Raw genomic sequence first — 55,819 nt, forward strand, 5'->3', positions numbered from 1 at the left:
CGCGCTGCGGTCGCCGGCGAGGCCGGCTCCTACAACAGCAGGCGTCCGGGCGGACGCGGTGGGACGAGGCCGGCCGTCGTAGGAGCCCGTCTTGCGGGCGAACTCGCGGCACGGAACGCCTCCGCCATGTCATACCGCGCTGCGGTCGCCGGCGAGGCCGGCTCCTACAACAGCAGAAGCGTCCGGGCGGACGCGGTGGGACGAGGCCGGCCGTTGTGTAGGAGCCCGTCTTGCGGGCGACCTCGCAGCACGGAACGCCTCCGCCACGTCATACCGCGCTGCGGTCGCCGGCGAGGCCGGCTCCTACAGGGGGTGCAGGGCCTGGAGGGGGGGCGCGACCTGGGCCTGGCGGCCCAGCGCATGGCCGACCTGCTCCAGCGCCTGCGCCAACGCCTGCGGGGTATCGGCACGCAGGGTGGCGTGGCCGACCTTGCGGCCGGCGCGCGGCTGCTTGCCGTAGTCGTGCCAGTGGCCGCCGGGTTGCTCCAGCACCGCGCGGGCGTCGGGCATCTTCCCGATCCAGTTGAGCATGCAGGCATGCCCGCGCATCGCGGTGCTGCCCAGCGGCAGGCCCAGCACCGCGCGCAGGTGGTTCTCGAACTGCGAAGTCTCGGCACCTTCGATGGTCCAGTGCCCGGAGTTGTGCACCCGCGGCGCCATCTCGTTGGCCAGCAGTTCGCCTTCACGGCAGAACAGCTCCAGCGCGAACACGCCCACGTAGTCCAGCCGCCCGGCCAGCCGCCGCGCGTAGTCGACGGCGGTTTGCGCCAGCGCGGCGTCGACCTGCGGTGCCGGCGCCAGGCTGGTCGAGAGCACTCCGTCAACGTGCCAGTTTGCGGTCAGCGGCCAGGTACGGAACTCGCCGTCGCGGCCGCGCACGGCGACCACGCTCAACTCGCGATCGAATGGCACGAAGGCCTCGACGATCAGGCCCACGCCTTGCGCCTGCGGACCCAGGGCTTCCCATGCCGCGGCCGCGTCATCGCGCGAACGGATCCGGAACTGGCCCTTGCCGTCATACCCCAGGCGACGGGTCTTGAGGATGCACGGCACGCCGACCTGGTCCAGCGCGCGCTCCAGCTCGTCACGGGTGGCAACTGCGGCGAAGGCCGGCACCGGGATGCCGAGCTCGCCGAACAGGGTCTTCTCCGCCAGCCGGTCCTGGGCCACCGCCAGCGCGCCCGGGTTCGGGAACACCGGCACCCGTGCGGCCAGCCATTCGGCGCCGGCCGCGGGAACGTTCTCGAAATCGAAGGTGGCCACATCCACCTGCGCGGCGAACTCCGCCAGCGCCGCTTCATCGCGATAGTCGCCAACCTGCAATGGCGCCACCTGGCCGGCGCATGCGTCGGCCACGGTATCCATGATCCGGAAGCGCAGCCCCAGCGATGCGCCGGACAGCACCAGCATGCGTGCCAGCTGCCCGCCTCCGAGGATCCCGACGCAGGGGTGCGCACTCATGCCTGGCGCCTCACTGCCGTGGATCGTCGTGGGCGATGACGTCGTCGGTCTGGCGCTGGCGGAATGCCTCCAGCGCACGGGCGATGTCCGGATACTCGGCGGCCAGCAACGCGGCGGCGAACAGGCCGGCGTTGGCCGCGCCGGCATTGCCGATGGCGAAGGTGGCCACCGGGATGCCCGCGGGCATCTGCACGATCGACAGCAGCGAGTCCATGCCGTTGAGCGCACGGCTCTGCACCGGCACGCCCAGCACCGGCACGGCGGTCTTGGCCGCGAGCATGCCCGGCAGGTGCGCGGCGCCACCGGCACCGGCGATGATCGCGCGCAGGCCGCGCGCCGCGGCGCTGGCGGCGTACTCGAACAGCACGTCCGGCGTGCGGTGCGCCGAGACCACCTTCACTTCGTACGGCACGCCCAGCGCATCGAGCTTCTGCACGGCGTGTTGCATGGTTTCCCAGTCGGAACGGGATCCCATCACGATGCCCACCAGCGGGGCGGTTGCGGAGGTGGTCATGGCGGCCCTCGGTCGCTAAACCGACATTCTAAAGGAAGTTGCGCGGCTGGCAGGCCGCCCGGCCCGGCCGGCACCTTTCGCCGCCACGCCACGCCAGACCGGGGCCACCGTGCGACGCGGGCCGCGCGCGGGCGCCGGGTGTTACGCTTTCGCGCATTCCTGACTTCCCTGCCTCCCATCGCCACCATGGACCGCAAGCTGCTTGACCTGCTGTGCTCGCCTGACACCCGCCAGCCGCTGGCGTTGCTGGAGCCGCGTGCGCTGGACGTGCTGAACCAGGCCATCACTGCCGGCCAGGTGCTGCGCGGCGACGGCAGCCCGCAGCACGAACCCCTGCGCCAGGCCCTGGTGACCCGCGACCGCAAGCAGGTGTACCGGGTCGATGACGGCATCCCGGTGCTGCTGGTCGAGGAGGCACTGGCCACCTCGCAGGTGGCCGGCTTCCCCGCCTGAGGCGCGCCGATGGAACCGACGCCGCCCCCGGAGCAGGCCGTACTGGCCGACGTGCGCCGCGCCCTGGACGAAGACCTGGGTAGCGGCGACGTCACCGCCGCCCTGCTGCCTGACGTGCCCGAGTGCGCCTACCTGCTGTGCAAGGAGGAGGCGGTGGTGGCCGGCCGGCCGTGGTTCGACGCCTGCCACCGCATGCTCGACCCGCAGGTGGGCATCGACTGGCGCGTGCACGAAGGCCAGCGGGTTGCCGCGGGCACCGTGCTGGCGCTGCTGGAAGGGCGCAGCCGCGCCCTGGTCAGCGCCGAGCGTACCGCGCTGAACTTCATCCAGACCCTGTGCGCCACCGCCACCACCACTGCCGCCCACGTGCAGGCGGTGCATGGCACCGGCTGCGTGATCCTGGATACCCGCAAGACCCTGCCCGGCCTGCGCCTGGCACAGAAGTACGCGGTGCGTGCCGGCGGTGGCGCCAACCACCGCATCGGCCTGTACGACGCGGTGATGCTCAAGGAGAACCACGTGCGCGTGGCCGGTTCGGTAGCCGCAGCCATCGCGGCCGCGCGCGCGGCCCAGCCGACACTGCCGCTGATCGTGGAGGTCGAGACCCTGGAGCAGTTGCGCGAGGCCCTCGCTACCGGCTGCGACCGCGTGCTGATCGATGATTTCCCTGCGGACATGCGCCGCCAGGCCGTGCGCATCGCGCGTGCGGCGCCGTTCGAGGGGCGGATCCCGCTGGAAGCATCCGGCGGCGTGGACCTGGCCGGGCTGCGCGCGATCGCGCAGGACGGCGTGGACTTCATCTCCATCGGCGGGCTGACCAAGCACGTGCGTGCCATCGACCTGTCGATGAAGCTGGGGCCGCCGCCGGGCTGAACCTGCGCTGCCGCTGCTTACATGGCGGCGTCGTGGCCGGAGACCTGGTACTGCTGCCAGAAGCGCTGGGCGATCATCCGCGCGCGTGCATCGGCCTCGGCCTTCATCACCGGGTTGCCCAATTCGGTGGTGGTCTGCGCGAACAGTTCCAGCCAGCGCTCGAACAGGGCCGCGGTCAACCCCGGCAGGGCCATGTGCCTGGGCATCGGCGCCCCGCTGAAGCGGCGGGTGCCGCGCAGCAGTGCCGACCAGAAGTCGACCAGGTGCGCCAGGTGCGCGGGCCAGTCGGCCACGTGGCGGTCGAACACCGGCCCCAGGTCCGGGTCCTGGCGCACCCGTGCATAGAAGCGGTGCACCAGGGCGATGACTTCGTCCTCGGTGCAGTACTGCGCGTCGGATGCGGGTGGCGTGGTCGCGTGCATGTCCGTCACGCTACCACCCCAGGTGGAACATGAGCTTGGCCAGCAGCACGATGCCGACCATGTGGGCGAACACGCTCAGGTGGATGCGCTTGAACGCGGTGGACGCCAGCCGGCGCCTGCGGCGCAGCGCCATCGCGTAGAGGAAGTGGCCGAACACGCTGAGCGCCAGCACGATCTTGAGCGTCAGCAGCAGGCCGAAGCTGCTCTCCAGCGGATGCGCCAGCAGCGCGCGGTAGCGCCAGGCCATGCTCAGGCCGCTGCCGTACAGCACCAGCAGCACCCACGGCATCAGCTGCCGGGCGCGATTGCCGATGGCCGTCTCGATCTGGAGCATCACGTTGCGCGGCACGTGCTTGCGCACGCTTTCCAGGATCAGCACCTCGAAGAACACGGTGCCGACGAACACCAGCGCGGCGAACAGGTGCAGGATCAGCAACAGGGCGTAGTGGTCCATGGAGCGCAAGCCTTCCAACGAGAAGCATTCGCATGGGGACATGCTCCCTCCTGCCGGACCGGGCGCCCATGACCTGGATCAACTTGCGGTGGAATGCGCACCGCCGCTACGGCACCATGGCCGCCATGCCCAGCCTGATCCTGCTGATGATCGCCGGTGCCGTCGTGGCGGCCCTGTGGAACTCCGCGCGCGCCGCCGCCGAGCGCGCCGAGGCGCTGGGCCGCGATGCCTGCGCGGCCGCCGACGTGCAATGGCTGGACCAGAGCGTGCACGCCAACGGCGTGCGCCTGTACCGGCGCGAGGACGGCTGGCTCGGGCTGGAACGCAGCTTCCGCTTCGATTATTCGCACGACGGCATGGACCGTCACAGCGGGCGGCTGGTGCTGCGGGGGGAGCGCCTGGTGTCGTTCACCGGTCCCTCGGCCGGGGCCAGGATCATTCCGCTGGAACGGGGCGGCGGCAACCCGTTGTAGGAGCCGGTCTTGCCGGCGACCGCGATGCAGATCAACGTGCGGGCGACCCGTCGGCCATCGCGGTCGCCGGCAAGACCGGCTCCTACACGCCGGGTGCCATGTCGTCCCGTCGCCCGTCGCCCGTCGCCCGTCGCCGCGGGGACGTTGGCTATTTGACGACGCGCAGGTGCGGACGCTTGCCGCCGGGTGCGGGGGCGTCGCCCGGGCTGTTGTCGGGCGATGGCGGGCTGGGGCCACCACCATCACCGCCGTCGGTGGGGGGCATGTTCTCCTCCGGCAACACCATGCCCTGCCCGGTCTCGCGCGCATACACCGCAAGCACCGCGCCCACCGGCACGTTGACCAACTGGCTGACCCCGCCGAACCGGGCGGTGAAGCCCACCCATTCGTTGTCCATGTGCAGGCCGACCACGGCGCGATCGGCAATGTTGAGTACCACCCGTCCGTCGTGGACCACGCCCGGCGGCACCTGCACGCCGGACACGCCCGCGTCCACCAGGATGTGCGGGGTCATGCCGTTGTCGTTGATCCACTCGGTCAGCGCCCGCAGCAGGTACGGGCGGTAGCTGGTCATGGGCAGGCTGTCACCGCTCATGCCGGCATGTCGCGCAGCTTCCTTTCCTGGTCGGTCAGGCTGCGCACGAAACCCGGATTGCGGAAGATGCGGCTGCCGTAATCCTCGATCGCCTTGCCGTCCTTGGGCAGCGGCACGTCCAGCGCCTTCAGGCGCCAGATGATCGGCGCCATCGCGCAGTCGGCCAGGCTGACTTCCGGATTGAGGAAGAACTTGCTGGCCTTGAACAGCGGCAGCGATTCGGTGAGCAGTTCCTTCAGGCGCTTGCGCCCGGCCTCGGCCTGCTGCTTGTTGCCAAGCTGGATGGCCTGCACCTGCGGCACCCAGTCGTGTTCGATCCGCAGCATCGCCAGGCGCAGGCGCGCCCGCGACAGCGGGTCGACCGGCATCAGCGGCGGGTGTGGATAGCGCTCGTCCAGGTACTCGCTGACCACCGACGCCGCGTACAGCACAAGCTCGCGCTCGACCAGGGTCGGCACGGAGTGGTACGGGTTGAGGTGGATCAGATCCTCGGGCGGGTTCTGCGCGTCGACCGGGACCAGGTCGTAGGTCACGCCCTTGGCCGCCAGGACCAGGCGCACGCGATGACACAGCACGTCATCGACGGAGGAGAACAACGTCAGGGTATTGCGCATGCGCACGCTCGCTGCCATCTAGGCCTCCGACGACCGGAATCCGCCGGCCGCACCGATGCCGCCAGCCCCTCGCCGACGGTCGTCACAGCACCCGAGTGTGCAGCCCCACGGCCAGAAGGCGCAAGGGCGCAGCCAGCCCGAGCCGGGAGCCACGCGCCCGCCGCAGCGGGCGGCCGCACCCGGGAACTCAGTGCACGTCCTTCCAGTACTCCTGCTTGAGCAGGTAGGCAAGGAAGGTCAGTACGACCAGGAACAGGATCACCCAAACGCCGAGGGCCTCGCGCTTGAGCGCGGCCGGCTCGCCGGCATACTCGAGGAAATTGACGATGTCGCGCGTGGCCTGGTCGAACTCGGTCGCCGACAGCTGCCCGGCGGTGGTGACCACCAGCCGCTCGGGGTGGCGCTCGCCGGTCGCGTCGGGCTCGCCGAACTCGGCGTGCTGCAGGCCCTGCAGCTCCCACAGCGGGTTGGGCATGGACACGTTGGGGAACAGCTTGTTGTTCCAGCCCAGCGGGCGCGATTCGTCCAGGTAGAAGGACTTGAGGTAGGTGTACAGCCAGTCGCTGCCACGGACCCGCGAGATCACCGACAGGTCCGGCGGCATCTTGCCGAACCACTTTTCGCCCTGGGCGTGGGTCATGGCCACGTTGATCTGCTCGCCGTACTTGGCGCCGGTGAAGTTGAGGTGGGACATCACCTCCTCTTCGGTCAGGCCCAGGTCCTCGCCGATGCGCGAGTAGCGCAGGTACTCGAGCGAGTGGCAGCCGGCGCAGTAGTTGACGTACAGCTGGGCGCCGCGCTGCAGCGAGGCGCGGTCGGAAAGGTCGTTGCCGGCCTGCTGCACCGGGCCACCGGCGGCGGCAAGCGCCGTGGCGGAGAACAGGAGTGCGGTGGCGGCCGCGGTCAGCAGGGCAATCCACTTCTTAGTCATGCGTCGTCACCCGTTCCGGCACAGGCTTGGTCTTGTCGATCCTGGTCCAGATCGGCATGGTCAGGAAGAACAGGAAGTAATACAGGGTCAGGAAGCGGCCGATGATGGTCTCGACCGGATCGGTACCGGGACCGGCGCCGATCTTGCCCAGCCACACGAAGCTCAGTGCGAACAGCCCCAGCAGCACCTTGGACAGCATCCCGCGGTAGCGGTAGGACTTGACCTTGGCACGGTCCAGCCACGGCACCGCGAACAGGATCGCGATGGCACCGAACATCACCAGCACGCCGCCGAGCTTGTCCGGGACCACGCGCAGCATCGCGTAGTACGGCGTGTAGTACCACACCGGCTTGATGTGCTCGGGCGTCACCAGGCGGTTGGCCTCGGTGAAGTTGTCGTGCTCCAGGAACCAGCCGCCGAACGCCGGCGCGAAGAAGATGATGAAGGCGGCGATGACCATCATCGCGAACACGTAGAAGGTGTCCTTCACCGTGTAGTACGGATGGAACGGGATGCCGTCGGCCGGCGCGGTCGGCGACCAGCGGTTGCCCTTCGGGCCCTTCTTGATCTCCACGCCGTCGGGGTTGTTGGAGCCGACTTCGTGCAGCGCGCCCAGGTGCAGCACCACCAGCAGCAGCAGCACCAGCGGCAGCGCGATCACGTGCAGGGCGAAGAAGCGGTTGAGGGTGGCATCGGAGGGCAGGTAGTCGCCCATGATCCACTCGACCAGGCCGTTGCCGATCACCGGGATCGCGCCGAACAGCGAGATGATCACCTTGGCGCCCCAGAACGACATCTGGCCCCACGGCAGCACGTAGCCCAGGAACGCCTCGGCCATCAGCACCAGGTAGATCAGCATGCCCAGCAGCCACACCAGCTCGCGCGGCTTCTGGTAGGAGCCGTACATCAGGCCGCGGAACATGTGCAGGTAAACGACGATGAAGAACAGCGAGGCGCCGGTGCTGTGCATGTAGCGGATCAGCCAGCCCCACTCCACGTCGCGCATGATGTATTCGACCGAGGCGAAGGCTTCCGCCGCGCTCGGCTTGTAGTGCATCGTCAGGAAGATGCCGGTGACCAGCTGGTTGACCAGCACCACCATCGACAGCACGCCGAAGATGTACCAGATGTTGAAGTTCTTCGGCGCGTAGTACTCGGACATGTGCTTCCGGTACATCGGCGCCAGCGCCGGTGCCCGGGCATTGACCCAGTCCATCGCGCCGTTGGCGGTACGGGTGAAGATGTTGTCGGCCATGGCTTACGCCCCCTGCGGATCGACGCCGATGACGATGGTGGTGTCGTCGACGTAATGGTGCGGCGGCACGACCAGGTTGGTCGGCGCCGGCACGCCCTGGTACACGCGGCCGGCCATGTCGAACTTGGACTTGTGGCAGGGGCAGAAGTAGCCGCCCTTCCAGTCCTGGTCGTAAGGCTCGGGCTTGATCTCGGCGGCCATCTCGGGCGAGCAGCCCAGGTGGGTGCACAGGCCCACCAGCACAGAGATCTCCGGCTTGAGCGAGCGCAGCTCCGGGTTTGCCTGGCGCACGTACTCCGGCTGCTGGTCGATGTTCTCGGACCTGGGGTCGCGCAGGTCGCCGTCCAGGGTCGGCAGCGCATCGAGCACGGCCCTGGAGCGCTTGACGATCCAGATCGGCTGGCCGCGCCATTCCAGGATCAGGCGCTGGCCTTCCTCCAGGGCGCTGATGTCGGCAGTCACCGGGGCGCCGGCGAGCTGGGCCCGGGCGCTGGGGTTCCACGACTTGATGAACGGCACTGCTGCAAACCCGGCACCGACCGCACCGACCACGGCGGTGGTCGCGGTCAGGAACCGGCGTCGGCCCGCATTCACGGGCACTTGGACCTCATCGTTGGCCATCCGGCACTCCGAAAATCACTGCTGGTAGCGGTTGCTGCCCGCGGCCAGGGCCCGTCCGAAGGAGACAGTCCGGCCGCAAAAGACAACGAAGTGTAACGGAAGCCTTAACGGGCCGACAATGGCGACCGTCCGATCCTGTCGTGGATGCCGCGGCCGGGAGTCGCTGACGGGGCCGGCGATCAACCCGATGCCTGCACGCCGCGATAACGCTCGGCCAGCATGCGCACGCGCTGCACGTAACGCTGGGTCTCGCTGTAGGGCGGGACACCCTTGTGCCGGTCCACCGCGCCTTCGCCGGCGTTGTAGCCGGCCGCGGCCAGGGTCAGGTCGCCGTTGAAGCGCTTGAGCAGCCAGGCCAAATATTCAACCCCGCCACGGATGTTCTGCGCCGGATCGTAGGAGTCGACCACGCCGAAGCGGCGCGCGGTGGGCGGCATCAGCTGCATCAACCCTTGCGCGCCCACCCGCGACAGGGCGGTGGGATTGAACGCGGACTCGGCATGGATGACCGCGCGCACGATTGCCTCCTCGACCCCGAACTCGCGCGCGGCCGCGGCGATCTCGTTCTGGTAGGCGGTGGTGTTCAGTCGCACGGTGGCGAAGCTCAACCCGGGCTGCACGCCGCAGGCGTAGCAGGTCTCGATGAAGCTGTAGGCGATCGTGCGCACCTGCGCGGCACCGGCCCCGCGCGCCGGCGGGCGGCTGCTGAAATGGCGCACCCCGTCCTGCATGTAGGAATACACCTGGCCGCTGACCCGCCGCTGCGGCGCGGTGCCCGTGGCCGCGCGGTGCGGCCCTGGAGGCAGCGGCGCAGCGGAGACGCGCAGGCTGGCCGGCGGCGTGTCGGCCACGCCGCTTGCAGCAGGGCTGGCTGCAGCGCCGGCGGTACCACTGGCGGCCGGGCTTGCGGCCTGGGCGGGCACGCGGGCGGGCGCGGGCGTGGCCGGGCGCGAGCGGTCCGGCACATAGCGGCTGAACACCGCGCACTGTGCCCCGGCAACCCGCTTGTTGACGTAGCTGGTCACGCCATCCTGGCCGACGCAGCGGTACAGGGTGCCGGCACCGGCGGGCGCAGCCACCAGCGCGAACAGGACCAGCCCGATCATCCCCGGCATCCCCTTCATGGCGCGCAGTTTCCCAGCTTCCTGCGCCCTTGCCAAGCCGTTGTCCGCAAAGAGGAAAGTGGCCCGGGACCGGGCGCCAGCGGCACCCCTGCCGGCAGCGCCGCTACACTGTGCCGCTTCCGCCCGCCTGGATTGACCGCCATGACCGGGATGACCGCCCCTTCGGACACCGCTCCGGATGCCGCCATCGCGCCCGCCACCACACCCGTGCTGCTGCCGCTGCCCGGCGCGGCGCCACGCCCGATCCCGGGCGGTGCGCGCGGCAAGCTGTTCATCAAGACCCACGGTTGCCAGATGAACGAGTACGACTCGGCCAAGATGGCCGACGTGCTGGCCGAGCACGAGGGCCTTGAACTCACCGACGATCCGGCCGACGCCGACGTGATCCTGGTCAACACCTGCTCCATCCGCGAGAAGGCCCAGGAAAAGGTGTTCAGCCAGCTGGGCCGCTGGCGGGTGCTCAAGGAGAACAGTCGCCGGGAAAGCGGCCGCGAGGTCATCATCGGCGTCGGCGGCTGCGTGGCTTCGCAGGAAGGCGAGGCCATCGTCAGGCGCGCGCCCTACGTGGACCTGGTGTTCGGCCCGCAGACCCTGCACCGCCTGCCGGAACTGATCCGCGCCCGGCGCGAGCAGGACCGGCCACAGGTGGACATCAGCTTCCCGGAGATCGAGAAGTTCGACCGCCTGCCCGAGCCGCGCGCCGAGGGCCCCAGCGCCTTCGTCTCGATCATGGAAGGCTGCTCCAAGTACTGCAGCTTCTGCGTGGTGCCCTACACCCGCGGCACCGAGGTCAGCCGGCCGTTCGAGGACGTGCTGGTGGAGGTGGCGCAACTTGCCGCCCAGGGCGTGCGCGAGGTCAACCTGCTGGGGCAGAACGTCAACGCCTACCGCGGCCCCATGGAAGGCTCGGAAGAGCCTGCCGACCTGGGGCTGCTGATCCGCACCATCGCCCAGATCGAGGGCATCGGCCGGATCCGCTTCACCACCTCGCACCCGCTGGAATTTTCCGACTCGCTGGTGGAGGCCTACCGCGACGTGCCGCAACTGGCCAACTACCTGCACCTGCCGGTGCAGGCCGGCAGCGACCGCGTGCTCAGCGCGATGAAGCGCGGCTACACCGCGCTGGAGTTCAAGCAGAAGATCCGCAAGCTGCGCGCGGTGCGGCCGGACATCTCGATCTCCTCGGATTTCATCGTCGGCTTCCCCGGCGAGACCGACGCCGATTTCGAAAAGACCATGAAGCTGATCGAGGACGTGGGCTTCGACCAGAGCTTCTCCTTCATCTATTCGCGGCGCCCCGGCACTCCCGCCGCCGATCTCGAGGACGACACCCCCGAAGCGGTCAAGCACGCGCGCCTGGAACGGCTGCAGGCGGCGGTCACCGCCAATGCGGCGCGCATCTCCGGGGCGATGGTCGGCAGCGTGCAGCGGGTGCTGGTGGAAGGGCCGTCGCGCAAGAACCCGGACGAGCTGACCGGCAAGACCGAAAACATGCGTTCGGTGAACTTCCCCGGCCATGCCCGCCTGATCGGCCAGTTCGTGGACGTGGTGATCACCGAGGCACTGACCAACTCGCTGCGCGCACGGGTCGCCACCACGTAGGAACCGGCCTTGCCGGCGACCGCATCGGATTGGGCCGCGGCGGTGATTGCGTCGCGGTGTCGCCGGCAAGGCCGGCTTCTGCAGGGACGGTTGCGCTGGCTGCGGGAAGCCGTCCGCGCTACGCTTCCGGGCCCCATCGCAAACGGCGATCGCACCTTCGCGTGCAGCCGCGCCGCCGCCCATGACCAGCCCCACCCAGCGCGATTTCACCCTCGACCCGGCCGATACCGGGCGCCTGGCCAACCTGGCCGGCCCGTTCGACGAACACCTGCGCCAGATCGAGCTGCGCCTGGGCGTGGAGATCGCCAACCGCGGCAACATCTACCGCGTGAGCGGCCCGGAGGACGCGGCAGTGCGCGCCGAGCGCCTGCTGCAGGCGCTCTATGCCGAGACCGCCGAGACCACCTACGACAGCCATGCCATCCACCTGCGCCTGAACGCGGCCAACCTCGATCGCGTGGACGATGACGGCTACCAGCCGCAGGAAGTGGCGGTGAAGGTGCGCCGCGGCACCGTGCGCGGCCGCGGCAGCAACCAGTCGCGCTACCTGCACGCCATCGCCACCCACGACATCAACTTCGGCATCGGCCCGGCCGGCACCGGCAAGACCTTCCTGGCCGTGGCCATGGCGGTGGATGCGCTCAACGAATCGCGGGTGCAGCGCCTGGTGCTGGTGCGCCCGGCGGTGGAGGCCGGCGAGAAGCTCGGCTTCCTGCCCGGCGACCTCACCCAGAAGGTCGACCCCTACCTGCGCCCGCTGTACGACGCCCTGTACGAGATGCTGGGCGTGGAGAAGGTGGCCAAGCTGCTGGAAAAGAACGTCATCGAGATCGCGCCGCTGGCCTACATGCGCGGGCGCACCCTCAACGACGCCTTCGTGATCCTGGACGAAGCCCAGAACACCACCATCGAGCAGATGAAGATGTTCCTGACCCGCCTGGGCTTCGGCTCCACCGCGGTGGTCACCGGCGACATGACCCAGATCGACCTGCCCAAGCACGTCAAATCCGGCCTCAAGGACGCAATCGAAGTGCTGCGCGGGGTGGAAGGCGTGAGCTTCACCTTCTTCGAGGCGCGCGACGTGGTCCGCCACCCACTGGTGGCGCGGATCGTCGATGCCTATGATCGACGCGACCTGTCCGCCCGCGTAACCGGCCAGGAATAGCCACCCATCCACGCGCACATCGGAGGTGCCATGTCAGACACGACCATCCGGACGCTTGCCGTCCTCGCCATCCTTGCCACCCTGCTTGTCGCACCGACGGCCGCGCGCGCAAGCGATTTCATGGCCACCAGCTATCTCATCGCGCCGCGCCAGGCCGGGGAGTTCGTGCTCGCCGGGGCCGATCACGACCCGCAGCGGCCGCAGGCCGGGGTGAACTTCCGCTACGTACTGCCGGACCAGCCAGCAGTGGACCTCAGCCTGCTCATGGTGAAGGCCGGCCCGGTGGATCCGGCGCCGGGCGTGGCCGATGTGGTCGAAGGCATCCTGGGGGACTTCAAGTACCTGGTGGAAAGCGGCAACGTGCAGGCCATGGAGACGCTGGACCGGACTCCGTTCGACGTCGAGCACCGGCTCGACGGCACCGGCGCCGTGGCGGACGACGCATCCCCGCCCGTGATGACGGTCAAGGCGCGGGGCGAGCGGCTGCGTGCGGGCATCACGAGCGCCAATGGCGGGGAATTCCGCTCCAACGTCCATGTGGTGATCAAGCAGATGTACTTCCTGATCCTGCGCACGATGGGCCCGCCGACCCTCTCCCAGGAGGCATTCGACGCGGTGACCGACGAGGCCGCGCGCACCCTGGCGCTGGCGACCGAAGCCGCCCACGTGGGCCACTGCAGCCGCCACAGCCAGCTGCCGCCCCTGCCCGCCGGCGCATCCGCCAAGGAAGTGGAGAGCCGCGGCGTGAGCACGGCGGCGCTGCGCATGGCCTTCAACTGCCACTCCTCCGCCGCGACCATCGGGCTGGAAGAACTGCGCCGCAACGCCGAGGTCGTGGTCGTCGAGCACCCGTCGCGGTAACGCGCCATCCGCGCGATACTGCACGCCCCGGTCGAACACGCGCCCACCATGACCCAGGGCCCCCGCCGCCTCGATGTTGCCGTCAGCTATGCCGCGCCGCGGCGCGGCGTGCCGGCCGCCGCAAGCTTCCGCAAGTGGGTGGCGGCCGCGCTGGCCGGGCGCATCCGCGAGGCCGACCTGGCCATCCGCATCGTCGATGCGGCCGAAGGCCGCGCGCTCAACCGCCATTACCGCGGCAAGGATTACGCCACCAACGTGCTCAGCTTTCCCGCCGAACTGCCGGAAGGCCTGCCCGAGGGCGTGCGCCTGCCGCTGCTGGGCGACCTGGTGATCTGCGCACCGGTGGTGGCACGCGAGGCGGAAGAACAGGCCAAGCCAGCCGCCGCCCACTATGCGCACCTGACCGTGCACGGCGTGCTGCACCTGCTGGGCTGGAACCACGAGGACGACCGCGAAGCCGAGGCCATGGAGCAGCTCGAGCGCACCATCCTCGCCGGCCTGGGCCTGCCTGATCCCTATCCCGGTGAGTAAGCCGATGCGCCGTCCCGAACCTGCCCGCCCGCTGACGTCCGGCCGCAGCGTGGCCTGCGCATTGCTGCTGCTGTTCGTGCCGCTGTTCGTGCCGCTGGTCGCGCAGGCGCAGGAGGACACCGCGCCGATCGACCTGTCCGCATTGCTCGAGTGCCGCGCCAGCTACGAGGCCTTCATGGCGCTGGTGCCGGTGCAGGCCGATCCGCTCAGGGCCGTGGCCCTGGGCTGGCAGCCGCTGCCGCAGGCCAATCCGTTCATGGTCGAGTACCGGCTCAATGCACCGGTGCAGGCATTCGGCCATGCCACCGACCACATCGCCTTTGCCGGCGACGGCGTGGTGGCGGTGCTGGACCTGCCCGAGCCGCGCGTGCTGGCCCGGGCGCTGGCGCTGGAAACGGCGGTGGATACCCCGGCCAAGGCGCTGTTCGGGCGCGAGGTGCGCGCCGAGGAGACCGCGCCGGACGCGGACGGAACGGTATGGATCGAATCGGCGGTGGTCACCGTGTCCAACGTCGATTCGCATCCCGGCCGCACCCTGGCCGGCTGCAGCTACAGCCTGGATCCCTGGGAGCCGGACGCGGAAGAGGCCGCATCTGCGACTCAAGCCGACGCCAGCGCCGACGCCTCGCCGGACGCCGCCGTTCCGCGCTAGACTCCGGCCAACGCCACTGTGGCGCCCATCCACCCGTGATGCCCGAAGACGACAGTAGTAGCCGAACCGCATCCGAGCCCCTCGAGAAGCGGCGCAACTGGCTCGAGCGCCTCAGCGCCGCCTTCTCCGGCGAACCCGACACACGCGAAGACCTGCTTGCCGTGCTGCGCCATGCGCAGGGCAATGCACTGATCGACGCCGACACCCTGCGCATGATGGAAGGGGCACTGTCGGTGTCGGAGCTGACCGTCGGCGACGTGATGGTTTCGCGCTCGCAGATGGTGTCGCTGCCGGCCGAGGCCCCGTTCATCGAATTGATGAGGCAGGTGGTCGAATCGGGCCACTCGCGCTTCCCGGTGCACGGCGAGGACCGCGACGAGATCCTCGGCATCCTGCTGGCCAAGGACCTGCTGCGCGGGGTGGTGGCCGACAACGGCCCGCGCAACGTCCACGCGCTGTTGCGCCCGGCGGTGCTGATTCCCGAGTCGAAGAAGCTCAACGTCCTGCTCAAGGAGTTCAGGCTCTCGCGCAACCACATGGCCATGGTGGTGGACGAATACGGCGGGGTGGCCGGGCTGGTCACCATCGAGGACGTGCTGGAGCAGATCGTCGGCCAGATCGACGATGAGCACGACGAGGCCGAGGACGACAGCGCGCTGATCGCGGTGCAGGCCGACGGCCAGTTCGTGGTCGACGCGCTCACCCCCATCGGCGACTTCAACCAGCGCTTCGGCGCGGGTTTCCCCGACGACGAATACGACACCATCGGCGGCCTGGTCACCGAGGCGATCGGCCACCTGCCGGAGGCCGGCGAGGAACTGACCCTGGACCGGTTCGCATTCCGCGTGATCCGCGCCGACGCACGCCGGGTGCGCGCCTTCCAGGTGGGCGTGCTGGCGCCGGAAGCGGAGGACGAATCCTGATGCCTGCCCGGGCGTACGCGGCGCCCGTGTCGCCGGCCGTGCGCCGTTGTGCCGCCGCGATCGCGCTGCTGGCGGCATTGCTGGCGCCGGCCCTGGCCTGGGCCGCGCCGCGCATCGCGGTGATGACGATGCAGCCGGGCGAAGTGTTCTTCGAGCGCTTCGGCCATGACGCCATCGTGGTGGTCGACCCGCACACCGGGGCGGCGACCTCGTACAACTTCGGCTACTTCGACCCGTCCGAACCGGACTTCGTGTCCCGCTTCGTGCGCGGGGAAATGATGTATTACCTGGTCGCGCTGCCGCTGGCCGAGGACCTGGTCCAGTACCGCGAGGCCGGCCGCGGCGTGCGCCTGCAGTGGCTGGACCTGGAGCCGGCACGCGCGCAGGCGCTGGCCGATGCGCTGGCGCAACGCGCCCGGCCCGAGAACGCGCGCTACCGCTACGACTACTTCACCGCCAACTGCGCCACCCAGGTGCGTGACGCCCTGGACCAGGCGCTGGGCGGCGCACTCAAGACCCAGTTGGCCGCGCGCTCGCGCGGCAACACCTACCGCAGCGAGGCGGTGCGCCTGGCGCGCCCGGCGGCGTGGATGTGGCTGGGCTTCGACCTGGGCCTGGGGCCATATGCCGATCGTGCGCTGTCACGCTGGGACGAGGCCTTCGTGCCGATGCGCCTGGCCGACAGCCTGCGCGAGGCCGACAACGGCGATGGCCGCGCACTGGTACTGGCCGAAGAGGAGCTGTTGCCGCACCGCCTGGCACCGGAACCGACCGACAGCCCGCGCCGGGTCTGGCCGTGGCTGCTGGCCGGCCTGGTGGCCGCCGCCGGCGTGATGGCCGCGCGCCGGCGGCCACGGCTGCTGGGTGCGGTGGCCCTGCCCTTCTGGCTGCTGTGCGGGCTTGGCGGCGTGCTGCTGCTGTTCCTGTGGACGGGCACCACGCACCAGGCCGCGTGGGCCAACCGCAACCTGTGGCTGCTGGACCCGCTGTGCCTGCTGCTGCTGCCCACCGGCGTGGCCTTGCTGCGCGCGCGTGCGCCCGCACGCCTGGCACGGGTGTTGTGCTGGACGGTGGCGGCGCTGGCCGCACTTGGCTGGATCCTGCAGTGGCTCAGCCAGGCACCGCAGTACAACCTTCCATGGATCGCCCTGCTGCTGCCGGTACACGTTGCCCTGGCGCTGGCCGTGCAGCGCCAGGCGCCCCTGAGTTTGCGCAACGCGCATTGACTGCACCGGTACGGGGGCGGACCCTCGGGCCGATCCACTGGAGGCGTGCCATGAAAGTCATGTCCAGAGTCGCCTGGGCCGCGCTGGCCCTGCTGGGTGCGTTCTGCCTGGGCACCCTCGCCCTGCGCCGCGGCGAACCGGTCAATGCGATCTGGATCGTGGTGGCGGCGGTGTCGATCTACCTGGTCGCCTATCGCTTCTACGCGCTGTACATCGCCGACCGGGTGCTGGAACTGGACGCCACCCGGGCCACGCCGGCGATCCTCAACAACGACGGCCTGGACTACGTGCCCACCAACAAGCACGTGCTGTTCGGCCACCATTTCGCCGCCATCGCCGGCGCCGGCCCGCTGGTGGGCCCGGTGCTGGCCGCGCAGATGGGTTACCTGCCCGGGCTGCTGTGGCTGGTGGTCGGCGTGGTCCTGGCCGGTGCGGTGCAGGACTTCATGGTGCTGGTGATCTCCAGCCGGCGCGACGCGCGCTCGCTGGGCGACCTGGTGCGCGAGGAGATGGGCCAGGTGCCCGGCACCATCGCCCTGTTCGGCGCGTTCCTGATCATGGTCATCATCCTGGCGGTGCTGGCGATGATCGTGGTCAAGGCGCTGGCCGAGAGTCCGTGGGGCATGTTCACGGTGATCGCGACCATGCCCATCGCCATCTTCATGGGCCTGTACATGCGCTACGTCCGGCCCGGCAGGATCGGCGAGATCTCGGTGGTCGGCCTGGTCCTGCTGCTGGCGGCGATCTGGTTCGGCGGCGTGGTCGCCGAGCACCCGACCTGGGGCCCGGCCTTCACCTTCAGCGGCACCCAGATCACCTGGATGCTGATCGGCTACGGCTTCGTGGCCGCGGTACTGCCGGTGTGGCTGCTGCTGGCCCCGCGCGACTACCTGTCCACCTTCCTCAAGATCGGCACCATCGTGGCCCTGGCCATCGGCATCGTGGTGGTGATGCCGGAGCTGAAAATGCCGGCGCTGACCCGTTTCACCGACGGCAGCGGGCCGGTGTGGAAGGGCTCGATGTTCCCGTTCCTGTTCATCACCATCGCCTGCGGCGCGGTGTCCGGCTTCCACGCGCTGATCGCCTCGGGCACCACGCCCAAGCTGATGGCCAACGAGCGCCACGCGCCCTACCTGGGCTACGGCGGCATGCTGATGGAGTCGTTCGTGGCGATCATGGCGCTGGTGGCCGCGGCGATCATCGACCCGGGCGTGTACTTCGCGATGAACAGCCCGGCGGCGATCATCGGCACCGACGCGGCCGCGGTCGCGCAGACGGTGTCCAGCTGGGGCTTCGTGGTCACCCCCGAGGTGCTGCAGCAGACCGCGGTGGACGTGGGCGAACCGTCGATCCTGTCGCGCGCCGGCGGCGCACCGACCCTGGCGGTGGGCATCGCCCAGATCCTGCACGCGGCCTTGCCCGGCGAAGGGATGATGGCGTTCTGGTACCACTTCGCGATCCTGTTCGAGGCATTGTTCATCCTCACCGCGGTCGATGCGGGCACGCGCGCGGGCCGGTTCATGCTCCAGGACCTGCTGGGCAATTTCATCCCGTCCATGCGCCATACCGATGCCTGGGTGCCCAACCTGGTGGCCACCGCCGGCTGCGTGGCGCTATGGGGTTACTTCCTCTACCAGGGCGTGACCGATCCGCTGGGCGGGATCAACATGCTGTGGCCGCTGTTCGGCATCGCCAACCAGATGCTGGCCGGCATCGCGTTGCTGTTGTGCACGGTGGTGCTGTTCAAGATGAAGCGCGACCGCTACGCCTGGGTGCCGGTCCTGCCCACGATCTGGCTGCTGGCCTGCACCCTGAGCGCCGGCTGGATCAAGCTGTTCTCGGCCGATCCCGGCGTGGGCTTCCTGGCCCAGGCCAACCGCTATCGCGCCGCGCTCGACGCCGGCGAACTGATTGCACCATCGCGCGATTTCGGCGCCATGCAGCAGGTGATGGTCAACAACTACGTCAATGCGCTCCTGACACTGCTGTTCATGCTGGTGGTGCTGAGCGTGCTGGCCTACTCGATCATCGCGATCCGCAAGGCGCGCGCCAACCCGCTGCGCAGCGACCGGGAGACGCCATACGTGGCGCTCACTCCCGAGCAGCAGAAGGCGTGGATGTGATGGCCGGGCAACTTGTCCCGCTGGAGTATTTCGCCACGCACAAGCGTGTATGGCGGCGCCTGGTGCAGACCGCGCGCCTGTGCTGCGGCATCCCGGACTACGACAACTACGTCCGGCACATGCTGGAAAAGCACCCCGACCGCGAGCCGATGGACTACAAGACCTTCTTCCGGCAGCGCCAGGAAGCCCGCTACGGCGGCCGCGGCGGATTCCGCTGCTGCTGACGCAGCGGCGCCGGAACAACGGATCGCCTTTGTAGGAGCCGGTCTTGCCGGCGACCGCCATACGCGAATCGCCTACTCCGCCTCGGAGCCGTGGTAGTCGCCGGCAAGACCGGCTCCTACGTGGCCATCAGCCGCAGGACCTGGCCGATCCAGTACGCGATCAGGGTGCCGGTCGCATAGCCGATGGTGCCCAGCAGCACGCCCACCGGCGCCAGGTTGGGATGGAACGCCGCGGCGACCACCGGCGCGGACGCGGCCGCACCGATATTGCCCTGCGAACCGATCGCAAAGTAGAACAGCGGCGCGCGCACCATCTTCGCCGCGCCCCACAGCACCAGGATGTGCACGCCCATCCACACCGCGCCCAGCGCCAGCAGCCAGGGACGGTCGGCGAGCTGGGTGAAGTCCATCTGCATGCCGATGCTGGCGATCAGGAAGTACAGGCAGGCGCTGCCGATTTTGGCCATGCCCGCGTTCTCCAGCCGCCGCATCGGGGTGAAGCTGAGCAGCAGGCCGGCCAGGGTCGAGAACACCACCACCCAGACGAAGCCCGAGTCCAGGCTGAAACGCGAGGCGTTCGCCACGTTGGCCGAGAACCAGGCCGCCAGGGGTGCGCCCGCCGCGTGTGCGGCGCCGACGATTCCGAAGCCGATGCCGATGATCACCATCAGGTCGGTCAGCGTCGGAATCCGGGCATTGGCCGCCTCGTAGGCCTCCAGGCGCGATTTCATCTCGTCGATCGCGCGGGTATCGGCGCCGCTGCGCGCGTCGATGCTGGCCGCGCGCCCGGCCAGGAACAGCAGGGTCGCCATCCACAGGTTGGCGATGGCCACATCGACCACCGCGAACTGCCCGAACAGGGTGGCATCGACCTGGTAGACCTCGCGGATGGCGACCATGTTGGCGCCGCCGCCGATCCAGCTGCCCGACAGCGCGGCCATGCCCTTCCACACGTCGCCGGCCACCACCTCCGGCCTGATCCACTCGAACAGCTGGAACGACACGACCGCGCCCAGGGCGATGCCCAGCGTCCCCATGCAGAACACGAACAGCAGCCGCGGCCCGAGGCTGAGGACGCCCTTCAGGTCGATGGTCATGGTCAGCAGCACCAGCGCAACCGGCAGCAGCACGCGGCTGCCGATCGGGTTGTAGATCGCGCCCTGGCTGCCGTCGATCAGGCCGACGGTGTTGTAGATGGCAGGCACGAAGTAGCACAGCAGCAACGCCGGCACCCAGGCGAAGAACTTCTTCCAGAACGGGGTCGGGCCGCTGGCCAGCCAGAAGATCACCCCCAGGGTGGCGGCGATCAGGCCGAACACGACGATGTCGTTCTGGATCAGGGCAGTGGATGTTTCACTGGCGGGGATCGCCATCAGGGCTCCAATACGATGCGGGCCAGCCGCGCAGTGCGGCAGCCGGCATCGCGCCGGCCGCCGCATGCGACGCTCACTGCCCGGTGTGCTTCTTCAGCCAGGCATTGACCGTGTCGTGCCAGAGCACGCTGTTGGCCGGCTTGAGCACCCAGTGGTTCTCGTCGGGAAAGTACAGCAGCTGCGAGTCGATGCCACGGCGCTGCAGTGCGGTGAAGGTGGACAGGCCCTGGTCCACCGGCACCCGGTAGTCCTTCTCGCCCTGCACCACCAGCATCGGCACCTTCCACCTGGCCACGTGGTTGGCCGGGTTGAACTTCTCGTAGTTCTCCGGCACCTGGTACGGGGTGCCGCCGTTCTCCCATTCGGTGAACCACAGTTCCTCGGTGACGTAGCCCATCGAGCGGGTGTCGAACACACCGTCATGGTTGACCAGGCATTTCCACGGCGAGTTGCCGTCCGCGTCGAACCAGTTGCCGGCGATCCAGTTGACCATGTAGCCGCCGTAGCTGGCACCCAGCGCGCAGGCGCGCTCGCCATCCAGGAACGGATACTTCTGCTGCACGGCAGCCCAGCCCTTCTGCAGGTCGAGCAGCGGCTTGCCGCCCCAGTCGCCGCTGATCGAATCGGTGAAGGCCTGGCCGTAACCGGTGGAGCCGTGGAAGTCGATCATCACCACCGCATAGCCCTGCCCGGCATAGGTCTGCGGATTCCAGCGGTAGCTCCAGCTGTTTCCGAAGCTGCCCTGCGGGCCGCCATGGATCAGGAACGCGACCGGATAGCGCTTGCCTTCCTCGTAGTTCCACGGCTTGACCACGTAGCCATGCACCGTCTCCCCGTTCCAGCCGGGGAAGCTGAACTGCTCGAACGCGCCGAATGCCACCTCCGGCAGCAGCTCGCCGGCGCTGGGGGTGATGGCGCGCTGCGCCTGCGGGTCGGACGCCGGCGCGGTGAACACCTGGTTGCCGCTGTGCAGCGAGTTGCGGGTGAATGCCAGGGTCCCGCCGGCCACGGCGTACTCGCTGACGGTGCCGCCGGCGACCAGCTTGCGCACCTGGCCCGAGGCCACGTCCACCGCGAACAGCGGGTGCTCGCCGGTATCCTGCGCAGCTACGTAGAGGGTGCGCCCGTCGGCGGCCACGGCGATGTCGTCCGCGCTGCGGTCCCAGCCCGGTGCGATCTGCCGGGTGGCGCCGGTGGCCATGTCACGCGCCATCAGGGCAAAGCGGTCGGCCTCGAAGCCGGCGCGCTTCATCGCGCGGTAGAACAGCGTGCGTCCGTCGGCGCTGAACACCGGGCCTGCGTCCCAGGCCGGGTTGGCCGCGGTCAGGTTGACCGGCGCACCGCCGTCGGCCGGCAGGTGGTACAGATCGAAATTGGTCGACCACGGCTCGCTGCGGCCGGCAACGCGCACGCTGGCCACCACGCCGCTGCCGTCGGGCACCCAGGCGTAGTCCTCCTTGCCGCCGAACGGCTTGGACGGAATGTCGCCGTCCAGGCCGGCACCCAGCGCCACGGCCGTGGCGACCCGTGCACCGGCGGCCGGCAGGGTGGCCACGAACAGGCGGCTGCGGCGTCCGTCCTTCCAGGTGTCCCAGTGGCGCACGAACAGGCTGTCGTAGAGCATGCCGCTGGCCTTGTCCGCCGCGCGCCGGTCCAGCCGCTCGCGGGTGCAGGCGAAATCAGCGGCGCATTCGGCGAAGGTGTCGGCACTGAAGGCCACCCGGCGGCCATCCGGCGAAAGCCGGTAGCTGCCCACGTCCAGCGCGAAGCCGGTGACCTGCCGCGGCGTGCCTCCGGCCACCGGCATTGCATACAGCTGGTTGCTGCCGGATTGCGCGCTCAGGAAGTAGACCGTGCGTCCATCGGCCGAAAAGGCCGGCGCGCTGACACTCCAGTCCGCGGGGGTGAGTCGCCGCGGCGGCGCCAGGTCGCGGGTGCGCAGATCACGTATCCACAGCCCGGTGGTGGCCTTGCCTGGCATGCCATCGTCGAGCGCCACCTGGCGCCTGGCCAATACCAATTGCGCGCCGTCGGGCGAGAGCAGCGGCGAGGAGGCGCGCTCGAGCGCCTGCAGGTCGCGCACGTCGAAGCCACGGGTGGCAGCCTGCGTTGCGGACGGAAGCACCAGCACGCCGAGCAGGCCGGCCATTGCGAACACGAGGGACGATCGGGGGGATGTCATCCGGAACTCCTGGCTGTGAACGATCCCGGATGCGATACCGCGCCGCCGGGCCAGCGCTGATGGACGGCACCGCCGCCCACCGCAAAACCATTGGTCAGGCACTGCTTTCGCCGCGCTTGCCCACCCGGTACAGCAACCAGCCGACCAGGCCCAGCACGACCAGGCCGATCCACTGCGCCGCGGCGCCGAAGTCCAGCGGCAATGCCAGCACCTCCGGGTTCTGGGTGAGCACGATCGGCAGGGCGATGGCGATGCCCATCAGCGCCTCGCCGGTGATCAGGCCGGCCGAGAACAGCACGCCGGGCCGGTGCACCCGGTCCAGCCCGGCCTCGTCGTCGGCGCGCACCTGGTGGAAGCGCTGCACCAGGTAGGCCAGCAGGCCGCCAATGAAGATCGGCACCATCAATTCGAGCGGCAGGTAGATGCCGATCGCCGCGGCCAGCACCGGCACCCGGAAGCGCGAGCCGCGCGCCTTGAGCCAGCCATCCAGCGCAATGACCAGCGCACCGATCACGCCGCCGATGGCGATCATCGTCCACGGCAACTGGCCACCGAACAGGCCCTTGGCCACGGAGGCCATCAGGTTGGCCTGCGGCGCCGGCAGGGTCTTGGACCCGATGCCGTAGGCCTGCTGCAGCAGGTTCAGCACCGGCGCCATGATCAGCGCGCAGGAGAACGCGCCGATGCCCAGCATCAGCTGCTGCTTCCACGGGGTGGCGCCGACCAGGTAGCCGGTCTTGAGGTCCTGCAGGTTGTCGCCGCCGACCGCCGCCGCGCAGCACACCACCGCGCCGATCATGATTGCGGCCACCGCACCCAGCGGCGCGCCGCCGACCTGCACCTGGCCCTTGCTGCCCAGCAGCACCAGCAGCACCACCGAGGCGAACAGGATGGTGGCGATGGTGATGCCCGAGACAGGATTGTTGGACGAACCGACCAGGCCGGCCAGATAGCCGGACACCGACACGAACAGGAAGCCGGCCACGATCATGATGATGGTCATCGGGATCGACACGTACCACAGGCCGACGATGCTCTGGTATAGCGCCAGCAGCGGCAGCACGAACAACACCAGCGCCACCAGCATCCACTTCATCGGCAGGTCGCGGTCGGTCTCCAGGGTCACCGCGCCAGCGCCCTTGCGCGCGGCGGCAAAGCCACTGCGGATGCCGGCCAGCAGCGAGTTGCGCAGCGAGAACAGGGTCCACACCCCGCCCACCAGCATCGCGCCCACGCCCAGGAAACGGATCTTGGCCGACCAGATCGCGAAGGCCGCATCGGCCGCCGGCGCGGTGGCGATCGCTGCTGCCAGCGAGGGGTCGGAGGCGAGGAAGAACGCGTTGTACACCGGGATGGCGATGTGCCAGGACAGGATCGCGCCGGACAGCACCACGATGCCCACGTTCAGGCCCACGATATAGCCCACGCCCAGCAGCGCCGGCGACAGGCCGGTGCCCAGGTAGCCGATGACCTTGCCGTTGGCGAAGTATCCGGCCACCGCCCAGCTGTCCGGGATCAGGCGCAGGCCATTGGCCGCAGCCAGCTTGACCAGGCCGCCGATGGCCGCCGAGGCGGCGAGGATCTTCAGGCCCTGGCCCGGGTTGTCGCCAGCCTTGAGTACTTCGGCGGCCGCCTTGCCCTCGGGGAACGGCAGCGGCGCCTCGACGATCATCGTGCGCCGCAGCGGCACCGAGAACAGCACGCCCAGCAGGCCGCCCAGGCCGGCGATGCCCAGCACCCACCAGTACCTGAAGTCGGACCAGTAGCCCATCAGCACCAGCGCGGGGATGGTGAAGATCACGCCGGCGGCGATCGACGAGCCGGCCGAGGCGCCGGTCTGGACGATGTTGTTCTCCAGGATGGTGCCGCCGCCCAGCAGCCGCAGCACGCCCATCGACACCACTGCAGCCGGGATCGCGGTGGCCACGGTGAGGCCAGCGAACAGGCCCAGGTAGGCATTGGCCGCCGACAGCACCACCGCCAGGACAATGGCCAGGACAACCGCCCGGAAGGTCAGTTGCGGCGTGCCGGAGCTGTGGGCCATATGGTTTCCCCTGCAATCAAGAAGCCGACACGCTATCGGCCCGGCGCCGGCAAGTCCAGTGCGCAAGGACGTGGCGGGCCACCGGCCGCCAACCCGGCGCACTCACGCCCTGCGGGCTGCGCCCGGGCCCGCGACCCCGGGCCACTCCTACGGCCGCGGCGCGGCGGCGGCCAGGCGCGCCACCACCTGCTGCAGGCCGGCGCGCCAGTGCGGCGGGTCGATGCCGAAGTCGGTGCGCAGGCGCGCCGTATCCAGATGCGAATAGGCCGGGCGCCGGGCCGGGGTCGGGTAGTCGGCGGTGGTGATCGGCCGCACCCGCGGCGCACGCAGCAGCAGTCCGGCGGCGACCGCCTCGGCGAAGATGGCCTCGGCGAAGCCGTGCCAACTGGTCTGGCCGTCGGCGACCACGTGCCAGGTCCCACGCAGCGTGGCGTCGCCCAGCGCCTGCGCCAGCATGCGTGCGCTGGCATCGGCGACCAGGGCGGCCGGCGTGGGCGTGCCGACCTGGTCGGCCACCACGCCCAGCTCCTCGCGTTCGGCGCCCAGGCGCAGCATGGTGCGCAGGAAGTTGCGCCCGTGGGCGGCATACACCCAGGCCGTGCGCAGCACCAGATGGCGGCCGCCGGCCGCGCGCACCGCGTCCTCCCCGGCCAGCTTGCTGGCGCCGTACACGCCCAGCGGCGCAGTCGGATCGTCCTCGCGATACGGGCGGCTGCCGCGTCCGTCGAACACGTAGTCGGTGGAGTAATGGACCAGCGGAATGGAAGCCGCGGCGCAGGCCCGGGCCAGCGCTGCGGGCGCCTCGGCGTTGATCCGGAACGCGGCCTCGCGGTCATCCTCGGCCTGGTCGACGGCGGTGTACGCGGCCGCGTTGACCACCGCGTCCGGGACCTGGCGGGCGACCAGCGCCGCCAGCGCGTCCGGGTCGGCCAGGTCTGCGGCGATCACCGTGCCCGGGCGTGCCTGCCCTGGCGCGCCATCGTCCTGCAGGCGGCCATCGCGCGTGGCAGCCACCACGTTTCCCAGCGCGCCCAGGCTGCGCTGCAGTTCGCGCCCCAACTGGCCGTTGGCGCCCAGCAGCAGCAGCCTCATCCCAGGAAGACCGGCAGGCGCTCGGGGGCGATGTCGTCCAGGAACGGCGCACCGGCGTCCTTGTCCGAGAGCAGCGGTGCCGCCTCCGGCCAATCCACGCCGATGGCCGCATCGTTCCAGCGGATGCCCGCGTCGGCCGCCTTGTCGTATGGCGCGGTGCACAGGTAGCTGAACAGCGCGCGCTCGGACAGCACCACGAAGCCGTGGGCGAAACCCTCGGGGATCCAGAACTGGCGCTTGTTCTCCGCGCTGAGGACGGCCGCGGTCCAGCGCCCGAAATGCGGCGAACCACGGCGGATGTCCACCGCCACGTCGTAGACCTCGCCCTCCAGCACGCTGACCAGCTTGCCCTGCGGGTAGGGCCACTGGTAATGCAGGCCGCGCAGCACCCCGCGCGCGGACAGCGATACGTTGCTCTGCACGAAACCGGCCGGCAGGCCGTGTTCGGCATAGCGCTGCGCGTTCCAGGTTTCGTAGAAGAAGCCACGCGCATCGCCGAACACCGCCGGTTCGATCACCACGCAGCCCGGCAGGTCGGTCTGCACCACCTTCATGGCACCACCGTGCCGCGCCGGGCCAGTTCCAGCAGGTACTGGCCATAACCGTTCTTGGCCAGCGGCGCGGCCAGTGCCTCCAGTTGCGCAGCGTCGATCCAGCCGTTGCCGAATGCGATCTCCTCGGGGCAGCACACGCGCAGGCCCTGGCGCGTCTCGATCGTCTCGATGAACGTGGAGGCCTCCAGCAGCGAACGGTGGGTGCCGGTATCCAGCCAGGCGTAGCCGCGGCCGAGCGGTTCCAGATAGAGCTGGCCTTCGTCCAGGTAACGCTTGTTGAGGTCGGTGATTTCCAGCTCGCCGCGCGCCGAGGGCTTGAGTCCGGCGGCGTACTCGCTGGCGCGGCCGTCGTAGAAGTACAGGCCGGTGACCGCGTAGTTGGAGCGCGGCTGCGACGGCTTCTCCTCGATGCCCACCACCTTGCCTGCGGCGTCGAACTCGGCCACGCCGTAACGCTCCGGATCGCGCACCCAGTAGCCGAACACGGTGGCGCCCTCGGTGCGGGCGCTGGCACGAGCCAGCAGCCCGGTCAGGCCGTCACCATGGAAGATGTTGTCGCCCAGCACCAGGCAGCTGGGCCTGCCACCGACGAAATCACGGCCGATCAGGTAGGCCTGGGCCAGGCCGTCCGGGCTGGGCTGGATCGCGTACTGGATGTCCAGGCCCCACTGCGAGCCGTCGCCCAGCAGCGCCTGGAACAGCGGCTGCTCATGCGGGGTGTTGATCACCAGCACTTCGCGGATGCCCGCCAGCATCAGCACGCTGAGCGGGTAGTAGATCATCGGCTTGTCGTACACCGGCAGCAGCTGCTTGCTGACCGCACGGGTGATCGGATACAGCCGGGTGCCGGAACCGCCGGCCAGGATGATGCCCTTGCGTTGTGTCATTCGCCCTCACCTTGGATGACCGCGCAGCCAATGCGCGGTGCCTGCGGCCCGCATGCGCGCGGGCGCAGGGTTGTGGCCCCTCAGACCGCGATGCCGATGCGCTCCAGCCGGTAGCTGCCGTCAAGGACGCGGCGCACCCAGTCCTGGTTGTCCAGGTACCAGTCCACGGTGGCGGCCAGGCCCTGCTCGAAGGTGTAGGCCGGCTCCCAGCCCAGCTCGTCCCTGATCCTGGATGCGTCGATCGCGTAGCGGCGGTCGTGGCCGGGACGGTCGGCGACATGGGTGATCTGGCTTTCCCGTGGGCGGCCGTCGGCGCGCGGGCGGCGCTCGTCCAGCAGCGCGCACACCGCACGCACCACCTGGATGTTCTGCTGCTCTGCATTGCCGCCGATGTTGTAGGTCTGGCCGGCGCGGCCACCGGCCAGCACGGTGCGGATCGCCTCGCAGTGATCGGACACGTACAGCCAGTCGCGCACCTGGCGGCCATCGCCGTAGACCGGCAACGGCTCGCCGGCCAGGGCCTTGGCGATCACCAGCGGGATGAGCTTTTCCGGGAAGTGGTACGGCCCGTAGTTGTTGGAACAGTTGGTGGTCAGCACCGGCAGGCCGTAGGTGTGGTGGAACGCGCGCACCAGGTGGTCCGATGCCGCCTTGGATGCCGAGTACGGCGAGTTGGGCGCATACGGCGTGGTTTCGGTGAACAGGCCGGTGTCGCCCAGCGAGCCGTACACCTCGTCGGTGGACACGTGCAGGAAGCGGAACGCTTCGCGGCGCTCGCCGTCCACCGCTTTCCAGTAGTCGCGCGCGGCCTCCAGCAGGGCCAGGGTGCCGACCACGTTGGTCTGGATGAAGGCGGCCGGCCCGTCGATCGAGCGGTCCACGTGGCTTTCGGCGGCGAAGTTGAGGATCGCATCCGGGCGGTGCTCGGCCAGCAGCCGGTCCACCAGCGCGCGGTCACCGATGTCGCCGTGCACGAAGACGTGGTCGGGATTGCCCTGCAGCGCGGCCAAGGTATCCAGGTTGCCGGCGTAGGTGAGCGCATCCAGGTTGATGACCCGCACCCCGCGCGCCACCGCTTCGAGCACGAAATTCCCGCCGATGAAGCCGGCCCCGCCGGTCACCAGCCAGGTCGACGCCGGGCGCGCCTGTGCCGATGCGCTCACGCCGGCAGCCTGTCCGCCACGGCGTGGCCATACGCGACCCGCGCGCGGACCTGCGCCGCGCTGGTCATGTTTCTGATTCCAATGGACTTCATGGACGGCCGACCCGGTTGCAAGCTGCGGCCCGCCATTGTGCCGGCAAAGGCCTGCGCCCGCACGGTTGCGCGGCCCGCACGGCCCGGTTGCGTTCACGTCTGGCGGCTCGCTTGCCCGGTGCCGCCGGTGCGCGCCAGGTCAGGCTGGCAGCAGCGACGCCAGGGCCTGGACCACCTGCGCGGTACCGAAGGGCTTGGTGCAATAGGCCACGTCGGCGTAGCGCGCCGGCGTGCTGCTGCGGTCGTAGCCGGAGGTGAGCAGCAGCGGCACCCCGCGATCGATCAGGCGATCGGCCAGCGGATAGGCGCTCTCGCCGGCCAGGTTCACGTCCAGGATCACCGCCTCGAGTGCGTGGTCGGCATCGACCAGGGTCATCGCGTCGGCCAGGCGGCCGGCCGGCCCGACCACGACCGCACCATTGTCCTGCAGCGTCTCGCTCAGGCACTGGGCCAGCATGTCCTCGTCTTCGACCACCAGGATGCGTCGTCCCCTCAGCCTGCTGTTCATGGCGCCCATCCTTGCCATCCCGTCCGGACTGCCGACTATCAGCGCCCATGCGTAAGAACGCCGTGAATGCGTCTTCACGCAGGCCCGGACACGCGCGGCAGCGGTGTGCACGCAGCAGACCACCTGGCCGTGACACGGCGCGGTCCAGACTGGTCGGCCAGGAGGATCCCGCCATGCCACGCACTCCCGAGCACAATCCCGAAAGCGACCAGGCCAAGGCCTTCACCCCCGACCGGCTGCGCAACGACAAGGCGCGCTGGAAGGACCGCGACCAGCCCGACGACCCGCCGGACGGCCCGGACCCGGACCGCGACTACCCGGACGCGACCGTGCCTGATCCACGCCGTCGCTGAGCGGTCGCGCCAGGCGGCCCGGAGGCCGGATTTGACTTCGATCCCTTGACCTTCCCACTGTGGGAAGGCTCAGGCTGTGCCTGAACCGGGAGACCTGCCATGACCGCCGCCGTTGCCACCGACCTGCGCCTGCCCATCGAGGGCATGACCTGCGCCTCCTGCGCCTCGCGCGTGGAGCGCGCCCTGCTGCAGCTTCCCGGCATAGAGGAAGCGGCGGTCAATCTCGCCACCGAAACCGCCCGCGTACGTGGCAGCGCCCTGCCGGCTGCCGCGCAGATCGTGGACGCGATCGAGGCCGCCGGTTACCAGGTCCGCACCGGCGACATCGAACTGTCGATCGAAGGCATGACCTGCGCCTCCTGCGTGGCGCGGGTCGAACGCGCGCTCGGGCGCGTGCCCGGCGTGGTCGATGTGGCGGTGAACCTGGCCACCGAGCGCGCACGGGTCCGCACTGCCGGCGCCGTGGACGACGCTACGCTCATGGCCGCGGTGGACGCCGCAGGCTATCGCGCACGGCATCCGGCAACCGCCGCGCCAGGCGCCGGGCAGCAGGCACCCGGCAAGGCCCGCCCGGACACCCGCGAAGCGCGCCACCTGGTCATCGCCGCGCTGCTGACCGCGCCGCTGGTACTGCCCATGGCCGGCATGCTGTTCGGCCGGCACTGGATGCTGCCGGGGTGGGTCCAGCTGGTGCTGGCCACGCCGGTCCAGTTCTGGCTGGGTGCCCGCTTCTACCGCGCCGGCTGGCACGCACTGCGGGCCGGCACCGGCAACATGGACCTGCTGGTGGCGCTGGGCACCTCGGCCGGTTTCGGCCTGAGCGTCCACCACCTGCTGCAAGGCTCCACCGACCTGTACTTCGAGGCATCGGCGGCGATCATCACCTTGATCCTGCTGGGCAAGTACCTCGAAGGGCGGGCCAAGCGCCAGACCACCGCGGCCATCCGCGCGCTGCAGGCACTGAAGCCCGCCACCGCGCGGGTGCGCGGCCCATCGGGCGAAGTGGAAGTGCCGGTGGAACAGGTGCGCGTGGGCGACCTCGTGATCGTGCGCCCGGGTGAACGCTTCCCGGTGGACGGACAGCTGCGCGAAGGCCGCACCCACGCCGACGAATCGCTGATCACCGGCGAATCGGTGCCGGTGGCCAAGTCTGCAGGCGACCCGGTTACCGGCGGCGCAGTCAACGGCGAAGGCGTGGTGGTGGTCCAAACCCGCGCGATCGGCGCCGAGACCGCCCTTGCCCGCATCATCCGCCTGGTCGAGGACGCGCAGGCGAAGAAGGCGCCGATCCAGAAGACCGTGGACCGGGTGAGCGCGGTATTCGTGCCAGCCGTGCTGGTGGTCGCGCTGGCCACGCTGCTGGCCTGGGGCCTGGCCACGCAGGACTGGAACGCGGCCATCCTCAACGCCGTGGCGGTGCTGGTCATCGCCTGCCCCTGTGCGCTGGGCCTGGCCACGCCCACGGCGATCATGGCCGGCACCGGCGTGGCAGCAGGTGCCGGCATCCTGATCAAGGATGCCGAGGCACTGGAACTGGCGCACAAGGTCGACGTGGTGGCCTTCGACAAGACCGGCACCCTCACCATGGGCGAACCGCGGCTGGTCGAAGCGATCCCTGCCGAAGGCACCCGCGATGCATTGCTCGGCCTGGCCGCGGCGCTGCAGAGCGGCAGCGAGCATCCGCTGGCACGGGCCGTGCTGCGCGAGGCGAGCCCGGTGGCCGCGGCCACCGATACCCGCGCCCTGCCCGGCCGTGGCCTGACCGGCTGGATCGACGGACAGCAGGTGTGGCTGGGCAACCGTGCGCTGATCGACGAAGTACGCGCCGATGCCGGCGTACTGGCGGCGCGGGCCGAGGCACTGGCCGGCAGCGGCCACACCGTGTCCTGGCTTGCCCGCGGCAGCGAGGGTGCGGTCCGGGTGCTGGGCCTGCTGGCCTATCGTGACGAACCCCGGGCCAGCGCACGGGGGGCGATCGACCGCCTGCACCGGCTTGGCGTGCGCACGGTGATGATCTCGGGCGACAACGCCGGCGCGGCGCACGGCATCGCCGAGCGCCTGGGCATCGACGAGGTGCACGCCGATGTCCGCCCGGAACAGAAGGTCGATGTGGTGCAGGCACTCAAGCGCCACGGCGTGGTGGCAATGGTCGGCGACGGCATCAACGACGCCCCCGCGCTGGCGGCCAGCGACGTCGGCATCGCCATGGGCTCGGGCACCGACGTGGCCATGCACGCGGCCGCCATCACCTTGATGCGTGGCGACGTTGCGCTGGTGGCCGATGCCATCGACGTGTCGCGGCGCACGACCCGGAAGATCCACCAGAACCTGTTCTGGGCGTTCGGCTACAACGTGGTCGGCATTCCGCTGGCGGCAATGGGCCTGCTCAACCCGATCCTGGCTGGCGCGGCGATGGCGTTCTCCTCGGTCAGCGTGCTCGGCAACACCCTGCTGCTCAAGCGCTGGCGGCCCGCCGGGCGCGGTACCGGCGCCGATGGAGGTGCGGCATGACGGCCAGGCCACCGGGACCGGCGCGGGATGAAGCACGCGCACAGGCGCTGCACAGCATCGGCGAGGCCGCGCGCCTGTCCGGGGTATCGGCCAAGATGATCCGCCACTACGAGGGCATCGGCCTGATTCCGGAAGCGGGCCGGACCCGCGCCGGCTACCGCCTGTACGCCGCCGCGGACATCCATCGGCTGCGCTTCATCAAGCGCGCGCGTGCGCTGGGCTTCGCCATCCGCCAGATCGAGCACCTGCTGGCGCTGTGGTCGGACCGGGACCGCGCCAGCGAAGAGGTCAAGCGCCTGGCACAGGAGCATGCCGCGCACCTGGGCGAACGCATCGCCCAGATGCAGGCGATGCAACGGACCCTGCAGGACCTGGCCCGCCAGTGCCATGGCGACGACCGGCCCGATTGCCCGATCCTGGACGACCTCGGCGGCGGCAACGCCGCGGGTGTTCGCTAGAACGGGATGTCGTCGTCGCCGAAGCTGTCGTTGAAGCCGCCTTCTGCCGCCGGCTGGGGCGACTGCGCCGGGGCGTTGCGCTGCTGGCCACCGCCGCCGTACTCGCGGCGCGGTGCGGCGCTGCGCTGCGGACGCTCACCGCCGCCTTCGCCACCGCCGCGGCCACCCAGCATCTGCATCTCGTTGGCGACGATGTCGGTGCTGTAGCGCTCCTGGCCGTCCTGCCCGGTGTACTTGTCGTAGCGGATCTCGCCTTCGACATACACCTGCGAGCCCTTGCGCAGGTACTCGGCGACGATCTCGCCCAGCTTGCCGAAGAACACCACGCGGTGCCATTCGGTGCGTTCCTGGGTGTTGCCCTCGCGGTCCTTGCGCACGCTGGTGGTGGCCAGGCTGATGCGGGTCACGGCCATGCCGGACTGGGTGTACTTGGTTTCGGGATCGTTGCCGAGGTTGCCGACCAGGATCACCTTGTTGATGCCGCGCGCCATAGTGTGGATTCCGGTTCCGGAGCCCGGGCGGGCCCGCTCGAAAGGCATTGGAGTATAGCCCCGCGCACCGTTCCAGCGGCAGCAACCCGCGTCGTGCTGTAGGGATTGTGCCCGCCGGCCGCCTATAATCCCGGCACCTTCACGGGCGCTCCGCATGGTCGACCACGCCACTTCCCCCCGCTACGCCGACTTGCCCCGGGTCCAGGCCCTGGCCGCGCCCGACATGGCGGCGGTGGACGCATTGATCCGCGCCCGCCTGGCCTCGGACGTGGTCCTGATCAACCAGATCGCCGAGCACATCGTCTCGGCCGGCGGCAAGCGCCTGCGGCCGATGCTGGTGGTGCTGGCCGCGCAGGCCGCCGCAGCCGGTGGCGACGCCGGCGCCGACCGCCACCAGCTGGCGGCGATCATCGAGTTCATCCACACCTCCACCCTGCTCCACGACGACGTGGTCGACGAGTCCGACCTGCGCCGCGGCCGCAGCACCGCCAATGCGATCTGGGGCAACGCGGCCAGCGTGCTGGTCGGCGACTTCCTGTACTCGCGCAGCTTCCAGCTGATGGTCGAGCTGGACCGCATGGAGGTGATGCAGGTCCTGGCCGACACCACCAACCGCATCGCCGAGGGCGAGGTGCTGCAACTGCTGCACGTGCGCAACCCGGACGTGGACGAGGCCGCGTACCTGCGCGTGATCGAGCGCAAGACCGCGGTGCTGTTCGCCGCCGGCACCCGCCTGGGTGCACTGGCCGCCGGCGCGGACGCAGCGGCGCAGCAGGCTTTGTACGACTACGGCATGAACCTGGGCTATGCCTTCCAGATTGCCGACGACGTGCTCGACTACACGGCCCAGGCCGGCGACCTGGGCAAGAACCTGGGCGATGACCTGGCCGAGGGCAAGGCCACCCTGCCGCTGATCCATGCCATCGCCCACGCCGACCCGGCCACCCGCCAGCGCCTGCGCGAGGCGGTGCAGCACGGCGATGCGCAGGCCATGCCGGACGTGCTGGCCGCGATCCACGCCAGTGGCGGCCTGGACTACGCCCGCCGCCGCGCCAGCGGATACGCAAGCGCCGCCGAGTCGGCCCTGGATGGATTGCCCGAATCCGAAGCCCTGGCCGCGCTGCGCGGCCTGGCCCGCTACGCGGTCGAACGCAGCCACTGACGGCGCGCCGGCCAGCCACCGCGCGTGGCCCGGCCACCGTCGCCCCGGTTCCGGCGAGCTTGGCGATGCGTGCCGGGACAGCTAGGCGACGCCGATCCCGGCAATGGCGCTGATGGCCTCCGGGTCGAAACCGGCCAGGGCCGCGAAGTGGCGGCCACGCTCGGTGTAGTCGCGATAGGCGCCGAAGCTGGGAGCACCGGGCGACAGCAGGACCACGCCCTGCCCGTCCAGCAGCGTGCGCGCCCGGGCGACCGCATCGGCCAGGTCGGCGGCGGCCACCAGCGTGAACCTGCCGGCGGCCGCCAGCGGCGCCAGCGCGTCGTGGATCAACGGCCCGTTGGCCGCCATCGTCACCACCGCCGCCGGCCCCTCGTCCGCGCCGCGATTGCGCAATTGCGTGGCGAAATCGCTCCAGTCCAGGCCGCGGTCATGGCCGCCGAGCAGGATCGCGGTCCGCTGCCCGCGATGGCAATCCAGCGCGGCCAGGCTGGCGTGCGGCGTGGTGCTGATCGAATCGTTGACCCAGGCCACGCCGTCGCGCTCGCCCAGCCACTGCAGGCGGTGCGGCAGCGGGCGGAAGCTGCGCGCAGCCGGCGCCAGGGCGGCGGCATCCAGGCCCAGCGCCTCGATCGCCGCCAGCGCCGCGCACAGGTTGGCACGGTTGTGCTGGCCCGGCAGCGGTACGTCGGCGGTGTCCATCACCCGTGCAGCGCCGCGGTACAGCCATGTCCCGCGCAGGTGCCAGCCTTGCGCATCGTTGAAGCGGACGATGCGGCTGTGCGGCAACTGCAGCGCGGCCAGGCGCGGGTCGGCGGCGTTGAGGACCACCGTGCGTGGCCGCGCGGCCGTGACCAGGGACAGCTTGTCGGCCATGTAGCGTTCCTGGCTGCCGTGCCAGTCCAGGTGTTCCGGAAACAGGTTCAGCACCACCGCCACGTCCGGCCGCGCATCGCCGGCGGCCACGTCCACGGTCTGGTAGCTGGACAGCTCGATGGCCCAGAACGCGGGCGCGGGGTCATCCGGCACTTCCAGCAGCGGCAGGCCGATGTTGCCGGCCAGCGCGGTGCGATGGCCGCCGGCACGCAGCAGGTGGGCCAGCAGCGCGGTGGTGGTGCTCTTGCCTTTGGTACCGGTGATGCTGACGCTGCGCGCATCGGCGTGGCCGGCAAACCACAGCGTGGTGCCGCCGATGAACCGGGTGCCTTGCGCAACGGCGGCCTGCGCGGCGGCCGAGTACGGGCTGATCCCGGGCGACTTCACCACCACGTCGAACGCGGCCAGGCGCTCGCCGGTGGCGTCGGTTTCGATCTGCAGCCATGGATCGCCAAGGGCGCGTGCGTGCGCGGCCTCGGCCGGCGGGCAGAACAGGGTCAGGCCAGCGGGGAAGCGCGCGCCGGGCTGCCCATCGTCGGCCGCGGGCTGCGCGACGGCACGCTGCACGGTGGCACGCTGCGCGACGGCACGCAGCGCCGCGTACGCGGCACGGCCTTCGCGGCCCCAGCCCCACAGTGCGACACGCAAGCCCTCAAGCTGCGAAATGTGCACGCACCCGCTCCCACACCCCGGCGGGCACGCGATGCTCGTCCTGCGGCTCCAGCAGCGGTTCCAGCGCCAGTGCACCGGCGTCCAGCTGCGGCCGGATCTCGCGGGCGAAGCGTGCCACCAGCGCGTCCTCGCGCCACTCCGGGCGCGTGGCCAGCCACGCCATCGCCGCGCGCGACTCACGGCCTTCGCCCACGCATTCGAACGGCTTGTGTTCGCCGAACTCCAGCAGCGCATCGAAGCTGGCGGCCAGCGCCGCATCGTCCAGCAGGTTGCGGCCAAGGATGCCGACCAGCCGGGTCTTGGGCATGAACGGAGCCAGCGCCAGGAACACGAAATGGCACTTGGGGCACAGCCCGCACCAGCGCTGCGCGGGCTTCTCGCCGAGGATGTGGAAATTGCGGTTGCAGCTGGAGAAATGGGCGTCGTAGTGGTCGTTGCGGGCAAACTGCCGGGCCACCGCCAGTTCCGACAGCGGCCGCAGCAACGAGTAGTAGCGCAGCGCCGGGCCGGCCGCGTCGCCGGCCGCAGCGCCGGCCACGTACCGCTCCACATGGCGGCCGAACGCGCGCTCGAACTCCCAGCCCTTGGACCACTGGTGGTTGACCTCGTCGGTGACGGTGCCATCGGCAGTGACGATGCGGCTGCCATAACTGGCCGAGCGCTCGTTGGAAAACACCACCTGGCCGTGGCCGGTGAGCAGTGCAGCCAGCACCAGGATCGCCGAATTGACCGCGGTCACCGGGATGTGGCCGTTGTAGGCACCCTGGCGGTTGATCTCGAACAGTTCCGGCGCCAGCGCACGGCCGATGTTGAGGGTGGGCAGGCCGGTGCGCTCGGCGCAGGTGCGGATCAGCTGCGAGTTGCCGATCCACGCCACCGTCTGCTCCACGCCCGCGGCACGCAGCGCCTCGATGCTGACCAGCGAGTCCTTGCCGCCGCCGATCGCCACCAGCGCCGGCCCGGCCGGTACTGCGTCGGCCTGTGCCGCGTCGGTCCGTGCCGCGTCAGAGCCGGGCTGCGCCTGCGCATCGGCGGGAAAGCGGATCCGGCCACGCAGGTCCAGGCCGTTGCGATAGGCAAACTCGCCCAGGCCATTGAGGTAGACCTGCTCCAGCAGCGCAGCGGTGCCGGCGTCGATGGGCGCGCCCTCGATCGCGATGCGCGGGGGCACGGCGGCCTTGTAGTAGCTCACCCCGGCAATGAGGTGCAGCAGGCGCAGCGCACGTTCCACCGCCGCGGCGCGCGCGCCTTGCAGCACGAACGGAGCACCGGGCACGGTGATCGTCTCCACCAGCTCGGGGCCGTCGTCAAAGGCGTAGGCCAGCTCGGCCACGCCGGTGGCAGGGTCCAGGCCGCAGCGCACGAAGCGGAAAACCTGGATGGCGTCTCGATCGAAAATGGTCATGCGATATCCGTGGTGGAGCGTGCCCGGCGCAGGCGGCGGCCGGGCGTGGAGGCGTCGGCGAAGACCGTCGCCTCACCGGCGGCCAGGGCCTTCAGCGTAGCGCCAAGCATGGCCGAAGGCAGCCTGCGTGGCGCCCGGCTGGCCGCGGCGCATGCCGGCGTTGGCGGCGCCGGCTCAGTCCGCGGCCCCATCGAGCACGTCCTCGTCCGGCAGCGCGCGCAGGTTGTAGGTACTGGCCATGGCGTGGCCGTAGGCGCCGGCATCGGCCACCAGCATGGTGTCGCCGGGCGTGGTGGCGGCAGGCAGGCGGCGCCGGCGCCCGAAGATGTCGCTCGACTCGCAGATCGGGCCGACCACGTCGAACATTCCATCCTCCGCTTCGTCCAGGCGCTGGAGGTTGACGATGTCGTGCCAGGCGTCATACAGCGCCGGGCGCAGCAGCGCGTTCATGCCCGCATCCAGGCCGACCCGGTGCACGCCGTCCTTCTCCACCACCTGGGTGGCGGCCGCCAGCAGCACGCCGGCCTCGGCCACCAGGAAGCGGCCCGGCTCGATCGCCAGTGCGAACGCCGGATGCACCTGCCGCACTTCGGCCAGGCCGGCGGCCCAGGCGTCCAGGTCGAATGGCTCGTCATCGGCGCTGTACGGAATCGGCAGGCCGCCACCGATGTCCAGGGTGGCCACGGTGCCGATGCGGCGGGCGAAGCCGGCCAGTTCGTCGCACATCAGGCGCCAGTGGCCGGCGGTCTCCACTCCGCTGCCCAGGTGCGCGTGCACGCCGGTGACGATCACGCCCAGCGTGCGCGCCACGTCCATGAACTCGTCGACCCGCGCGGCCGGCAGGCCGAACTTGGCCTCCTTGCCGCCGGTGTTGACCTTCTCGTGGTGGCCGTCGCCATGGCCCAGGTCGATGCGCAGCCACAGGCTGCGCCCACGGAAGGTGTCCGGCCAGCGCTGCAGCGCCTCGACGTTGTCCACGGTGACGGTCACGCCCAGGGCGAAGGCCTGCTGGTACTCGGCGTGCGGGGCGAAGCTGGGGGTGAACAGCACCCGCTGCGGGTCCAGCTGCGGCAGGGTGGCGAAGACATGGCGCAGTTCGCCCAGCGACACGCACTCCAGGCCGAAGCCCTCCTCCACCAGCGTGCGCAGGATGGCCGGGTGCGGATTGGCCTTGATCGCGTAATAGCGGTGGTCCACCGCCGCCACCGCCTTGAGCTGGCGCGCGCGCGCGCGCACGGTCGGCAGGTGGTAGACGTAGCGCGGGGTGCCGGACCGGGCAAGCTGCAGCAGCCGCTCGCGCTCGCCGCGCCACCACGGCTCCGGGCGCGGGCGCACCGCGCCGTTGATCTCGCGCCAGCGCGGGCCGAACACCTCGGTTTCCTGCGCCGGCATCGCGCCGCTGTCGATCAGCGCGGCGTGCAACTGCGGCAGCAGGCCTTCGGCATCGGCCTCGTCGATGACGAAGGTGAGGTTCAGGTCGTTGGACGACTGCGAGATCATGTGCACCCGCTCGTGGCCGAAGTTGGAAAACACCTCCGGCAGCATGTGCAGCAGCGAGCGCATGCCGCGCCCGACCAGGGTGATGGCCGCGCACGGCACGATCACCTTGACCCGGCCGATCTTCTCCAGGTCCGCGGCCAGCGCCGACAGCACGTCCTGGCTGAGCAGGTTCTCGCTGGGATCCAGCGACACGGTCACGTTGGTCTGCGAGGTGCCGATCAGGTCCACCGACAGCGCGTGCTTGCGGAACAGTTCGAACACGTCGGCCAGGTAGCCCACCTGCTGCCACATGCCGATGTCCTCCACCGACACCAGCACCACGCCGTTGCGGCGGCTGATCGCCTTGACCCCCGGCACGGTGGCGGCGCTGCGGTCGATGACCGTGCCGTACATGTCCGGGTTCTCGGTATCGAGCACCGCCATCGGCACGCCCGAATCACGGCACGGCTTGATCGAACGCGGGTGCAGCACCTTGGCGCCGGTGGTGGTGATCTCCTGCGCCTCGGCGTAGCCCAGGCGGCTGAGCAGGCGCGCATCGGGGACTTCGCGCGGATTGGCGCTGAACATGCCGGGCACGTCGGTCCAGATTTCCACCCGGCGCGCGCCCAGCAGCGCACCGAAATACGCGGCCGAGGTATCCGAGCCACCACGGCCGAGCACCGCGGTACCGCCATCGCCATGGCGGCAGATGAACCCCTGGGTCAGGAGCATGCGCGTGGGCTGCTCGGCAAAGCGGCTGCGCCAGTCGTCGTCGCCTTGCCAGCGGCAGTTCACCGACAGCCGTTGCGACCACGGGCTCTGGTTGGGCTGCGGCGGCAGCGCGTGCAGCCACTGGCGCGCGTCCATCCAGCCGAAATCCAGGCCCTGCGCGCGCAGGTAGGCCGCGCCCAGGGTGGAGGACAGCAGTTCGCCGTGGGCCAGCACTTCGGCCTGCCAGTCCAGCGAACGGGTGGCCGCGCGCGGGTCGTCCAGCAAGCCGCGCAGCGATGCCAGGTGCACGCCCACCACCGGATCGGCATCCAGCCCGAGCTCGGCCAGGAATTCGTGGTGGCGGCGCTGCAGTGCCTCGAACCGCTGCCGGCTGTCATCGGCACCGTCGGCGATGGCGGTCAGTTCGTTGGTCACGCCCGACAGCGCGGATACCACCACCAGTACCCGTCCGCCGATCTCGTCCGCACGTTTCTGCGCCAGCTTGCCGATGTTGTCCCAGCGATGGCGACGCGACACCGAGGTGCCGCCGAACTTGAGGACGATCCAGCCGCCTGCGGCGGCATCTTGGGTGGGCGAAACTGCGGACATGGGTGGCTTTCGGAAGAACGCCCGGATATCGGGCACGAACCGCCGATTCTAAGCCGAATCGCCTGGCGGATCGCCTGCCGGATCACCGTTGCGGGAGCCCTTGCGCATGTGGCGGCAAGCGTCACACGCGCAACCATCGCATGCATGACCACCTGCGCGGCGGGTCCCGCGCCGCATGCGTGGTGCCCTAAGCTGTGCAGCCGCCCAAGAGTCCACCCCTGGAGTCCGCCCATGCCTGCACGCCGCTACATGCAACTGGACGTGTTTGCCTGCAGCGCCGGCGCCGGCAATCCGCTGGCCGTGGTGTTCGACGCCCAGGACATGGACGAAGCGGCGATGCAGCGCTTCGCCAACTGGACCAACCTGTCCGAGACCATCTTCTTCCTGCCGCCGACCACGTCCGCGGCCGACTACCGCATCCGCATCTTCACCCCGACGCTGGAGCTGCCGTTTGCCGGCCACCCCAGCGTCGGCGCCGCCTGGGCGGCGCTCGATGCGGGCCTGGCACGGGACCGCGACGGCAGGCTGGTGCAGGAGTGCGCTGCCGGCCTGCTGCCGGTGCGGATCGCGCGCCGGGACGGCATCAGCGTGCCCTCGGTGCGCAGCCCGCGCGCGCAGCCGCGCGCCGTCGTGGCTCCGGACTGGCTGGACGCGGCACGGATATGGGGCGCGCCCCGCGGCACCTTGCCACCGGCGCTGTGGAACAACGGCCCGGACTGGTGGCTGCTGGAACTGGCCGACGAAGCGGCCGTGCGCACGCTGCAGCCCGACCTGGCCGCCATCGCCGCATTGCCGGCCGGCAAGCTGGCGGTGTTCGCAGCCGCCGACGAGGGCGACGCACACCTGGTGGTGCGCGCGTTCGCGCCCGGCGTGGGCATTGCCGAAGACCCGGCCACCGGCAGCGCCAATGCCAGCATCGCCACGCTGCTGCACCAGCACGGCCGCCTGCCCGGGCGCGACGGCCGCTACCTGGCCAGCCAGGGCCGTGAACTCGGCCGCAACGCGCAACTCGAGCTGCACATCGATGCCGATGGCCAGGCCTGGGTCGGTGGCCAGGTACAGGCACCGCTGCGCGGCACCCTGGATTGGTGAGCGCGGGTTGCTAAGCTCGGCCACCTTCGACCCGAGGAGTTGTCCGATGGCGCTGCGCCCGTTCGTCCAGGTGGACGTGTTCGCCGACCGGCCCGGAGCCGGCAATCCGCTGGCGGTGGTGCTGGAGGCTGACGGCCTGGACGATGCGGCGATGCAGGCCATCGCGCGCTGGACCCGGCTGCCGGAAACCACCTTCGTGTTTGCGCCCACCCGGCCCGGCGCCAGCTACGCCATCCGCATGTTCAGCCCCAAGCGCGAGGTACCGTTCGCCGGCCACCCCAGCGTCGGCACCGCACACGTGGTGCTGGAGGCCGGGCTGGCCAAGCCGCGCAACGGGCTGCTGCTGCAGGAAGGCATCGCCGGCCTGCTGCCGTTGCAGGTGGACGCTGGCGACGGTGGGCAACGCATCGCCATCCGCACCCCGCGCGCGCGCCTGCTGGAGAGCGTGGATGCCGGCGACCTGCGCGTGGCCGGCGCACTGCGCTGGTTGCCGCCCGGCACGCTGCCGCCGGCACTGATGGATGGCGGCCGCCGCTGGTGGGTGGCCGAGGCCGCGGACGAATCCAGCCTGCGCCAGGCCACGCCCGACTGGGACGCGATCGCCGCGTTGGCGGCGGCCACCGAAAGCATGGGCGTGCTGGCCTTCGCCCGTTGCCACGGCAGCGATTACCAGATCGCCGCGCGCGCCCTGGTCGGCGGCCCGGCGATCTTCGAGGACGCAGCCTCCGGCGCGGCCAACGCCACCCTGGCCGCGTGGCTGGCCCTGCGCGATGCCCTGCCCGGCGATGGCGGCCGCTATCGCGTCAGCCAGGGCCGCGAAGTGGGGTACGACGCACGCCTGGACATGCAAGTCGATGCCGATGGCGAGGTCTGGTCCGGCGGCCGCGTGGTCAGCGTGGTGCGCGGCACGATCGACTGGCCGTAGCCGGCCGCGGCGACCCCGTTCACCCCAGCCGGCGCGCGTGCTCCACGCCGGGCAACGCATCCAGCTTGCCCAGCAGGGTCGACAGCTGGCCGTAATCGGACACGCGCAGGCGCATGCGCAACTCCAGCCGGCCGTCCTTGTCCGCATCGCTGCGCAGGTCGGCCACGTGTGCATCTTCCTGGGCCACCAGGGTGGTCACGTCCTTGAGCAGCCACTTGCGGTCCACGCCGCTCACCGCCACGTCCACCTCGTAGCCGCCGCCGGCGCTGCCCCACTCCACCGGCAGCACGCGCTGCGGCTGGGCCGTGGCCAGGCGGGTGAACGATGCGCAGCCGGCACGGTGCACGGTCACCCCGCGGGCGCGGGTGAGGTAGCCGGTGATCGGCTCGCCCGGCACGGGCTGGCAGCAGCGCGCAAGCTGCACCAGCAGGTTGCCCACGCCCTGTACGGTGAAGCCGGGGTCGCGACGGTGGCCGGCCTTGCGCGGCGCCAGGCGCGGCGCGGGCGGTGCCTGTGGCTCGGCCGCACGCCCGATCTCGTGCAGCGCGCGGCCCACCTGGTGCGGGCCGACATCGCCCAGCGCGACCTGGATGTAGAGGTCGTCCACGGTTTCGGCATGGAACTTCCGGGCCACCGGCGCCAGATCGGCCTGGTGCAGGCCCAGGCGCTTGAGCTCGCGCTCGAGCATCTCGCGCCCGGCCTGGACGTTGCGCGAGCGGTCCAGCTTGTGGAACCAGGCGCGCACCTTGTCGCGCGAGCGGCCACTGGCGAGGAAGCCGTTGGACGGCAGCAGCCAGTCGCGACGCGGGTCCGGCTCCTTGCCGGTCATGATTTCGACCCGGTCGCCGCTGCGCAGGCGGTAGCCCAGCGGCACGATGCGTCCGTTGACCTTGGCCCCGCGGTAGCGGTGCCCGACCATGGTGTGCACGTGGTAGGCGAAGTCCAGCGGGGTGGACCCCTGCGGCAGGTCGATCACCTCGCCCTTGGGCGTGAGCGCATAGACCCGCTCCTCGACCAGTTCGGCATCCAGCGCACCGGCCAGGCCTTCGTCGCGGCCCTCGCCGGCCTGCTCCAGCAACTGCCGCATCCAGGCGATCTTGCGTTCGAACGCGCGCCCTGCCCCCTTGCCCGCGGCACTGCCGCCGGTCTCCTTGTAGCGCCAGTGCGCGGCCACGCCCAGTTCGGCCTGTTCGTGCATTTCGCGGGTGCGGATCTGCACTTCCAGGGTGCGCCCCTCCGGCGCGACCACGGCAGTGTGCAGCGAGGCGTAACCGTTGGGCTTGGGCCGTGCGATGTAGTCGTCGAACTCGCCCGGCACCGGCGCCCACAGGGCGTGGACCACGCCAAGCGCGGCGTAGCAGGCGGCGACATCCTCCACCATGACCCGCACCGCGCGCAGGTCGTATAGCTTCTCCAGCGGAAGCTGCTTCTTCTGCATCTTCCGCCAGATGCTGTAGATGTGCTTGGAGCGGCCACTGATGTCCGCGCCCAGGCCGTGTTCGCCCAGCGCTGCCTGCAGTTGCACCTTGACCTGCTCGATGTAGCGTTCGCGCGCGGCGCGGCTTTCGTCCAGCTCGCGGGCGATGTGGTGGTAGGTGCCCGGGTCCAGGAACCGGAACGCCAGGTCCTCCAGCTCCCACTTCAGTTGCCAGATGCCCAGGCGGTTGGCCAACGGGGCGTGGATGTCGCGGGTGAGCTGGGCCAGTGCACGGCGCTGGTCCTCGGGCAGGTTGCCGGCCGTGCGCATCTTCGCCAGCTGCCGCGACAGCAGCACCGGCACCACGCGCAGGTCGTGGATGATCGCCAGCAACAGGCGGCGCAGGCCTTCGCCGTTGCGCCCGGCCTCGCGCCCCGCATGCAGCGCCCAGACCTGGTCGGCCGCGTCCTGGCCGTCGAGCAGGCCGGCCACCGCGGGCAAGGCGGCAACCGTATCGGCGGCCGCGGCCGCGCGCAGGCCCGGCAGGTCGAACAGCAACGCAGCCGCCAGGGTCGGCTCGTCGGCGCCCAGGCCGGCCAGGGTGGCCAGGGTGTCGGCAATCACCGGCCATGGAGCGCGGGTGTGCCGCGAGGTGCCCTCCGCGTCCCAGGCGGCATCCAGGCGTTCGCGCAACGGCGCCGGCAGGGTGGCCGTGGCCGGATCCTGCAACAGGGCGTGCAAACCGTCGATGACAGGGCGCGACAAGGCCGTTCCGGCGCGGGGAGTGATGGGACCTACACTAGCGGCGAACGCGGCGCGGCCACAAGCCGGCTGCAGCGATGACGCCGGTCACGCGCCGGAAAGTGCGGCCAGGCGCTGGGCCAGCTTCTTCGGCGACACGCCGCCGCGCGAACCCAGTTCCTGTGCGAACAGCAGCACCCGCAGTTCCTCCAGGTCCCAGCGCAGGGCCTGCCATTGCGGCGTGCCGTCCTCGCCGCGCGCGCGTGCGGCGGCCAGGGCGTCGGCAAACGGCTTGAGTTCCAGCATCCGGGCCTGGTCGCGGGCCGGATCGCGCAGCGCGCGCTCGGCGCGCAGCGCCATGCCCTTGAGCCAGCGCGGGAACTGCGCCAGCGCCTCGGCCGGCGTCTGCTGCAGGAAGCCCGGATGCACCAGGCCCTCGAGCTGGCCACGCAGGTCGTCGAGGTTGGCGCCGGCCCAGCCCATCAGCGGTGCTTCCAGCTTCGGCTTGAGTTCGGCCACCGCGGCCAGGATCTGTTCGGCCAGTTGCAGCCGCGCCATCGCCTCGCCGAACAGGCGGCGGCCGGCGCCCTCGGCGCGGCGGGTGAAGGCGGCCGCATCGCGGATCCCGTCCAGATCCTCCGCCAGCACCGCGTTGAGCGCGGCCTCGACCAGGTCGGCGCGCAACTGCTCCTTTTCCCGCGCCTTGGCGTCCGGGCCCTGGCCGAAATGCTCGATCGCCGCATACAGCAGGCCGAGCCTGGGTGACAACGGCAATTGCTTGCGCGCGTGCCGGGCCTTGTCGGCCAGGGCGATGCGCAACAGGCGTTCCACCCCGCGCGGATGTGCCGCCCGGGCCTGGGCGCGGTCGGCAAACACGCGCAGCACCACGTGGTCGCCTTCGTCCACCAGCGCCGGATACCCGGGAACGCCGGCCTCGCCACTCACCTGCAGCGGGATCGGCTCGGCCGGGAAGTCGCGCAGGCGGCCATCGCCGTCGGCCAGCGCCTGCGCCGCACGTTCGGCGAAGGCGCGGCTGGCGCGCTCGCCAAAACGTGCGCGCAGGCCATCGAGGTCGCGCGATTCGGCCAGCACCCGGCCACCGGCGCCCGGCGATTCGCGCAGGCGCAGGTTCATCCGCAGGTGCGGTTCCAGCGCGGTTTCGTCGAAATCCAGCGCGGCCACGGGCGCGCCGGTGGCGCGGCTGAGGAAGCGCGCCAGTTCGCCGCCCAGGGTGTCGGCCGACGGCTGCCGGAACGCCTCGAAGAATGCGCGGCCGAAGTCCGGCGCCGGCACATAGTTGCGGCGCATGGCCTTGGGCAGGCTGCGGATCAGGCCGGCGGCCTTGTCGGCCACGAATCCCGGTGCCAGCCACGACAGCCGGGCCGGATCCAGCGCGCCCAGCAGCGGCAGCGGCACGTCCAGGGTGACGCCGTCATCGGCCGCGCCCGGCTCGAAGCGGTAGTGCAGCGGCAGGCGCGCATCGCCCAGCGGAAAATATTTCGGGTAGAGGTCCTGCTGCCCGCCTTCGCCCGGCAGCAGGTCGGCCACCGACCAGCGCAACGCCTGCTTTTGCGCCTGCGCCAGCCCTCGATACCACGCGTCCAGCCCGGCAGCCGAATGGATCTGGCCCGGAATCCGGTCCAGGTACCAGCGCGCCTGCCACTGCTCGTCGGCCACCAGGCCGGCGCGGCGCAGCTTGGCCTCTTCCTCGCGCGCCTGTTCCAGGGTCTTGAGATTGGCGGCCAGGAACGAGGCGCGGGTGTCGATCTCGCCAGTCACCAGGGCCTGGCGCACGAACAGTTCGTGCGCGCCGGCCGGGTCGATGCGGCCGTAGTGGACCGGCCGTTTCGGTGCCAGCACCAGGCCGAACAGGCTGATCTGCTCGGACGCCAGCACGTTGCCCTGGGCACGCGACCAGCGCGGGTCGAAGTGCTTGCGCGCCAGCAGGTGCGGCAACTCGGCGATGGCCCAGTCCGGCTCGATCGCCGCCGCCGTCAGGCCCCACACCTTCTGGGTGTCCAGCAGGGTCGACACCAGCACCCACGGCGGTGGCTTGCGCGCCAGCGGCGAGGCCGGGAACAGTTGGAAGCGGCGCTGGCGTGCGGCCTGGAAATCACCCTTGTCGGTGCGCTGGCCGATCTGCGTGGACAGGCCGGCAATCAGGGCGCGATGCAGGGCCTGGTAAGCGGCGGCGCGTTCGCGCGCGCTGACGCGCGCAGCCGGATCGGGCGGGACGGCGCCGTGCGGAGCATTGTCATGCGCAGCAGCGCCAGGTTCACCGTTGCCTCCGGCGTCCCCTGCACCATGCCCGCCACGGGACACCGGCAAACCCGGCCCCGGGCGGCCCTTTGCCCTGGCTTCGCGTGCCAGCCGCGCCGCGCGGTGCAGTTCACCGCGGCTTGCGCGGGCTGCGGGAGTGGCGGCGCCCATGTCCGTCGCCGACGCGCCGGCCAGCAAGGGCACCAGCGCCTGCCCGACCGGCTCCTCGGCCCAGCCAAGCGCATCGCACAGCAGCTTGAGCTGGCGGTGCAGCTCGCGCCATTCGCGCATGCGCAGGAATCCGAGAAAGCGTTTGCCGCACCAGTCGCGCAGCCGTGACTGGGTCAGCTCGCCATGCGCCTGGTCATAGGCGTGCCACAGGCGCAGGATGCCGATGAACTCCGAACGCGCGTCGGCAAATTGCGCATGTGCGTTGTCGGCCGCTTCGCGCGCATCCGGCGGCCGCTCGCGCGGGTCCTGCACGCCGAGAAACGCGGCAATCGGCAGCATCGCCCGCAGCACGCCATGGGCCTGCGCGGCCACCAGCATCCGCGCCAGCTTCACGTCCACCGGCAGGCGCGCCATCTGCCGGCCGATGGCGGTAAGGCGGCGACCACGCCCGTCCATGTCCTCCACCGCGCCAAGTTCCAGCAGTTGCTGCCAGCCATCGGCGATGGCGCGCTCGTCGGGCGGCTCCAGGAACGGGAAGTCCTCGACGATGCGCGCGCTGTCCGCGGCGGCGTCCTGGTGCCGGCGCCGGCCACGGCCCTCGATCCGGTCCAGGCCCAGGTGCAGCATGCGCAGGATCACCCCCGCAAGGCTCGATCGCCGGATCTCCGGGTCGGTGAACTCCGGGCGCGACAGGAAGTCGGCCTCGGCGTACAGCCGGTAGCACACGCCCTCGGCGATGCGCCCGCAGCGGCCCTTGCGCTGGTCGGCGCTGGCGCGGCTGATCGGCTCCACGTGCAGGCGGTCGATCTTGGAGCGCGGGCTGTAGCGCTTGATCCGCGCCACCCCCGGGTCGACCACGTAGCGGATGCGCGGCACGGTCAGCGAGGTCTCGGCCACGTTGGTGGCCAGCACGATGCGCCGCTGCGGGCCAGGCTTGAATACCCGGTCCTGGTCGCGCGTGGACAGCCGCGCGTACAGCGGCAACACCTCGGTGGCCCGGTACTGGCGCTTTTCCAGCATGCGGTGCAGGTCGCGGATCTCGCGTTCGCCTGGCAGGAATACCAATGCGTCGCCACGCGGATCCTCGGCGGTGATCTCGTCGATGGCCGCGACGATCGACGCCAGCGGATCGAGCTCGCGCTCTTCGCGGCCAGCGCGACCCTCACCTGCACGGCGCGCGCCCGCCCGTTCGCGCGACTGCTCCGCTGCCACGGTTTCCGGCCCGCTGCCGGCGTCGCCCGGCGGCCGGTAGCGCACCTCCACCGGATAGGTGCGCCCGGCCACGTCCACCACCGGCGCATCGCCGAAATGGCGGGAGAAGCGCGCGGTATCGATGGTGGCCGAGGTGACCACGACCTTGAGGTCGCGGCGCCGCTGCAGCAGTTGCTTGAGGTAGCCCAGCAGGAAATCGATGTTGAGGCTGCGCTCGTGCGCCTCGTCGACGATGATGGTGTCGTAGGCCGACAGCCAGCGGTCCGATGCGATCTCGGCCAGCAGGATGCCGTCGGTCATGAACTTGATCCGGGTGTCCGGGCCGACGTTGTCGGTGAAACGCACCTGGTAGCCGACCAGTCCGCCCAGCGGGGTCGCCAGTTCCCCGGCCACGCGCGCGGCCACCGCCCGCGCCGCGATCCGGCGCGGCTGGGTGCAGCCGATGGCACCGGCCACGCCGCGGCCGGCGGCCAGGCACAGTTTGGGCAACTGGGTGGTCTTGCCCGAGCCGGTCTCGCCGGCCACCACCACCACCGGATGATCGCGGATCAGCGCCACGATGCGGTCGGCCTCCGCGGCGATGGGCAGGGCCGGGTCGACCTGCACCTGCGGCAGTGCCGCGGCGCGTGCCTGGCAGGCGGCGACCGACGCGGCCACGGCCTGCTCGAACCGCGCCCGCGCCTGCGCATCGGCCGGCACCTTTTGCCAGCGGGACCACAGGCCCAGCAGGCGCGCACGGTCGCGGCCCAGTGCGCCGTCGATGCTGCGCCGGGCCTGGTCCAGGACGTTGCGCAAAGAAGGGGAATTGGCTTCCATTGAGGGACGGGGCGTGAATCCGTGCGTAACGCGTCAGGGGTTAAGTTCCATTGTGACAGCCCCCATGTTCCCAACGTGGATCAACAACAGGAGTCATTCATGGCCAAGACCAAATCGCCCAAGTCACTCAAGTCCGCCGGTTCCGGAAAACCGTCCAAGGCGCCCAAGCCGGGCAAGGCCGGCGCTGCCTCCAAGGCGCGCTCGACGGGCAATGAGCCCTCCAGTTCGCGCATCGACATCGGCATCTCCTCGGCCGACCGCAAGCAGATCGCCGCAGGCCTGTCGCACTACCTGGCCGATGCCTTCACCCTGTACCTGAAGACCCACAACTTCCACTGGAACGTGACCGGGCCGATGTTCAATTCGCTGCACGTCATGTTCGAGACCCAGTACACCGAACAGTGGACCGCACTTGACGACGTGGCCGAACGCATCCGCGCGCTGGGCTTCCACGCGCCGGGTTCCTACGCCGAGTTCGTGAAGCTGACCTCGGTGCGCGAGGAAGCCGGTGCCAGCGACGTGCCGGAGTGGCAGGCCATGGTCCAGCAACTGGTGGCCGGCAACGAGGCGGTGTGCCGCACCGCGCGCGCGGTGCTCAAGACCGCCGACGAGGCCGGCGACGATCCCTCCGTGGACCTGCTGACCCAGCGCCTGCAGACCCACGAGAAGTACGCCTGGATGCTGCGCTCGCTACTGGAGTGAACCGGGCACGGCCGCCCCGCGCGCAGGCCGTGGCGCGGGGATGGGCCGGTTTTTGCAGGAGTCCTTTGCAGGAGTACCGCCGCCCGGGCCAGGTGGCGCGGGCCGGCCCTAGAGCCAGTCCTGCCAGCGCAGGTCCGGATCTCCCAGGGCGATGAAGTCGCCGTTGAGCAGCGATTCGCGCCGGTTGTAGCGGAACGGCTTGCCCGTGGCGGTCGCCAGCAGGACGCCGCCGGCGGCGTGCAGCACGCACTGGGCCGCAGCGGTGTCCCACTCGGAGGTCGGCCCGAAGCGCGGGTAGACATCCAGCCCGCCTTCGGCGATGCGGCAGAACTTCAGCGACGAACCCAGTGCCACTTCCTCGATCTCGCCCATCCGGTCCAGCACCGCCTGGGTGCGGGCATCGCGGTGCGAACGGCTGGCCGCCACCCGCAGCGGTGCGGTGGCCGGCGCGCGCACCTGCAACGGCTCGTCACGCTGGCCGTCGCGGCGGTAGGCGTTCTCGCCGCGCACCGCATGCCATACCTGCCCGCCCACCGGCGCCTGGACCACGCCCAGCACCGGCGCGCCCTGGTGCACCAGGGCAATGTTCACGGTGAACTCGCCATTGCGCTTGATGAATTCGCGGGTGCCGTCCAGCGGGTCCACCAGCCAGTAGGTCGACCAGTGGCGCCGGGTGTCCCACGGCACGTGCGCCGACTCCTCCGACAGCACCGGCAGGTCGGGCGTGAGCCGTTGCAGGCCATCGACGATGATCCGGTGCGCGGCCAGGTCGGCGGCGGTCAGCGGGCTGGCGTCTTCCTTGTGCGCCACTTCGAAACCGGCCGCATAGACGTCCATGATCGCCGCACCGGCCTGGGCGGCGATCGCGATCACGGTCTCGCGCAGGTCCGCGGTGATCCGGATCATCGGCGGCCCAGCCATTCGCGGGCGATGAACAGCGCGGCCAGCGAACGCCCTTCGGAAAAATCTTCTCGCAACATCAGTTCTTCCAGTTCCTGCAGCTTCCAGGGGACGAGTTCGAGCTCCTCCGGCTCGTCGCCGGGCAGCTTCTCGGGATAGAGGTCGCGTGCCAGCACCAGCCACGAAACGTGATTCATGTAGGTCGGCGCCAGGGTCAGCGGGCGCAGGACCTCCAGTTGCCGGGCACCGTATCCGGCCTCTTCCTTGAGCTCGCGGTCGGCCGCTTGCAGCGGCGTCTCGCCGGCGTCGATCCGGCCCTTGACCAAGCCCAGCTCGTAGCGGTGCACGCCGGCGGCGTACTCGCGCACCAGCAGCACCGTTTCCGGGTCCAGCATCGGCACGACCACCACCGCGCCATGCCCGCGCGCGACCATGCGCTCGAAGCGGCGCCGTTCGCCGTTGGAGAACTCCAGGTCCAACCGCTCCAGCCGGTAGGGGCCGGCCTCGCCACTGGTGACGCCGTGGATGACGGGAAGCGGGCGGCTCACCGGCACCGCCTGCGGCGCGGCCGCGGACAGGCCGATATGATGACGGGATGCTGGAACGTGATCATGAGCCCGGAATGCTAGCAGACCCATCGCTGCAGGAGTCCGCGCAGCGATGGCGCGAGCGCGACCTGGCCGTGGTGTGGCACCCGTGCACGCAGATGCGCGAACACCCCGACGTGCTGCCACTGGTGCCGATCGAGCGCGGCGAAGGGGCATGGCTGGTCGGCCGCGACGGCCGCCGCTACCTGGATGCGATCAGCAGCTGGTGGACCAACCTGCACGGCCATGCCGAACCACGCATCGCCGCGGCCATCGCGCGCCAGGCCGGCAGCCTGGAGCAAGTGATCCTGGCCGGCTTCTCCCATGCCCCCGCGGTGGAGCTTGCCGAACGCCTGCTGGCCATCGCCCCGCGCCAGGCCGGCCGTGCGCCGCTGGCCAAAGTGTTCTACGCCGACAACGGCTCGGCCGGGGTGGAGGTGGCGCTGAAGATGGCGTTCCACTGGTTCCGCAACCGCGGCGAGGCCCGGCGGGTGAAGTTCGTGGCGCTGGAGAACGGCTACCACGGCGAGACCCTGGGCGCGCTGGCGGTGGGCGACGTGCCGCTGTACCGGCGGGTGTATGCGCCGCTGCTGGCGCAGGCGTTGTTCACGCCCTCGCCCGACGCCTACCTGGCCGGCGCCGGGGAAAGCGCGGCGCACTGCGCCAGGCGCGCAGCCGACGCGCTGGCCGACCTGTTCGATCGCCATCCCGGCGAGGTCTGCGCGGTGATCCTGGAACCGCTGCTGCAATGCGCCGGCGGCATGCGCATGCATGACCCGTCCTACCTGCAGCGGGTGCGAGAACTGTGCGACGCCAATGGCGCGTTCCTGATCGCCGACGAGGTCGCCACCGGATTCGGCCGCACCGGGACCATGTTCGCCTGCGAGCAGGCCGGCATCGCCCCGGACCTGATGTGCCTGTCCAAGGGCCTGACCGGCGGCTTCCTGCCGTTGTCGGCAGTGCTGGCCACCCAGGCCCTGTACGACGGCTTCCTGGACGATTCGCGCGAGCGCGCGTTCCTGCATTCGCACAGCTATACCGGCAATCCGCTGGCCTGTGCCGCGGCGCTGGCCTCGCTCGACATCTTCGCCAGCGACGACGTACTGGCGCGCAACCGTGCCACCGCCGCACGCATGGCCGAACTGGCCGCACCGCTGGGATCGCTGCAGCACGTGGCCGACCTGCGCCAGACCGGCATGGTGCTGGCATTCGAGCTGGCCCGCGACGGCGACCGCGCCACGCCGTTCGACCCGGGCCTGCGGGTGGGCCTGCGCGCCTACCGCGCGGCATTGCAGCGCGGCGTGCTGCTGCGCCCGCTGGGCGACATCGTGTACTGGATGCCGCCCTACTGCGTGGACGAAGCACAACTGCAACTGCTGGCCCGGGTCACCGGGCAGGCCATCGAGGAGGCCACCGCATGCGCGTGACCCGCTGCCACGTGGACCTGCCGCTGCATCCCGGCACCACCGTGGTCCTGCCCGAGCGCGCGGCCAACCACCTGACCCGCGTGCTGCGGCTGCGCCAGGACGACCCCTGCGTGCTGTTCAACGGCGACGGCCACGACTACACCGCGCGCCTGTGCGCCGTGGGCAAGCGCGAGGTGAGCGCACAGGTCCTGGCATCGACCCCGGTGGACCACGAATCGCCGCTGCGGATCGTGCTGCTGCAAGGCATCGCCCGCGGCGAGAAGATGGATCTGATCGTGCAGAAAGCCACCGAGCTGGGAGTGGCCGCAATCGTGCCCGCCAGCGGCCAGCGCACCGAGGTGCGGCTGGACGCCGAACGTGCCGGCAAGCGCATGGCGCACTGGCGCAGCGTGGTGGAATCGGCATGCGAACAGTGCGGGCGCACGCGCGTCCCCGGGCTGTCGCCGCCCGCGCCGCTGGACGCGGCCGTGGCCGGCCTGGACGCCGGCGGCTTGCGCCTGGTGCTGGATCCGCAGGGCACGCATCGCCTCGAGCGCCTGCCGGTACCGGACGCGGCCACCGTGATCGTGGCTATTGGCCCGGAGGGTGGCTGGTCGCCACGCGACCGCGAGGTGCTGCATGCAGCCGGCTTTGCCGGCCTGCGCCTGGGCCCGCGGATCCTGCGCACGGAAACGGCAGGGTTGGCCGCGATCGCGGCCTTGCAGGCGCGTTTCGGCGACCTGTAGCGGGGCAATAGCCCTCAGGCCACCGCCGCCATCGCTTCCACGACCATGCGCTCCACGCCTTCCAGGTCGGGCAGCAGCGCACCCTGCTCGCCCAGCAGCACCCGCATCTGCACACCGCGCGGCAGCTCGTCCTCGGACGCATCGGCCAGCAGGCTGTCGCGCGGGACCGAGACCAGCTGCGGGAACGAGGCGGCCTGCAGGGCCACGTAGGGCAGCGTCTCGTCGCCGGCCATGCCCTTGAGCACGATCACCCGGTTGTTGCGCGCGACCGGCTCGTCGCCCAGCCCCGCCAGCCGTGCAAATGCCACCAGCGGCACTTCCCAGCCATGCCACTGGATCCGCCCGGCCAGCCAGTCGGGTGCGTCGGCGATGGGTTCCACCGGCACCCGCGCCATCACTTCGGCCACGGTGGCATTGGGCAGCAACAGGCGCTCGCTGCCTACCTGGATCATGATCCCGCGGATTTCGTCTTTGTTGTAGGCCATTCGTTGCGGTCTCGGATCGTGCGGGTCAGCCCCAGCGCTGTGCCAGCCGCTCGGCCAGCTGCGCCGGTGCACCCAGTTCAATGTCGCCGGCCGCCAGCAGCTTCACTGCAGCGGCGTCGTAGCAGCCTTCCACCGCCTGCCCGCTCACGTAGGCACCGCGTGCAGCCAGCGCCAGGGCGGCGCCCACGCGCTCCGGATCGGCGCCGCTGAGCATCAGCACCGCGCTCTGCTCGGACGGCAGCAGGTCCATGAACTCCTGGTTGGCGGCCTCGTTGAAGCGCAACCCTTCGTTGCCGCTCTCCATGGTCACGCCGTCGGGCAGCACGTAGACCCGGCCGCCGGCCAGGAACTGCCCGGGTGCCGCCATCTGCACCGGCAAGGTGGCCACGCGCGCCAACTGCTTGACCAGGTTGTCGTAGCGCCCGCCGTCCAGGCGCAGTTGCACCAGGACCGGATGGGAGAATTCCTTCGGCAGTGCCACCAGCAGCTTGCGCACCGCGTCGGGACCGCCGATGCCGGCCACCACCAGCACCACGCCATCCACACGGCCACGGATGCCTGCCTGTTCGGCGCCGTCCGCGTCGATCGCGCCGACCGGCTCCAGGTCCACCAGCTCCAGCCGCGAGAAATCGGGCAGCGGAGGCGGCGTGGCCGCGGTGACGGACAGCGCAGGCGGCGAAGCTGCGGCATCGGCAGCGGGTTCGGGTGATTCCTCCTCCACGACCGCTTCGGCCGCAGCTTCCGGCTCCGGCTGGAGCTGCAATGCCGGTGCAGCTGCCTGCGTGCCCGGTCGATCCTGCGGCAGGTCCGCCGCCAGCGCCTCGGCCTCGGCCAGGTGCGGCTCGAAGCGGGCATCGGCATGGGCTTCCTGCGGCGTCTGCGGGTGGCCTGGCTCCAGGTCCAGGGCCAGGTCCTGCTCGCGCCCGGGCGGCAGGACATCGTCATGGCCGTGCAGCTTGGCGGCCAGGTGGCGGATCCAGCGCTGCGCCTCCCAGCCTTCGCGGTGCGCAGCCAGGTCGGCCTCGTCGAAGATCACCGGCAGGCCGGACGCTTCCAGCGCCGGCTCCAGTGCCTCCAGCGCATCCTCCACCGCCGGTTCCAGCGCCACCAGCACCGCACGCGGCCCGGCACTGGCCAGGGTGGCCGCGTCCAGCGCGGCAGGGTCTTCCTCCAGCACCACCAGCGCGCCGGCGGCATCCAGCGCCTCGCGCAGGCGTTCGCGTGCCGGGCCAGGCCGGGCCAGCAGCGCGACCGGAGTACGTGCGTCATTCGCGGACACGGGCGATCCCCAGCAAGTCGTAAACGTTACGCATCAGGTCCAGCTCCTGGTATGGCTTGCCCAGGTAGCGCTGCACGCCGATCTCGAATGCGCGCTGGCGATGCTTCTCGCCAGTACGCGAAGTGATCATCATGATCGGCACGCTGCGGAAACGCTCGTCGGCGCGCATCGCGGTGGCCAGCTCGTAACCGTCCATGCGCGGCATCTCGATGTCCAGCAGCATCAGGTCGGGCACGCGCTCCTCCAGCTGCTCCAGCGCCTCGATGCCATCGCGGGCGGTGGCCACCTCGAAGTTGTGCCGTTCCAGCACGCGGCTGGACACCTTGCGCATGGTCAGCGAGTCGTCCACCACCATCACCAGCGGCACCTGGCGCGCCTGCGCCGGGGCCAGGTGCTCGACGGAACGCTCCGGCTGCGACAGGTGGCGGCGCACCAGCGGGGCCACGTCCAGGATCACCACCACGCGGCCATCGCCGGTGATGGTGGCACCGTAGATGCCCGGCACCGAGGCGATCTGCAGGCCGACCGGCTTGACCACGATTTCGCGGTTGCCGACCACCTGGTCGATCGCCACCGCCGCGCGCAGGTCGCCGGCACGCACCAGCAGCAGCGGCACCTGTTCCTGGCCCTCGGCCCTGGCCGGCCCCTGGCCGACCAGCATGCCCAGGTCGTGCACCGCGTACTCCTCGCCGGCATAGCGGTAGCCACCGCCGCCGGCCTCGAAGCGCTCGCGGGTGATCCGGCCGATGCCGCTGACCGAGGCCACCGGCACCGCATAGGTGATGTCGCCGATCTGCACGAATACGGCCTGGGTGACCGCCAGGGTCTGCGGCAGGCGCAGGGTGAAGGTCACGCCCTGGCCCGGGGTGGAGGCGATTTCCACGGTGCCGCCAAGCTGGCGCACCTCATTGCGGACCACGTCCATGCCCACCCCACGGCCGGCCAGCTGGCTGACCTGCTCGGAGGTGCTGAAGCCGGATTCGAAGATCAGCGAATCCAGTTCCACATCGGTGAGCACCGCGTCGGGCCGGAGCAGCCCGCGCGACTCGGCGCGCTGGCGGATCGCCACGCGGTCCAGGCCGCGTCCATCGTCGCTGACCCGCAGCACGATTTCCGAACCCTCGTGGCGCAGGGCGATGGTGATCGTGCCTTCCTCGGACTTGCCGGCGCTGCGGCGTTCCTTCGGCAGTTCCAGGCCATGGGCGACCGAGTTGCGCAGCATGTGCTCCAGCGGCGCGACCATGCGATCCAGCACGTTGCGGTCGAGCTCGCCGTGGGTGCCGTCGAGCTTGAGCTGGACCTGCTTGCGGGTTTCGTGCCCGGCCTGGCGGACCACGCGGCGCAGGCGCGAGACGATGCTGTCGA

Annotated in this window: 50 protein-coding genes (1 of these 50 running past the window's edge); 21 read left to right on the top strand and 29 right to left on the bottom strand. The window is 70.5% G+C overall.

The window, feature by feature from the left end; genetic code table 11:
• Positions 1-303: 303 nt before the first annotated feature.
• Both ACEJ41_RS09795 and purE read right to left on the bottom strand, forming a co-directional pair.
• Positions 304-1,461 carry a 5-(carboxyamino)imidazole ribonucleotide synthase gene (locus tag ACEJ41_RS09795; protein WP_374012093.1) on the bottom strand — a complete coding sequence of 386 codons (1,158 nt, stop codon included), beginning with the start codon at positions 1,459-1,461 and terminating at the stop codon, positions 304-306.
• Between the two features lie 10 nt (positions 1,462-1,471).
• Complete coding sequence (gene purE / locus ACEJ41_RS09800; RefSeq protein WP_374012094.1) at positions 1,472-1,975, bottom strand: 5-(carboxyamino)imidazole ribonucleotide mutase; 504 nt, start codon at positions 1,973-1,975, stop codon at positions 1,472-1,474.
• A gap of 186 nt (positions 1,976-2,161) precedes the next feature.
• Here purE and ACEJ41_RS09805 point away from each other — a divergent pair, with 186 nt between their 5' ends.
• The gene (locus ACEJ41_RS09805; protein WP_374012095.1) at positions 2,162-2,428 is read left to right on the top strand and encodes a Trm112 family protein; all 267 of its coding nucleotides are present in this window, start codon (positions 2,162-2,164) and stop codon (positions 2,426-2,428) included.
• A 9-nt stretch (positions 2,429-2,437) separates the two neighbouring features.
• Positions 2,438-3,301: a carboxylating nicotinate-nucleotide diphosphorylase gene (gene nadC, locus ACEJ41_RS09810; protein WP_374012096.1), complete on the top strand. Its 864-nt coding sequence runs from the start codon at positions 2,438-2,440 to the stop codon at positions 3,299-3,301.
• 17 nt (positions 3,302-3,318) lie between these two features.
• Here nadC and ACEJ41_RS09815 read toward each other — a convergent pair whose 3' ends face one another.
• Entirely contained in the window at positions 3,319-3,723 is a 405-nt protein-coding gene (locus ACEJ41_RS09815; RefSeq protein WP_374014113.1) for a group III truncated hemoglobin, read from the bottom strand.
• 10 nt (positions 3,724-3,733) lie between these two features.
• Positions 3,734-4,177: a CopD family copper resistance protein gene (locus ACEJ41_RS09820; protein WP_374012097.1), complete on the bottom strand. Its 444-nt coding sequence runs from the start codon at positions 4,175-4,177 to the stop codon at positions 3,734-3,736.
• Between the two features lie 125 nt (positions 4,178-4,302).
• Between ACEJ41_RS09820 and ACEJ41_RS09825 the strand changes: the two genes are divergently transcribed.
• Entirely contained in the window at positions 4,303-4,650 is a 348-nt protein-coding gene (locus tag ACEJ41_RS09825; protein WP_374014114.1) for a DUF3301 domain-containing protein, read from the top strand.
• 148 nt (positions 4,651-4,798) lie between these two features.
• Here the strand turns inward: ACEJ41_RS09825 and ACEJ41_RS09830 are convergent, their stop codons facing one another.
• From ACEJ41_RS09830 to ACEJ41_RS09855, 6 genes are all read right to left on the bottom strand, one after another.
• Positions 4,799-5,245, bottom strand: a complete 447-nt coding sequence (locus ACEJ41_RS09830) for a ClpXP protease specificity-enhancing factor (RefSeq protein WP_374012098.1) — start codon at positions 5,243-5,245, stop codon at positions 4,799-4,801.
• Positions 5,242-5,877: a glutathione S-transferase N-terminal domain-containing protein gene (locus ACEJ41_RS09835; protein WP_374012099.1), complete on the bottom strand. Its 636-nt coding sequence runs from the start codon at positions 5,875-5,877 to the stop codon at positions 5,242-5,244. Before ACEJ41_RS09835 ends, ACEJ41_RS09830 begins: the two co-directional genes overlap by 4 nt.
• Positions 5,878-6,046: 169 nt before the next feature.
• The gene (locus ACEJ41_RS09840) at positions 6,047-6,790 is read right to left on the bottom strand and encodes a cytochrome c1 (RefSeq protein WP_374012100.1); all 744 of its coding nucleotides are present in this window, start codon (positions 6,788-6,790) and stop codon (positions 6,047-6,049) included.
• A complete protein-coding gene (locus tag ACEJ41_RS09845; RefSeq protein ID WP_374012101.1) occupies positions 6,783-8,045 on the bottom strand; it encodes a cytochrome bc complex cytochrome b subunit in 1,263 nt (420 codons plus the stop codon). Before ACEJ41_RS09845 ends, ACEJ41_RS09840 begins: the two co-directional genes overlap by 8 nt.
• A 3-nt stretch (positions 8,046-8,048) precedes the next feature.
• Entirely contained in the window at positions 8,049-8,666 is a 618-nt protein-coding gene (gene petA, locus ACEJ41_RS09850) for a ubiquinol-cytochrome c reductase iron-sulfur subunit (RefSeq protein ID WP_374012102.1), read from the bottom strand.
• Positions 8,667-8,845: 179 nt separating this feature from the next.
• A complete protein-coding gene (locus tag ACEJ41_RS09855) occupies positions 8,846-9,790 on the bottom strand; it encodes a lytic transglycosylase domain-containing protein (protein ID WP_374012103.1) in 945 nt (314 codons plus the stop codon).
• Positions 9,791-9,940: 150 nt separating this feature from the next.
• On the opposite strand from ACEJ41_RS09855, the gene miaB reads away from it, so the two are divergent.
• The 9 genes from miaB (at position 9,941) to ACEJ41_RS09900 (ending at position 19,097) form a co-directional block, all read left to right on the top strand.
• Positions 9,941-11,392, top strand: coding sequence for a tRNA (N6-isopentenyl adenosine(37)-C2)-methylthiotransferase MiaB (miaB, locus tag ACEJ41_RS09860; protein ID WP_374014115.1), 1,452 nt, complete (start codon positions 9,941-9,943; stop codon positions 11,390-11,392).
• 181 nt (positions 11,393-11,573) lie between these two features.
• Positions 11,574-12,557, top strand: a complete 984-nt coding sequence (locus ACEJ41_RS09865) for a PhoH family protein (RefSeq protein WP_374012104.1) — start codon at positions 11,574-11,576, stop codon at positions 12,555-12,557.
• 30 nt (positions 12,558-12,587) lie between these two features.
• Positions 12,588-13,418, top strand: coding sequence for a hypothetical protein (locus ACEJ41_RS09870; RefSeq protein ID WP_374012105.1), 831 nt, complete (start codon positions 12,588-12,590; stop codon positions 13,416-13,418).
• Between the two features lie 48 nt (positions 13,419-13,466).
• Complete coding sequence (ybeY, locus tag ACEJ41_RS09875) at positions 13,467-13,949, top strand: rRNA maturation RNase YbeY (RefSeq protein ID WP_374012106.1); 483 nt, start codon at positions 13,467-13,469, stop codon at positions 13,947-13,949.
• Positions 13,950-13,953: 4 nt separating this feature from the next.
• A complete protein-coding gene (locus ACEJ41_RS09880) occupies positions 13,954-14,601 on the top strand; it encodes a hypothetical protein (protein ID WP_374012107.1) in 648 nt (215 codons plus the stop codon).
• 38 nt (positions 14,602-14,639) lie between these two features.
• Positions 14,640-15,524 carry an HlyC/CorC family transporter gene (locus ACEJ41_RS09885; RefSeq protein ID WP_374012108.1) on the top strand — a complete coding sequence of 295 codons (885 nt, stop codon included), beginning with the start codon at positions 14,640-14,642 and terminating at the stop codon, positions 15,522-15,524.
• Positions 15,524-16,750 (top strand): DUF4105 domain-containing protein, encoded by a 1,227-nt coding sequence (locus ACEJ41_RS09890; RefSeq protein WP_374012109.1) that lies wholly within the window; start codon positions 15,524-15,526, stop codon positions 16,748-16,750. Before ACEJ41_RS09885 ends, ACEJ41_RS09890 begins: the two co-directional genes overlap by 1 nt.
• Positions 16,751-16,800: 50 nt before the next feature.
• Positions 16,801-18,873, top strand: a complete 2,073-nt coding sequence (locus ACEJ41_RS09895) for a carbon starvation CstA family protein (RefSeq protein WP_374012110.1) — start codon at positions 16,801-16,803, stop codon at positions 18,871-18,873.
• A complete protein-coding gene (locus ACEJ41_RS09900; protein WP_374014116.1) occupies positions 18,873-19,097 on the top strand; it encodes a YbdD/YjiX family protein in 225 nt (74 codons plus the stop codon). Before ACEJ41_RS09895 ends, ACEJ41_RS09900 begins: the two co-directional genes overlap by 1 nt.
• A 116-nt stretch (positions 19,098-19,213) precedes the next feature.
• On the opposite strand, the gene ACEJ41_RS09905 is transcribed toward ACEJ41_RS09900, so the two are convergent.
• The 8 genes from ACEJ41_RS09905 to ACEJ41_RS09940 all read right to left on the bottom strand — a co-directional run bounded on the left by ACEJ41_RS09905 (position 19,214) and on the right by ACEJ41_RS09940 (position 28,992).
• Positions 19,214-20,470: a DUF819 domain-containing protein gene (locus ACEJ41_RS09905; RefSeq protein ID WP_374012111.1), complete on the bottom strand. Its 1,257-nt coding sequence runs from the start codon at positions 20,468-20,470 to the stop codon at positions 19,214-19,216.
• A 73-nt stretch (positions 20,471-20,543) separates the two neighbouring features.
• Entirely contained in the window at positions 20,544-22,652 is a 2,109-nt protein-coding gene (locus ACEJ41_RS09910; protein WP_374012112.1) for a prolyl oligopeptidase family serine peptidase, read from the bottom strand.
• Between the two features lie 94 nt (positions 22,653-22,746).
• Positions 22,747-24,696, bottom strand: coding sequence for an OPT family oligopeptide transporter (locus tag ACEJ41_RS09915; RefSeq protein WP_374012113.1), 1,950 nt, complete (start codon positions 24,694-24,696; stop codon positions 22,747-22,749).
• Between the two features lie 147 nt (positions 24,697-24,843).
• The gene (rfbD, locus tag ACEJ41_RS09920) at positions 24,844-25,788 is read right to left on the bottom strand and encodes a dTDP-4-dehydrorhamnose reductase (RefSeq protein ID WP_374012114.1); all 945 of its coding nucleotides are present in this window, start codon (positions 25,786-25,788) and stop codon (positions 24,844-24,846) included.
• Positions 25,785-26,342, bottom strand: a complete 558-nt coding sequence (rfbC, locus tag ACEJ41_RS09925) for a dTDP-4-dehydrorhamnose 3,5-epimerase (RefSeq protein WP_374012115.1) — start codon at positions 26,340-26,342, stop codon at positions 25,785-25,787. The genes rfbD and rfbC overlap by 4 nt, the downstream gene beginning before the upstream one ends.
• A complete protein-coding gene (gene rfbA / locus ACEJ41_RS09930) occupies positions 26,339-27,229 on the bottom strand; it encodes a glucose-1-phosphate thymidylyltransferase RfbA (RefSeq protein ID WP_374012116.1) in 891 nt (296 codons plus the stop codon). The genes rfbC and rfbA overlap by 4 nt, the downstream gene beginning before the upstream one ends.
• 80 nt (positions 27,230-27,309) lie before the next feature.
• Positions 27,310-28,392, bottom strand: a complete 1,083-nt coding sequence (rfbB, locus tag ACEJ41_RS09935) for a dTDP-glucose 4,6-dehydratase (protein WP_374012117.1) — start codon at positions 28,390-28,392, stop codon at positions 27,310-27,312.
• A 231-nt stretch (positions 28,393-28,623) separates the two neighbouring features.
• Complete coding sequence (locus tag ACEJ41_RS09940) at positions 28,624-28,992, bottom strand: response regulator (RefSeq protein WP_374012118.1); 369 nt, start codon at positions 28,990-28,992, stop codon at positions 28,624-28,626.
• A 173-nt stretch (positions 28,993-29,165) separates the two neighbouring features.
• Between ACEJ41_RS09940 and ACEJ41_RS09945 the strand changes: the two genes are divergently transcribed.
• The 3 genes from ACEJ41_RS09945 to cueR all read left to right on the top strand — a co-directional run bounded on the left by ACEJ41_RS09945 (position 29,166) and on the right by cueR (position 32,314).
• Complete coding sequence (locus ACEJ41_RS09945) at positions 29,166-29,345, top strand: hypothetical protein (protein ID WP_374012119.1); 180 nt, start codon at positions 29,166-29,168, stop codon at positions 29,343-29,345.
• Between the two features lie 99 nt (positions 29,346-29,444).
• Positions 29,445-31,856, top strand: a complete 2,412-nt coding sequence (locus tag ACEJ41_RS09950; protein ID WP_374012120.1) for a heavy metal translocating P-type ATPase — start codon at positions 29,445-29,447, stop codon at positions 31,854-31,856.
• Positions 31,853-32,314 carry a Cu(I)-responsive transcriptional regulator gene (gene cueR / locus ACEJ41_RS09955; RefSeq protein WP_374012121.1) on the top strand — a complete coding sequence of 154 codons (462 nt, stop codon included), beginning with the start codon at positions 31,853-31,855 and terminating at the stop codon, positions 32,312-32,314. Before ACEJ41_RS09950 ends, cueR begins: the two co-directional genes overlap by 4 nt.
• On the opposite strand, the gene ACEJ41_RS09960 is transcribed toward cueR, so the two are convergent.
• Positions 32,311-32,805, bottom strand: coding sequence for a single-stranded DNA-binding protein (locus ACEJ41_RS09960; protein ID WP_374012122.1), 495 nt, complete (start codon positions 32,803-32,805; stop codon positions 32,311-32,313). The two genes, cueR and ACEJ41_RS09960, sit on opposite strands and share 4 nt — an antisense overlap.
• A gap of 154 nt (positions 32,806-32,959) precedes the next feature.
• On the opposite strand from ACEJ41_RS09960, the gene ACEJ41_RS09965 reads away from it, so the two are divergent.
• On the top strand, positions 32,960-33,967 hold the full coding sequence (locus ACEJ41_RS09965) for a polyprenyl synthetase family protein (RefSeq protein ID WP_374012123.1): 1,008 nt from the start codon (positions 32,960-32,962) through the stop codon (positions 33,965-33,967).
• 81 nt (positions 33,968-34,048) lie between these two features.
• Here the strand turns inward: ACEJ41_RS09965 and murD are convergent, their stop codons facing one another.
• The 3 genes from murD to ACEJ41_RS09980 form a co-directional block, all read right to left on the bottom strand.
• A complete protein-coding gene (murD, locus tag ACEJ41_RS09970; protein ID WP_374012124.1) occupies positions 34,049-35,512 on the bottom strand; it encodes a UDP-N-acetylmuramoyl-L-alanine--D-glutamate ligase in 1,464 nt (487 codons plus the stop codon).
• Positions 35,493-36,917: a UDP-N-acetyl-alpha-D-muramoyl-L-alanyl-L-glutamate epimerase gene (murL, locus tag ACEJ41_RS09975; RefSeq protein ID WP_374012125.1), complete on the bottom strand. Its 1,425-nt coding sequence runs from the start codon at positions 36,915-36,917 to the stop codon at positions 35,493-35,495. The genes murD and murL overlap by 20 nt, the downstream gene beginning before the upstream one ends.
• 174 nt (positions 36,918-37,091) lie before the next feature.
• Complete coding sequence (locus tag ACEJ41_RS09980) at positions 37,092-39,716, bottom strand: bifunctional aspartate kinase/diaminopimelate decarboxylase (protein ID WP_374012126.1); 2,625 nt, start codon at positions 39,714-39,716, stop codon at positions 37,092-37,094.
• 231 nt (positions 39,717-39,947) lie between these two features.
• Here ACEJ41_RS09980 and ACEJ41_RS09985 point away from each other — a divergent pair, with 231 nt between their 5' ends.
• Positions 39,948-40,808, top strand: coding sequence for a PhzF family phenazine biosynthesis protein (locus ACEJ41_RS09985; protein WP_374012127.1), 861 nt, complete (start codon positions 39,948-39,950; stop codon positions 40,806-40,808).
• A 46-nt stretch (positions 40,809-40,854) separates the two neighbouring features.
• On the top strand, positions 40,855-41,733 hold the full coding sequence (locus ACEJ41_RS09990) for a PhzF family phenazine biosynthesis protein (protein WP_374012128.1): 879 nt from the start codon (positions 40,855-40,857) through the stop codon (positions 41,731-41,733).
• 19 nt (positions 41,734-41,752) lie between these two features.
• Here the strand turns inward: ACEJ41_RS09990 and ACEJ41_RS09995 are convergent, their stop codons facing one another.
• Positions 41,753-43,939 (bottom strand): bifunctional (p)ppGpp synthetase/guanosine-3',5'-bis(diphosphate) 3'-pyrophosphohydrolase, encoded by a 2,187-nt coding sequence (locus ACEJ41_RS09995; protein ID WP_374014117.1) that lies wholly within the window; start codon positions 43,937-43,939, stop codon positions 41,753-41,755.
• Between the two features lie 60 nt (positions 43,940-43,999).
• Positions 44,000-48,349, bottom strand: coding sequence for an ATP-dependent RNA helicase HrpA (hrpA, locus tag ACEJ41_RS10000; RefSeq protein ID WP_374012129.1), 4,350 nt, complete (start codon positions 48,347-48,349; stop codon positions 44,000-44,002).
• 99 nt (positions 48,350-48,448) lie between these two features.
• On the opposite strand from hrpA, the gene ACEJ41_RS10005 reads away from it, so the two are divergent.
• Positions 48,449-49,051, top strand: coding sequence for a Dps family protein (locus tag ACEJ41_RS10005; protein WP_374012130.1), 603 nt, complete (start codon positions 48,449-48,451; stop codon positions 49,049-49,051).
• A gap of 108 nt (positions 49,052-49,159) precedes the next feature.
• Here the strand turns inward: ACEJ41_RS10005 and cysQ are convergent, their stop codons facing one another.
• Positions 49,160-49,957, bottom strand: a complete 798-nt coding sequence (cysQ, locus tag ACEJ41_RS10010; RefSeq protein ID WP_374012131.1) for a 3'(2'),5'-bisphosphate nucleotidase CysQ — start codon at positions 49,955-49,957, stop codon at positions 49,160-49,162.
• The gene (nudE, locus tag ACEJ41_RS10015) at positions 49,954-50,499 is read right to left on the bottom strand and encodes an ADP compounds hydrolase NudE (protein WP_374012132.1); all 546 of its coding nucleotides are present in this window, start codon (positions 50,497-50,499) and stop codon (positions 49,954-49,956) included. Before nudE ends, cysQ begins: the two co-directional genes overlap by 4 nt.
• A gap of 74 nt (positions 50,500-50,573) precedes the next feature.
• Between nudE and bioA the strand changes: the two genes are divergently transcribed.
• Both bioA and ACEJ41_RS10025 read left to right on the top strand, forming a co-directional pair.
• Positions 50,574-51,965 (top strand): adenosylmethionine--8-amino-7-oxononanoate transaminase, encoded by a 1,392-nt coding sequence (gene bioA / locus ACEJ41_RS10020; RefSeq protein ID WP_374012133.1) that lies wholly within the window; start codon positions 50,574-50,576, stop codon positions 51,963-51,965.
• Positions 51,956-52,690: a 16S rRNA (uracil(1498)-N(3))-methyltransferase gene (locus ACEJ41_RS10025; RefSeq protein WP_374012134.1), complete on the top strand. Its 735-nt coding sequence runs from the start codon at positions 51,956-51,958 to the stop codon at positions 52,688-52,690. The genes bioA and ACEJ41_RS10025 overlap by 10 nt, the downstream gene beginning before the upstream one ends.
• Before the next feature lie 14 nt (positions 52,691-52,704).
• On the opposite strand, the gene ACEJ41_RS10030 is transcribed toward ACEJ41_RS10025, so the two are convergent.
• The 3 genes in view from ACEJ41_RS10030 to ACEJ41_RS10040 are tightly spaced (at most 25 nt apart) and all read right to left on the bottom strand, a layout consistent with a single transcriptional unit that may run on beyond the window.
• Positions 52,705-53,175 (bottom strand): chemotaxis protein CheW, encoded by a 471-nt coding sequence (locus tag ACEJ41_RS10030; protein ID WP_374012135.1) that lies wholly within the window; start codon positions 53,173-53,175, stop codon positions 52,705-52,707.
• Positions 53,176-53,200: 25 nt separating this feature from the next.
• Positions 53,201-54,454: a chemotaxis protein CheB gene (locus ACEJ41_RS10035; protein ID WP_374012136.1), complete on the bottom strand. Its 1,254-nt coding sequence runs from the start codon at positions 54,452-54,454 to the stop codon at positions 53,201-53,203.
• On the bottom strand, positions 54,441-55,819 hold the 3' end of the coding sequence (locus tag ACEJ41_RS10040) for an Hpt domain-containing protein (RefSeq protein ID WP_374012137.1). It continues 5,485 nt past the right edge of the window; the window shows 1,379 of its 6,864 coding nt (coding positions 5,486-6,864); its start codon lies beyond the right edge, outside the window — the gene reads right to left on this strand; it ends in the stop codon at positions 54,441-54,443. Before ACEJ41_RS10040 ends, ACEJ41_RS10035 begins: the two co-directional genes overlap by 14 nt.

The organism is Pseudoxanthomonas koreensis (genome assembly GCF_041890415.1).
GTDB lineage: Bacteria > Pseudomonadota > Gammaproteobacteria > Xanthomonadales > Xanthomonadaceae > Pseudoxanthomonas > Pseudoxanthomonas koreensis_A.

Excerpts from the sequence above, each read along its gene's own strand:
- purE (WP_374012094.1), bottom strand. The coding sequence starts at position 1,975 with ATGACCACCTCCGCAACCGCCCCGCTGGTGGGCATCGTGATGGGATCC.
- ACEJ41_RS09805 (WP_374012095.1), top strand. The coding sequence starts at position 2,162 with ATGGACCGCAAGCTGCTTGACCTGCTGTGCTCGCCTGACACCCGCCAG.
- ACEJ41_RS09980 (WP_374012126.1), bottom strand. The coding sequence starts at position 39,716 with ATGTCCGCAGTTTCGCCCACCCAAGATGCCGCCGCAGGCGGCTGGATC.
- ACEJ41_RS10030 (WP_374012135.1), bottom strand. The coding sequence starts at position 53,175 with ATGGCCTACAACAAAGACGAAATCCGCGGGATCATGATCCAGGTAGGC.
- ACEJ41_RS09815 (WP_374014113.1), bottom strand. The coding sequence starts at position 3,723 with ATGCACGCGACCACGCCACCCGCATCCGACGCGCAGTACTGCACCGAG.
- ACEJ41_RS09985 (WP_374012127.1), top strand. The coding sequence starts at position 39,948 with ATGCCTGCACGCCGCTACATGCAACTGGACGTGTTTGCCTGCAGCGCC.
- ACEJ41_RS09820 (WP_374012097.1), bottom strand. The coding sequence starts at position 4,177 with ATGGACCACTACGCCCTGTTGCTGATCCTGCACCTGTTCGCCGCGCTG.
- ACEJ41_RS09895 (WP_374012110.1), top strand. The coding sequence starts at position 16,801 with ATGAAAGTCATGTCCAGAGTCGCCTGGGCCGCGCTGGCCCTGCTGGGT.
- ACEJ41_RS09840 (WP_374012100.1), bottom strand. The coding sequence starts at position 6,790 with ATGACTAAGAAGTGGATTGCCCTGCTGACCGCGGCCGCCACCGCACTC.
- ACEJ41_RS09845 (WP_374012101.1), bottom strand. The coding sequence starts at position 8,045 with ATGGCCGACAACATCTTCACCCGTACCGCCAACGGCGCGATGGACTGG.
- ACEJ41_RS09870 (WP_374012105.1), top strand. The coding sequence starts at position 12,588 with ATGTCAGACACGACCATCCGGACGCTTGCCGTCCTCGCCATCCTTGCC.
- petA (WP_374012102.1), bottom strand. The coding sequence starts at position 8,666 with ATGGCCAACGATGAGGTCCAAGTGCCCGTGAATGCGGGCCGACGCCGG.
- ACEJ41_RS09865 (WP_374012104.1), top strand. The coding sequence starts at position 11,574 with ATGACCAGCCCCACCCAGCGCGATTTCACCCTCGACCCGGCCGATACC.
- ACEJ41_RS09950 (WP_374012120.1), top strand. The coding sequence starts at position 29,445 with ATGACCGCCGCCGTTGCCACCGACCTGCGCCTGCCCATCGAGGGCATG.
- bioA (WP_374012133.1), top strand. The coding sequence starts at position 50,574 with ATGCTAGCAGACCCATCGCTGCAGGAGTCCGCGCAGCGATGGCGCGAG.
- murL (WP_374012125.1), bottom strand. The coding sequence starts at position 36,917 with ATGACCATTTTCGATCGAGACGCCATCCAGGTTTTCCGCTTCGTGCGC.
- ACEJ41_RS09990 (WP_374012128.1), top strand. The coding sequence starts at position 40,855 with ATGGCGCTGCGCCCGTTCGTCCAGGTGGACGTGTTCGCCGACCGGCCC.
- ACEJ41_RS09910 (WP_374012112.1), bottom strand. The coding sequence starts at position 22,652 with ATGACATCCCCCCGATCGTCCCTCGTGTTCGCAATGGCCGGCCTGCTC.
- ACEJ41_RS09945 (WP_374012119.1), top strand. The coding sequence starts at position 29,166 with ATGCCACGCACTCCCGAGCACAATCCCGAAAGCGACCAGGCCAAGGCC.
- ACEJ41_RS09825 (WP_374014114.1), top strand. The coding sequence starts at position 4,303 with ATGCCCAGCCTGATCCTGCTGATGATCGCCGGTGCCGTCGTGGCGGCC.
- ACEJ41_RS09880 (WP_374012107.1), top strand. The coding sequence starts at position 13,954 with ATGCGCCGTCCCGAACCTGCCCGCCCGCTGACGTCCGGCCGCAGCGTG.
- ACEJ41_RS10005 (WP_374012130.1), top strand. The coding sequence starts at position 48,449 with ATGGCCAAGACCAAATCGCCCAAGTCACTCAAGTCCGCCGGTTCCGGA.
- miaB (WP_374014115.1), top strand. The coding sequence starts at position 9,941 with ATGACCGCCCCTTCGGACACCGCTCCGGATGCCGCCATCGCGCCCGCC.
- ACEJ41_RS09855 (WP_374012103.1), bottom strand. The coding sequence starts at position 9,790 with ATGAAGGGGATGCCGGGGATGATCGGGCTGGTCCTGTTCGCGCTGGTG.
- rfbD (WP_374012114.1), bottom strand. The coding sequence starts at position 25,788 with ATGAGGCTGCTGCTGCTGGGCGCCAACGGCCAGTTGGGGCGCGAACTG.
- ACEJ41_RS09885 (WP_374012108.1), top strand. The coding sequence starts at position 14,640 with ATGCCCGAAGACGACAGTAGTAGCCGAACCGCATCCGAGCCCCTCGAG.
- ACEJ41_RS09830 (WP_374012098.1), bottom strand. The coding sequence starts at position 5,245 with ATGAGCGGTGACAGCCTGCCCATGACCAGCTACCGCCCGTACCTGCTG.
- ACEJ41_RS09905 (WP_374012111.1), bottom strand. The coding sequence starts at position 20,470 with ATGGCGATCCCCGCCAGTGAAACATCCACTGCCCTGATCCAGAACGAC.
- rfbC (WP_374012115.1), bottom strand. The coding sequence starts at position 26,342 with ATGAAGGTGGTGCAGACCGACCTGCCGGGCTGCGTGGTGATCGAACCG.
- ACEJ41_RS09965 (WP_374012123.1), top strand. The coding sequence starts at position 32,960 with ATGGTCGACCACGCCACTTCCCCCCGCTACGCCGACTTGCCCCGGGTC.
- cysQ (WP_374012131.1), bottom strand. The coding sequence starts at position 49,957 with ATGATCCGGATCACCGCGGACCTGCGCGAGACCGTGATCGCGATCGCC.
- ACEJ41_RS09795 (WP_374012093.1), bottom strand. The coding sequence starts at position 1,461 with ATGAGTGCGCACCCCTGCGTCGGGATCCTCGGAGGCGGGCAGCTGGCA.
- ACEJ41_RS10025 (WP_374012134.1), top strand. The coding sequence starts at position 51,956 with ATGCGCGTGACCCGCTGCCACGTGGACCTGCCGCTGCATCCCGGCACC.
- ACEJ41_RS09835 (WP_374012099.1), bottom strand. The coding sequence starts at position 5,877 with ATGGCAGCGAGCGTGCGCATGCGCAATACCCTGACGTTGTTCTCCTCC.
- ACEJ41_RS09915 (WP_374012113.1), bottom strand. The coding sequence starts at position 24,696 with ATGGCCCACAGCTCCGGCACGCCGCAACTGACCTTCCGGGCGGTTGTC.
- cueR (WP_374012121.1), top strand. The coding sequence starts at position 31,853 with ATGACGGCCAGGCCACCGGGACCGGCGCGGGATGAAGCACGCGCACAG.
- ACEJ41_RS09940 (WP_374012118.1), bottom strand. The coding sequence starts at position 28,992 with ATGAACAGCAGGCTGAGGGGACGACGCATCCTGGTGGTCGAAGACGAG.
- nadC (WP_374012096.1), top strand. The coding sequence starts at position 2,438 with ATGGAACCGACGCCGCCCCCGGAGCAGGCCGTACTGGCCGACGTGCGC.
- ACEJ41_RS09960 (WP_374012122.1), bottom strand. The coding sequence starts at position 32,805 with ATGGCGCGCGGCATCAACAAGGTGATCCTGGTCGGCAACCTCGGCAAC.
- hrpA (WP_374012129.1), bottom strand. The coding sequence starts at position 48,349 with ATGGAAGCCAATTCCCCTTCTTTGCGCAACGTCCTGGACCAGGCCCGG.
- ACEJ41_RS09890 (WP_374012109.1), top strand. The coding sequence starts at position 15,524 with ATGCCTGCCCGGGCGTACGCGGCGCCCGTGTCGCCGGCCGTGCGCCGT.
- ACEJ41_RS09900 (WP_374014116.1), top strand. The coding sequence starts at position 18,873 with ATGGCCGGGCAACTTGTCCCGCTGGAGTATTTCGCCACGCACAAGCGT.
- rfbA (WP_374012116.1), bottom strand. The coding sequence starts at position 27,229 with ATGACACAACGCAAGGGCATCATCCTGGCCGGCGGTTCCGGCACCCGG.
- ybeY (WP_374012106.1), top strand. The coding sequence starts at position 13,467 with ATGACCCAGGGCCCCCGCCGCCTCGATGTTGCCGTCAGCTATGCCGCG.